Annotated in this window: 32 protein-coding genes, 4 tRNA genes and 1 pseudogene (1 of these 37 only partly in view); 10 read left to right on the forward strand and 27 right to left on the reverse strand. The window is 59.3% G+C overall.

Annotation, left to right across the window (positions count from 1 at the left end; translation table 11 throughout):
- The 3 genes from DU29_RS0124335 to DU29_RS0124345 all read left to right on the forward strand — a co-directional run.
- Positions 1 to 782, forward strand: partial view of a ParA family protein gene (locus DU29_RS0124335; RefSeq protein ID WP_050483169.1) — the 3' portion only. 253 nt of this gene lie to the left of the window's left edge; 782 of the gene's 1,035 nt are visible here — the last part of the coding sequence; its start codon lies off the left edge, out of view; its stop codon occupies positions 780 to 782.
- Positions 782 to 1,684: an SIR2 family protein gene (locus DU29_RS0124340; protein WP_028624058.1), complete on the forward strand. Its 903-nt coding sequence runs from the start codon at positions 782 to 784 to the stop codon at positions 1,682 to 1,684. Before DU29_RS0124335 ends, DU29_RS0124340 begins: the two co-directional genes overlap by 1 nt.
- 740 nt (positions 1,685 to 2,424) lie before the next feature.
- Positions 2,425 to 3,057, forward strand: a complete 633-nt coding sequence (locus DU29_RS0124345; protein ID WP_028624059.1) for a hypothetical protein — start codon at positions 2,425 to 2,427, stop codon at positions 3,055 to 3,057.
- A 148-nt stretch (positions 3,058 to 3,205) separates the two neighbouring features.
- Here the strand turns inward: DU29_RS0124345 and DU29_RS0124350 are convergent.
- Positions 3,206 to 3,282 (reverse strand) — tRNA-Val (locus DU29_RS0124350).
- Positions 3,283 to 3,465: 183 nt separating this feature from the next.
- Here DU29_RS0124350 and DU29_RS0124355 point away from each other — a divergent pair.
- Positions 3,466 to 4,749: an NAD(P)/FAD-dependent oxidoreductase gene (locus tag DU29_RS0124355; protein WP_028624060.1), complete on the forward strand. Its 1,284-nt coding sequence runs from the start codon at positions 3,466 to 3,468 to the stop codon at positions 4,747 to 4,749.
- Between the two features lie 209 nt (positions 4,750 to 4,958).
- Here the strand turns inward: DU29_RS0124355 and DU29_RS0124360 are convergent, their stop codons facing one another.
- The 5 genes from DU29_RS0124360 to DU29_RS0124380 form a co-directional block, all read right to left on the reverse strand.
- Positions 4,959 to 5,930, reverse strand: coding sequence for an XdhC family protein (locus tag DU29_RS0124360; protein ID WP_028624061.1), 972 nt, complete (start codon positions 5,928 to 5,930; stop codon positions 4,959 to 4,961).
- 1 nt (position 5,931) lies between these two features.
- Positions 5,932 to 7,167 (reverse strand): cytochrome c, encoded by a 1,236-nt coding sequence (locus tag DU29_RS0124365; protein ID WP_028624062.1) that lies wholly within the window; start codon positions 7,165 to 7,167, stop codon positions 5,932 to 5,934.
- Positions 7,168 to 7,169: 2 nt separating this feature from the next.
- Positions 7,170 to 7,709, reverse strand: coding sequence for a (2Fe-2S)-binding protein (locus DU29_RS0124370; RefSeq protein ID WP_028624063.1), 540 nt, complete (start codon positions 7,707 to 7,709; stop codon positions 7,170 to 7,172).
- On the reverse strand, positions 7,702 to 10,533 hold the full coding sequence (locus tag DU29_RS0124375; RefSeq protein ID WP_028624064.1) for a xanthine dehydrogenase family protein molybdopterin-binding subunit: 2,832 nt from the start codon (positions 10,531 to 10,533) through the stop codon (positions 7,702 to 7,704). The genes DU29_RS0124370 and DU29_RS0124375 overlap by 8 nt, the downstream gene beginning before the upstream one ends.
- 184 nt (positions 10,534 to 10,717) lie before the next feature.
- The gene (locus tag DU29_RS0124380) at positions 10,718 to 11,659 is read right to left on the reverse strand and encodes a LysR family transcriptional regulator (protein WP_028624065.1); all 942 of its coding nucleotides are present in this window, start codon (positions 11,657 to 11,659) and stop codon (positions 10,718 to 10,720) included.
- Positions 11,660 to 11,785: 126 nt separating this feature from the next.
- Between DU29_RS0124380 and DU29_RS0124385 the strand changes: the two genes are divergently transcribed.
- Genes DU29_RS0124385 through aldA form a run of 4 tightly spaced genes read left to right on the forward strand, consistent with a single transcriptional unit; the run spans position 11,786 to position 16,549 of the window.
- Positions 11,786 to 13,081, forward strand: coding sequence for an MFS transporter (locus DU29_RS0124385; RefSeq protein ID WP_028624066.1), 1,296 nt, complete (start codon positions 11,786 to 11,788; stop codon positions 13,079 to 13,081).
- Between the two features lie 17 nt (positions 13,082 to 13,098).
- Positions 13,099 to 14,283 (forward strand): L-rhamnonate dehydratase, encoded by a 1,185-nt coding sequence (gene rhmD / locus DU29_RS0124390; RefSeq protein ID WP_028624067.1) that lies wholly within the window; start codon positions 13,099 to 13,101, stop codon positions 14,281 to 14,283.
- 12 nt (positions 14,284 to 14,295) lie between these two features.
- Entirely contained in the window at positions 14,296 to 15,096 is an 801-nt protein-coding gene (locus DU29_RS0124395; RefSeq protein WP_028624068.1) for an aldolase/citrate lyase family protein, read from the forward strand.
- 19 nt (positions 15,097 to 15,115) lie between these two features.
- Entirely contained in the window at positions 15,116 to 16,549 is a 1,434-nt protein-coding gene (aldA, locus tag DU29_RS0124400; protein ID WP_028624069.1) for an aldehyde dehydrogenase, read from the forward strand.
- Positions 16,550 to 16,829: 280 nt separating this feature from the next.
- Here aldA and DU29_RS0124405 read toward each other — a convergent pair.
- From DU29_RS0124405 to leuC, 19 genes and pseudogenes are all read right to left on the reverse strand, one after another.
- A tRNA-Asp gene (locus DU29_RS0124405) sits at positions 16,830 to 16,906 on the reverse strand.
- Between the two features lie 103 nt (positions 16,907 to 17,009).
- Positions 17,010 to 17,086, reverse strand: a tRNA-Asp gene (locus DU29_RS0124410).
- A gap of 54 nt (positions 17,087 to 17,140) precedes the next feature.
- Positions 17,141 to 17,216 (reverse strand) — tRNA-Val (locus tag DU29_RS0124415).
- Between the two features lie 227 nt (positions 17,217 to 17,443).
- Entirely contained in the window at positions 17,444 to 18,220 is a 777-nt protein-coding gene (locus DU29_RS0124420; RefSeq protein ID WP_028624070.1) for an SDR family oxidoreductase, read from the reverse strand.
- Entirely contained in the window at positions 18,217 to 19,428 is a 1,212-nt protein-coding gene (locus DU29_RS0124425; RefSeq protein ID WP_028624071.1) for an O-succinylhomoserine sulfhydrylase, read from the reverse strand. The genes DU29_RS0124420 and DU29_RS0124425 overlap by 4 nt, the downstream gene beginning before the upstream one ends.
- 73 nt (positions 19,429 to 19,501) lie before the next feature.
- On the reverse strand, positions 19,502 to 21,007 hold the full coding sequence (purF, locus tag DU29_RS0124430) for an amidophosphoribosyltransferase (protein ID WP_028624072.1): 1,506 nt from the start codon (positions 21,005 to 21,007) through the stop codon (positions 19,502 to 19,504).
- Between the two features lie 41 nt (positions 21,008 to 21,048).
- Positions 21,049 to 21,609 carry a CvpA family protein gene (locus tag DU29_RS0124435; RefSeq protein ID WP_028624073.1) on the reverse strand — a complete coding sequence of 187 codons (561 nt, stop codon included), beginning with the start codon at positions 21,607 to 21,609 and terminating at the stop codon, positions 21,049 to 21,051.
- A gap of 112 nt (positions 21,610 to 21,721) precedes the next feature.
- On the reverse strand, positions 21,722 to 22,405 hold the full coding sequence (locus DU29_RS0124440) for an SPOR domain-containing protein (protein ID WP_028624074.1): 684 nt from the start codon (positions 22,403 to 22,405) through the stop codon (positions 21,722 to 21,724).
- A complete protein-coding gene (folC, locus tag DU29_RS0124445; RefSeq protein ID WP_028624075.1) occupies positions 22,389 to 23,696 on the reverse strand; it encodes a bifunctional tetrahydrofolate synthase/dihydrofolate synthase in 1,308 nt (435 codons plus the stop codon). The genes DU29_RS0124440 and folC overlap by 17 nt, the downstream gene beginning before the upstream one ends.
- Positions 23,693 to 24,613, reverse strand: a complete 921-nt coding sequence (accD, locus tag DU29_RS0124450; protein WP_028624076.1) for an acetyl-CoA carboxylase, carboxyltransferase subunit beta — start codon at positions 24,611 to 24,613, stop codon at positions 23,693 to 23,695. The genes folC and accD overlap by 4 nt, the downstream gene beginning before the upstream one ends.
- 182 nt (positions 24,614 to 24,795) lie before the next feature.
- Positions 24,796 to 25,416, reverse strand: coding sequence for a phosphoribosylanthranilate isomerase (locus DU29_RS0124455; protein WP_028624077.1), 621 nt, complete (start codon positions 25,414 to 25,416; stop codon positions 24,796 to 24,798).
- A gap of 63 nt (positions 25,417 to 25,479) precedes the next feature.
- Positions 25,480 to 26,304, reverse strand: a complete 825-nt coding sequence (truA, locus tag DU29_RS0124460) for a tRNA pseudouridine(38-40) synthase TruA (RefSeq protein ID WP_028624078.1) — start codon at positions 26,302 to 26,304, stop codon at positions 25,480 to 25,482.
- A 160-nt stretch (positions 26,305 to 26,464) separates the two neighbouring features.
- Positions 26,465 to 29,116, reverse strand: coding sequence for a FimV/HubP family polar landmark protein (locus DU29_RS0124465; RefSeq protein WP_028624079.1), 2,652 nt, complete (start codon positions 29,114 to 29,116; stop codon positions 26,465 to 26,467).
- A 207-nt stretch (positions 29,117 to 29,323) separates the two neighbouring features.
- A complete protein-coding gene (locus DU29_RS0124470; protein ID WP_028624080.1) occupies positions 29,324 to 30,334 on the reverse strand; it encodes an aspartate-semialdehyde dehydrogenase in 1,011 nt (336 codons plus the stop codon).
- A 454-nt stretch (positions 30,335 to 30,788) separates the two neighbouring features.
- A complete protein-coding gene (gene asd / locus DU29_RS0124475) occupies positions 30,789 to 31,901 on the reverse strand; it encodes an aspartate-semialdehyde dehydrogenase (RefSeq protein WP_028624081.1) in 1,113 nt (370 codons plus the stop codon).
- A gap of 68 nt (positions 31,902 to 31,969) precedes the next feature.
- Positions 31,970 to 33,052, reverse strand: a complete 1,083-nt coding sequence (leuB, locus tag DU29_RS0124480) for a 3-isopropylmalate dehydrogenase (protein WP_028624082.1) — start codon at positions 33,050 to 33,052, stop codon at positions 31,970 to 31,972.
- Positions 33,053 to 33,136: 84 nt separating this feature from the next.
- Positions 33,137 to 33,898: pseudogene (locus DU29_RS01000000130370) on the reverse strand (class I SAM-dependent methyltransferase); the annotation flags it as partial.
- A gap of 133 nt (positions 33,899 to 34,031) precedes the next feature.
- The gene (gene leuD / locus DU29_RS0124490) at positions 34,032 to 34,676 is read right to left on the reverse strand and encodes a 3-isopropylmalate dehydratase small subunit (RefSeq protein WP_028624083.1); all 645 of its coding nucleotides are present in this window, start codon (positions 34,674 to 34,676) and stop codon (positions 34,032 to 34,034) included.
- Between the two features lie 10 nt (positions 34,677 to 34,686).
- A complete protein-coding gene (gene leuC, locus DU29_RS0124495; protein ID WP_028624084.1) occupies positions 34,687 to 36,105 on the reverse strand; it encodes a 3-isopropylmalate dehydratase large subunit in 1,419 nt (472 codons plus the stop codon).
- Between the two features lie 149 nt (positions 36,106 to 36,254).
- Here leuC and DU29_RS0124500 point away from each other — a divergent pair, with 149 nt between their 5' ends.
- The gene (locus DU29_RS0124500) at positions 36,255 to 37,145 is read left to right on the forward strand and encodes a LysR family transcriptional regulator (RefSeq protein ID WP_028624085.1); all 891 of its coding nucleotides are present in this window, start codon (positions 36,255 to 36,257) and stop codon (positions 37,143 to 37,145) included.
- A gap of 69 nt (positions 37,146 to 37,214) precedes the next feature.
- Entirely contained in the window at positions 37,215 to 40,493 is a 3,279-nt protein-coding gene (locus DU29_RS0124505; RefSeq protein ID WP_028624086.1) for a sensor domain-containing protein, read from the forward strand.
- 236 nt (positions 40,494 to 40,729) lie between these two features.
- Here the strand turns inward: DU29_RS0124505 and DU29_RS0124510 are convergent, their stop codons facing one another.
- On the reverse strand, positions 40,730 to 41,176 hold the full coding sequence (locus DU29_RS0124510; protein WP_028624087.1) for an Hsp20 family protein: 447 nt from the start codon (positions 41,174 to 41,176) through the stop codon (positions 40,730 to 40,732).
- 117 nt (positions 41,177 to 41,293) lie between these two features.
- Complete coding sequence (locus DU29_RS0124515; RefSeq protein WP_028624088.1) at positions 41,294 to 42,253, reverse strand: tRNA dihydrouridine synthase; 960 nt, start codon at positions 42,251 to 42,253, stop codon at positions 41,294 to 41,296.
- Between the last annotated feature and the right edge of the window lie 160 nt (positions 42,254 to 42,413).

Raw genomic sequence — 42,413 nt, forward strand, 5'->3', positions numbered from 1 at the left:
ATCCGCTATCGACAGGTAAGGGCTATAAAACAACGCTACCAATTAAAACTATCGACGAATTTGGTTTCGACGTAATAATTGGAGATCCACGCCTGGCACTAAAAGAGGACCTTCTTGCTCAAGACTGGCGTGATGCGAAAGCAGGTGGTATCAGGGGGCTTCGTACAACTCTAGTATTTCACAACTTGATTGAGCAAGCTCAATCTTATGACTATATTTTCTTCGATATGGGCCCATCATTAGGAGCAATCAATAGAGCAATTCTATTAGCCGTGGATTTCTTCCTGGTACCTATGTCAATTGATATTTTCTCGAGCTGGGCTTTAAAGAATATTGGAGAAGCCGTAAAAGTATGGGAAAAAGACCTAACATTTGGCATGAAGAACTCTGAGGACCCAAATGAAGTTCCGGATATTGAGCGTAAGCGCCTTCTGTTTTTAGGTTATGTTACCCAGCAGCATAAAGAGCGCCGCGAAAAAGCGGGCAGTACGAGGATTGTCGAAGCTTACGATCAAATAAGTAAAAAGCTGCCTGGCGTAGTATCACAACACTTAAGTTATTTTTATCCTACATCGCTACAGACACATTTAGGAGAAATCAAACATCTCGCTAGCCTCGCTCCAAAATCACAAACCCTGCATCAACCAATGATCAACGTCAAAGCGAAAGGTAGTTATACAGTCACAAGAAAACAAGCGAGAGACATCTATACAGCACTTGCGCTACGTTTTATGGAAAATATGGACATACTGATCAAAGAGGCCGCAAAGGAGAAGAGGTAATGGCCCTATTTAACCCCGACCTGGTAAACGACTTAGCTCAAAAAAAGGCCGCTATATTTGTGGGCGCTGGCGTAAGTGCGGGAGTCGTTACGAACGGTGGAACCAGAATAAAAGTCTGGAGTAAGTTCCTTCTTGACGCAGCAAACAAGCTAACTGACAAAAAAATCAAAACACATGCCGTGAAGCTAATCAATCAAAAAGACTATCTGATGGCTTGTGAAATGATCAGTAGAGGGGTCGGAGTAGATGAATGGAAGAAATTATTATTGGCTGAATACGATCAAATTGGATCTCCGACAGACCTTCAAAAAACAATAATGGAACTAAAACAACGTCTGGTTCTTACGACAAACTTTGACCGGTATCTTGAAGCAGCATGGTTAGCTACCAATCCTGAAGCAACACACCATCACAGGGTCGTCAAGGAAATCGATGATGACTCATTTCAAGCATTTCGAGACGCGCAGGACTATTTATTTAAAATTCATGGCTCGATCGATGATATAGATACAATAATTTTCACAAAAAAAGACTACTCAGAAAAAGCATATGGCAACTGGGCATACTCTAAATTTATAGAAACAATATTGCTAACGCACACTGTACTTTTTGTCGGTTTCTCACTAGCCGATCCTGCAATAGCTCAAATTATCGAAAACTACGCACACAACATTCCTAGCGCCAGACCACATTACATCTTCCTCTCTGGCAAACCATCCGAAAAGTATATTGAAATCAATAAAGACCTGCGAAAGATTTTCATCATGCCCTACAGCGACAAAAATAATCATGCAGAATTGACTCAGAAATTTCAGAGCCTGTTAGCAGAGGTCAACATTAGACGAAGAGAATTGAGTATTAAAGCAATCAAAAATTTAACTCCCGACGAAAACGTCGCGTAACGTATTTGGTGGGAATTTTTAGAGACCAGCCACATTGAAAATTTACTTTCCTCTTCGCCCCCCTTAGTAGTAAGTCAACTCTTAATGTGGACGAATACGTGACAAAGCTGCGGCGGATGTTTAGCCTCAAACCAAGGTTCGATTAAAACGTCATACTAGAAGCGCCTTAGGGCATGATGACAGTAGCGACAATTATTCATATTAGCTCGCCTTACCATTAGCAGGCTAAAACCGAAAACTTAAATCCATAGAATGGTCTTTCTTCTAGGCTTTTAGCATCCCATTTTCGACAAGCGCAATCTACGGCTTATGACTGGAATGCCCCCCACACGTGCAGGCGCCCTCTCTGCCTCACACTCCAACACGCCTCGACAAATTTCAGCCATAACCCGCCGCAATCGTTCCTATTCTAAATACTGCACCGCTCACTCATTTGATCTGGCCCTCCACACGCAAGTCACCCCAGCTTGGTTTATAAGTCTGTCGAACGGTTGGCCTCGCGACGTAGTCCTTAGCAGAGCTTGTAAAGGCAGCACTTGAGCGGTTCTTCACAAGAGGAAACGACTGCACACTCATGATCAAATTACCTTCCAATGCACACACCAACCTCTGTATGCACGCGATAAACCGCGACCCACATGGGCTTCAAGATTTATGTGCTTTAGGTGCGACCGGGAGTTTAGTTTCTGGTCGAATGAGTCTGCTAACATCCGCAAAGTCGGGTGGATACAGGTGAGAAAATGCAGGCAGACAACGTGAAATCGATCTCAAAATTGAAGACCCCCAGAAAGATTCTTGGGTGGCTGCTCGCGACAATTGCAGCAGTACCCATAACAAAGTGGGTTGAATCTCAACTGAGCTTGTCGTTTTTTAGCCCCGTAATCTCAGGGCTTTGGGATTTTCTAATAGATATCCTCGGCTGGCTAGCCCAGCCGGTTACCGTGCCGCTCTGGACACTCTTAGCAGTGTCCACGATTGCATTGCTCACGACAGGAGGCTTCATCTGGGCAGTAGTCGATGCGAATAATCAGCTTGATGCTGCTGATGCAGAAATAGATGCTACCAATGGGAAAATTGGTGAATTGATGAATCCACCAAAGCCCGGTCTAACGGATAACGCTCATGACGTGGTGATGTGCGTTGCAGGACTCACTATCCGCAATATGAACGCCTTTCCTATTGTGTTAACTGATCGCTTAGGTCTTGATCGCCTACAGGTAGCGACCGCACTGGATGAGCTTGAGTATCAAGCCCTAATCGAACATAACGGCACCGTAGAACTCACCCGACAAGGTCGCGTGTATGTGCAACTTCCTAAGAGCCTCAAACGCAGCCAAGCTTTAGGCAAACAATTAAATCACCGCGACATTTAACCACAAGCAAGAACGTCGATTTCGCGTTCACATTGCCCAATGTGAACGAACCCTATATTTTGTGAATGTTCTGCTTGAATTTAAGGCAACAAAAAAGGCCCACCTTTCGGTGAGCCTTTCTAGACCGCCCAGCAGAGCGGATTTTGTTTGGTAGGCGCGATTGGACTCGAACCAACGACCCCCACCATGTCAAGGTGGTGCTCTAACCAACTGAGCTACGTGCCTGCTGTGAGGCGGCATTCTACGGAATTCCGAAGGGGTGTCAACACCTTTTTTTGAGCTAACCCTATGAATATGCAAAATATTTAATTTCGCCGTTGCGACGAAGATTTTCCGCCAGCTGGCGGTCGATTTTTAACTCGGGTAGGATCGACGCACTCGTAAAATATATTAAACAGAGGCTGCCGGATGGCGAACGTTTCCTACCCAGAGTCCTATTACGCGGCCTCGGCCAATGCGGTGCCGCCGCGCCCGGCGTTGCACAGCGACATCGAGACGGATGTGTGCGTGATTGGCGCCGGTTACACAGGGCTGTCTTCTGCCCTGTTTCTGCTGGAAAACGGTTTCAAGGTGACCGTGCTGGAAGCCGCGAAAGTGGGCTTCGGGGCTTCGGGCCGCAACGGCGGTCAGATCGTTAACAGTTACAGCCGCGACATCGATGTCATTGAGCGCACGGTCGGCCCCCGGCAGGCTCAACTGCTGGGCGAGATGGCGTTCGAGGGCGGCCGCATCATTCGCGAGCGCGTCGCCAAATATAATATCCAGTGCGACCTGAAAGACGGCGGCGTGTTTGCTGCGATCACTGCCAGGCAGATGGGCCATCTCGAATCCCAGAAGCGTTTGTGGGAACGCTTCGGTCATACGCAGCTGGAGCTGATGGATCAACAGCGCGTCCGTGAAGTGGTGAGCTGCGATCATTACGTGGGCGGCCTGCTCGACATGAGTGGCGGTCACATCCACCCGTTGAACCTGGCACTGGGCGAAGCGGCTGCCGTGGAGTCGCTGGGTGGCACTATTTATGAGCAGTCACCGGCGGTGCGTATCGAGCGCGGCGCGAACCCGGTGGTGCATACACCGCAGGGTAAGGTCAGGGCCAAGTTCATCATCGTTGCCGGCAACGCCTACCTTGGCAATCTGGTGCCGGAACTGGCCGCGAAGTCGATGCCTTGCGGCACTCAGGTGATTACCACCGAGCCGCTGGGCGATGCTTTGGCAAAGAGTCTGTTGCCGCAGGATTACTGCGTTGAAGACTGCAACTACCTGCTCGACTATTACCGTCTGACGGGTGACAAACGCCTGGTTTTCGGCGGCGGCGTCGTTTACGGCGCGCGGGATCCGGCGAACATCGAAGCGATCATCCGGCCGAAAATGCTCAAGGCGTTCCCGCAGCTTAAAGACGTGAAGATTGATTACGCCTGGACCGGCAATTTCCTGCTGACGCTGTCGCGTCTTCCGCAGGTCGGACGGTTGGGGGACAATATTTATTATTCTCAAGGCTGCAGCGGTCACGGCGTGACGTATACGCACCTGGCCGGCAAAGTGCTGGCGGAAGCGTTGCGTGGGCAGGCTGAGCGATTTGATGCGTTTGCTGACCTGCCTCATTACCCGTTTCCAGGCGGGCAGATGTTGCGCACACCCTTTGCGGCGCTGGGCGCCTGGTATTACGGGTTGCGGGACAGGCTGGGGTTTTGAGGGCTGGATAAGGAAAGGGCCGCTTGATGCGGCCCTATTTTATGGCATACGGGGAGCTCGATGTGGGAGCAAAGCTTGCTTGCGAAGGCGGTGTGTCAATCCACCACACTGCTGAATGACATAACGCTTTCGCGGGCAAGCCACGCTCCCACAGGGTCCGTGTCTATCCCTGGATCCGTGCGTGGCTACTAAGAGATCGCTGCAAGGCGTTAGAGTCGATCCCGGGAGATACCGCTGCGGATCCTGAGGATATCGGCCAGCACCGCCAGCGCGATTTCCGCCGGGGTTTTACTGCCCAGGTTGAGCCCGATCGGCGCGTGAATCCGCGCCAGCTGCGCCTCGTCCAAACCGCCAATCCGCCGCAATCGCTCGAAGCGTTTCTGTGAGGTCTGCATTGAGCCCATCACGCCGATGTAAAACGCATCAGTGCGCACCGCCTCCATCATCGCCAGATCATCAATACGAGGATCATGGGTTAGCGCCACCACCGCCGTATCACTGTGACAGCCGCCGTCGGCGATGAACACCGAAGGCAACTGCCGACGAATCTCGACATTTTCCAGCACCACGCCATCAAGCACTTCGTCACGCGGATCACACAGAATCACCTCGAAACCCAAGCCGACCGCAAATTCCGCACACGCCTGAGCGACGCTGGAATACCCGGCCAGCAGCAGCCGTTGCGCAGCGCCAATGCGCACCCGAACCCGATCAATCTCACGCTCGATACGCGCACCCTGCTCGCGATCCGTGAACAGGCTGCGCGCACCGTTGGCCAGATCAATCTCGCGGATCAATCGACGTTGACCGAGCAACGCCGACTCCAGCTCGCGCAAGTGCGCCTGCACATCGCAGTCAGCTTCCAGTTTCTCCACCAGCACATCGAGTACGCCGCCGCAGGGCAGCGTCACGCGTGAGCGCGAGTCATCGCCTTCGCCATATCGAACGACGCTGATCGCCTCGGTAAACGCCCCCTCAGCGACACGCTCGAGGAAATCCTCCTCAACGCAACCGCCGGACAACGAGCCGATCCATTGCCCTTCAGTGTTCACTGCCAGCAATGAGCCCGGCGCACGCGGCGCCGAGCCATAGGTGGCGAGCACTGTGCACAGCCAGATGCGCTGACCGGCCGTAGACCATTGCAGCGCCCGGCGTATCACTTGCAGGTCGAGATGCTGCATGTCAGTGCGCCTTGTGCTCGGCGGGCGGTGCGTCCGCTTGCAGCTTCTGCACGTCACTGACCGCAAGTTCAGCCGATTGCCCGCCCCAACCCTGACGCAGGTAATTCAACAGATCAGTCAGTTGCTCGTCACTCAGCTTGTCGGCAAACCCCGGCATCGGCTGCATGCGTTCGAACCCGACAAATTGCTGCTCGCCGATCCCGTCCTCAATCACCCTCAGCAAATTACGCGGGTCTTCCAGGCGCAACGTGGTATTGCCGCGCATCGCCACAGCGATGTGCGGCTTGCCCTCGCCTTCTGGAGCGTGGCAACCGGCGCAGACGTTCAGGTAATCCTGACGGCCACGTTTGGCGCTGGCAGCCAATTGATCCAGTGGCACGTCGGCGACAAGTTTGGCGGCCGGCGGTTGATCGCCAAGGAGGAACGTCGCCATCGCCGCAAGATCCGGATCGCTGAGGCGCTGGGTGCTGTTGTGGAACACCGGGAACATCTCGTTGAACATCGTCCCCTGCGCGCTCATGCCGTGCTTGAGGAACGAACTCAGGTCCTGATGATTCCAGCCGCGGGCCGCCAGATCATCGGCGAGCAAACTCGGTGCCAGATAACCATTGAGCACACCGCCCGTCATGCGTTTGTCCAGTTGCATGGCACCCGGCAAGCCACGTGGCGTGTGGCATTCGCCGCAGTGGCCGAGCACATCAACCATGTACTGACCGCGCTTGAACGCTTCACTTTTACCCTCGGTGGGCGCCAGCTTCATGTCCTTGCCGTAGAGCATGTTCCAGCCGGTCAGGCCGAGCCGCACGTTGAACGGGAAACTCAGGCTGGTCACCGGCGCCGGACGCTCGATCGGCTCGTACGTTCTCAGGTACGCGTGAATCGCATCTGAATCCGCCCGAGGCATCAGGTGATACGAGGTGTAAGGCATCGCCGGATACAGGTTCGCGCCATCACGACGTTTGCCTTTGGTGAGTGCGGCGAAGAACTCCTCATCGCTGTAAAGGCCGATGCCGTGCTTCTTGCTCGGGGTGATGTTGGTGCCGTAGATCGTGCCGAACGGCGAAATGATCGGCAGACCGCCCGCGTACGGCGCGCCGCCCGGTGCCGTGTGGCAGGCCACGCAATCGGCAGCGCGCGCGAGGTATTCGCCACGCGCAACCTGATCCTCTGCTTGCGCCATCAACGCCGGCGCAGCCAGACCGACCGCCAACGCCAGGCGGGAAAGTAAATGCTTCATGCTTAACCCTCCTTGACCAGGCCGAGATCAGTCAGCACGTTGCGCGTGGCGCTGTAGTAGCGGACGTAGCCGGTACAGCGGCAGATATGGTGACCGAGGCTGTCTTCAATGACTTTTTCCAGCTGGCTTTTAACGATCGGCTGACGCTGCAGCTTCTCCACCAACACCGTGGCGGCATTCACGAAACCGGGCGCGCAGTAGCTGCACTGAAACGCGAATTCATCGACGAAACGCTGCTGGATCGGGTTCAGTCCGGTGACCTGACCTTGCTCATCGCGAGTCGCGTGTCCTTCGATGGTGCGCACTTTCTTGCCCTCGAAGTAATGCGCACCGGTGATGCAGGTGCGCACTTCTTCGCTGGTGCCGTCCGGGTTGTCGACGATTACCACGCAGGCGTGGCAGATGCCCTGACCACAGCCGAGACGCGAGCCGGTGAGGTTTTTGTACTCGTGCAAATAGTCGATCATCGGCAGGTCATCAGGGATGTCCACCGGGCCGACGGATTGACCGTTAAGGGTCAGTTGAAGCGGACGGTTAGCCATTGAGGGCCTCCTTGATGCGGGCAGAAGTGAGAGGCAGGTCGCGAACACGTTTACCGATGGCGTGCGCCACGGCGTTGCCGATCGCGCCGACCACCGGGATCATCACCACTTCGGCAATGCCTTTGGACGGGTCGCTCGGCGACAGCGGCGGCAGGATTTCCGCGGTCTGTTTCCACACCGCAACGTGCCGCGCCATCGGCAAGCGATAGCGGTTGAAGTTCCAGTCACCCTCCCCCGGCCCGCCCTCGTAAAGCGGCATGTCTTCCATCAGCGCGTGGCCGATGCCCATGGCGATGCCGCCTTCGAGTTGACCCCTGACCAACTCTTCAACCAGCACCCGCCCGCACTCGACCCACGAGTGATGGTTGAGCACCTCGACTTCGGCTGAACCCTTGTTCACTTTCACTTCCACCAGCGTCGCGACCGGGCTGTAATAAGTCACGGCCGCGTTGTTCAGCTGGGTGTCCGGGTAATGCGTGTTCTGACGGTCGAGCAGATGGAAACCGGCGCTGTTCATCTGCGCTTTTTTCACACTCGGCGCGCCGTCGCCGTACTTGACCGCCAGGCCATCGAGCGGCAAACGTTCGCGCACGCCATCGATGCTGAACTCGGACTCGGCCCAGCTCCAGCGGTTGAAACCATGCACGGTCGCGCCAGTCACCAGGCCTTTTTCGTGGGCATGTTTGGCCAGTTCTGCAAATGTCAGCGGCTGCATGCCGTTGGCGGTGAGTTTGCCGTCGACCCAATGCGCGTCTTCGCGGCGAACCACATAAGGGTTGGCCTGGCCGCCATAGGGCCCCTGGCCCCAGATCTGCAACGCCGCCGGCCACAGGCCGTGGTTGAACAGCACGCGGGCCGCTTCACGGGTGGCGTGACTGAAGTAGTAGGCAGAGTTGGTCGCGGACGACGCCGAAGCAATCTTGCCGACCCAGCGCGGATTGCGCAGCCAGTTGTCCTGCTCGGCCTGGCTCATGGTGTACGGGTTGCCGCCGGTGATGATCTGCAACTCGTGCCATTCAGTCTCGCCGGTCTTCACCTCGTGCGCCGGGTTACCGAGGAAGTCGGCGACGACCAGTGCTTGCGAGGTGGACATGCCGGTGCCGATTTCAATGCCGATATGGCGCAAGTGGATGCGCCCTTCAGCGTTGAATTCGACGCTGGCCATCGGCGCTTCGGAACCGGTGCCGAAGTCTTTCTGACAGATCGCAAAACCCACGCCGTACCAGTTGTCCGGGTCTTTGGCCTCGCGCTGCTTTTTGATCGCAGCGCGGTTTTTCCAGACTTCGTGAACAGCGGCCTTGTCGAGAATTTCATGCAGACGCAAGGCACCGGCCGGTATTGCACCCTGGGTGTTTTTCATGCCCGAGCGCAGAGCGTTTTTCCGGCGCAGGTCAATCGCGTCGACACCGAGACGATCGGCAATTTCGTCAACCATCATTTCTGTCGACGCCATGCTTTGCAGGGTGCCGTAGCCGCGCATCGATCCGGCTTCAACAGCGCGGGAATGATAGGCAGTGACCTGCAAGTCGTTCTGCGGCATGTAGTAAATCGACTGCGCTGCGGTTGCGCCAACCGCCGCCACCGATGGGCTGTAGTTGATGCGTCCGCCACCGTCGACACTCATCTCGGCGCGGAAAATCTTGAAGCTGTGATCGGTCTTGTCGACCGCCAGTTGATAGCGAATGTCGAACGGGTGACGCTTGATGCCGCTCTGGAATTGCTCGTAGCGATCGTTGGCCAGTCGCACCGGCACACCGGCGCCGTACAACGCGGCAAGCGCGGCGTAGTAGACGAAAATATTGTGGTCCTTGGAGCCGTAGCCGACCGTATATCCCGGGTGCAAATTGAGGTTGGCCAGACCGAAACGCGACGGCGCGATCATCTTCGCCGTGTCGGTGGCGGTTTCCAGCGGACACTGGGTGGCGACCACGAAATGCAGGGTTTTCGTGGCCGGGTCGTACCAGCCGTTGCCGTTGTCCGGCTCCAGCGCGGCGGGTTCGATCGACGGCGTTTTGTAGCGCTCGTCGAACACCAGCCAGTTGTCCGGCGGCGTCTCGATTTGCTGCTTCATCCGATCGGCATAGAACAGCCCGCGCTCGGTCAGGTTGCCGTGCAGGTTCGGCTGGGAATCCCACACCGGTCGGCGGTTGCGCAGCATCGGAAAGAGGATCGAGTCCTTGAGGCTGGCGAATTCATCTTCGTCCGCCGAAGTCGCCCCGCCGACGCGCACGTAGCGGAAACTGCCGTAGGGATCGCCTTCGTAGAAAGGCACCTGCGCACCGTAGCGGATGGCTTTGTCATTGAATTTGAGTTTGGCCTTGGCCTGACGGAAGCGTTCGAAATCGTTCCAGATCAGGATCGCCACCGGATGACCGATGAACATCGGCACCTTGCCTTCCGGCAGCAGCGGATCTGGCGCGTGCTCCTCCGGGAAAACGATGCCGTCTTTGTCCAGGTCGGCGGCGGTGACGATGCGGTCCGGCTGCAAGTCGGCGCCGAGCCACGTCAAGTCGTAGCCCGCGTAGATGCGATCAGCCTTGGTGATTTTCAGCAGCATGGCGTGACCCTGCTGCTGCGGCCAGCCAGGCATGTCCTTGGCGCGGATGTCGCGGGCAAACACTTTGCTGCCGCAAACTTTCGACAAGGCATCGTTACGTGCGCGCGCCTTGCCGTTGTTGCCGAGCCACTGCTCGGACGGCACCGTCACGCTGTTTTCCATCAAGGCCGCCAGCGCCTGACTGCTGAGCGGCGTGAGCGTCACACTCACGCCGGCTACCAGCCCGCCCTGAAGGAACGAGCGCCGGGATATATCACGGTTGGACATGGATCATCCTCTGGGCGGTTATGGATCCGCCCTTGTGTTTGTATTCTGGGAATCTCGAGTCGTGCAGAAGCCCTTTTTGACGAAGCAAAGGGCTGATTTGACAGTGCAAAGCTGACCGAAAGGTTAACTTTATAGATTTATATGAAATTAGAAAACAACTGGTTACATATATCTGACCGATGAATCAGAAAATTGCAGCTTTGCGGCGCAGTAAATCGATGAACAAACCCAGTTCGCGACTGATGTGTTCGCCTTTGCGCAAGAGCAAACCGAATGGCGCCAATTGCACGTCCAGCTCTACCGGTAACGCGACGACCAAACCCATTTTCAGGTAGTCGCGCAGCGCGGTTTCAGAGAGCACCATGATCGCGTCGGTCAGTTGAATCAGTTGCTGCATCGAATAGACAGAGCTGCATTCGATGATGTCGGCCGGCGTCGGCAAGGCCTGGCGTTGCAAGGCCTGATCCAGGCCAATTCGCGCCGGACTGGTTTCCGGTTGCAGAATCCATGGCCAGCCGCTGACCAGTTCCGCGAGGTCGAGTTTTTTGCGCTTCACCAGTGGATGACCGGCGTGCACCACCACCAACAGCCGCTCGTTGCCCAACTGCTCGAACTGGTAGTGCTCACTGTCGGTGGCGGCATTGCGCCGTGCGATGGCAAGGTCGATACGGCCCTGTTCCAGCAGCTGGATCACCTGGTCGCTGGTGTCCCCCATGATCCGAATGCGCAGTTGCGGATTAAGCGATTTGATCTCGGCAATCGAGTCCATGACCAGGTCGGGCGCAGCGCCCATGATGGTGCCGATCGACAGATAACCGTAGCCACCCTGCTGCCGCGCGATCAGGTCTTCAGCACAACGGTCGAGGCCACTGATGGCCGACTCGGCAAAACGAATCAGCTCACTGCCCAACGCCGTCGGGCGCATCCCGCGAGGCAGACGTTCGAAAAGATCGCAACCGAACATGTCTTCGATTTCATGCAGCATGCGCGTTGCCGCCGGTTGCGACATGTTCAGGCTTTGCGAGGCGCGGTGCAGGTTTTGACTGGTACTAAGCGCGACGAGCATGTGCAGATGCTTGTAGCGCAGGCGATTGAGCAAGCTGCGGGAAATGGCTGGAGTGGTCATGGCGAGCTCTTTTTCATCGATACCGTGAAGGTATCAGTTGTTAGCTAGATTCGATTTGTAACGCATCGATTCACCGCCGTACAGTCTTCCCCATAAGAACAAATGCCCTCCCAAAGGAAAACTGCGATGAAGACTCTACCCGCGCCTCTGCTCGCCAAAATTTCCTGGCGGCTCCTGCCCTTCCTGCTGTTGATGTACATCATGGCCTTTCTCGACCGCGCCAACGTCGGGTTCGCCAAGCAAGCCTTTCAAGCCGACACCGGGATCAGCGACGCCGCTTTCGCCTTTGGCGCCGGGGTGTTCTTCGTCGGCTACGCGTTGCTCGAAGTGCCGAGCAACCTGATCCTGCACCGCGTCGGCGCCCGTTTGTGGATGTGCCGCATCATGGTCACCTGGGGCCTGGTCTCTGCAGCCATGGTCTTCGCCCACAACGAAACCACCTTCTACCTGCTGCGTTTTTTGCTGGGTGTGGCCGAAGCCGGATTCTTCCCCGGCGTGATCCTCTACCTCACCTACTGGTTTCCCAACGCCGTGCGCGGCAAGGCCATGGGGTTCTTCTACTTCGGCGCGCCGCTGGCATTCATCTTCGGCAGCCCGCTGTCCGGCCTGCTCCTGGAAATGGATGGCTTCGCCGGTTTCCACGGCTGGCAGTGGCTGTTTGCAGTCGAAGGTTTGATGGCCACTGCGGTGGGCATCTGGGCTTATTGGTACCTGGACAATCGCCCATCGGATGCCAAATGGCTGACCGCCGAAGAGCGCGTGCAGATCCAGACGCTGCTCGATCAGGAAGACAGCCATAAACAGAACCACGGCCGCAGTTTGCTCAACGTGCTGTGCCAACCGTCAGTGCTCTATTTGTGCCTGATCTATCTGCTGATCCAGGCCAGTGTGTACGGCGTGGTTTTCTACCTGCCGACTCAGGTCGGCGGCTTGCTCGGCACCAAAGTCGGGTTGATGGTTGGCCTGGTCACGGCCATTCCATGGATCTGCGCAATCGTCGCCGCTTACTTCATCCCGGCGTACAGCGACCGCACCGGCGAACGCCGCCGCACCGCCTGCCTGACCTTGCTGATGTCGGCCGCCGGTATCGCCTGCTCGGTGACCTTCAGCAGTCCGTTCCTCGGCATCATCGCCCTGTGCTTCGCTGCCTCCGGTTTCATCGCCGTGCAACCGGTGTTCTGGACGTTCCCGTCCAGTTACCTCGCGGGCAGCGCCGCCGCAGCCGGCATCGCCCTGATCAACTCGTTCGGCGCCCTCGGCGGGTTCATCGCCCCCGTGCTGAAGAACTGGGCTGAAGGCGCCTTCCAATCCCCGGCCGCCGGTCTCTATGTGCTGGCGTCCACCACTGTCATGGCCGCGTTGCTGGTCCTGGGTGTTCGCGCCCCCGGGCAAAAAGCTTCGAGCAAACCGGCCACCGTTTAAACCTGAGGAGTCACACCATGGGCATTCCAACCATCAAACATGTGCGTGCGTTCACCCTGCGTGGTGGCGGCGCGGATTATCACGATCAGGCGGACGGCCACTGGATCGACGATCACATCGCTACGCCAATGAGCAAATACCCCGAGTACCGGCAGAGCCGCCGCACCTTCGGCATCAACGTGCTCGGTACGTTGGTGGTCGAGATCGAAGCCAGCGATGGCACGGTCGGTTTTGCCGTGACCACCGGCGGCGAACCGGCGGCTTACATCGTCGAGAAGCACCTGGCGCGTTTTCTGGAAGGCGCACGAGTTACCGACATCGAAAAGATCTGGGACCAGATGTACCAGTCGACCCTGTATTACGGGCGCAAGGGCATCGTCATCAACACCATCTCCGGGGTCGATCTGGCGCTGTGGGACCTGCTCGGCAAGATCCGCCAAGAGCCCGTGCATCAGTTGCTCGGCGGAGCGGTGCGCGATGAATTGCAGTTCTACGCCACCGGTGCCCGCCCGGACCTGGCACAGAAAATGGGCTTCATCGGCGGCAAGATGCCGTTGCACCATGGCCCGGCCGAAGGCGAAGAAGGCCTGCGCAAGAACCTCGAAGAACTGGCGACCATGCGCGAACGCGTCGGCCCGGACTTCTGGCTGATGCTCGATTGCTGGATGAGCCTGGACCTCAACTACGCGACCAGACTGGCGGTCGGCGCCCATGAATACGGTTTGAAGTGGATCGAGGAAGCGCTGGCGCCTGACGATTACTGGGGTTACGCGGCGCTGCGCAACAACGTGCCAAAAGGCATGCTGGTGACCACCGGCGAACACGAAGCGACCCGCTGGGGTTTCCGCATGCTGCTGGAAATGGGTTGCTGCGACATCATTCAGCCTGACGTCGGCTGGTGTGGCGGGATCACCGAACTGGTGAAGATTTCCGCCCTCGCCGACGCACACAACGCGCTGGTCATTCCCCATGGTTCTTCGGTGTACAGCTATCACTTTGTCGCGACGCGGCATAACAGCCCGTTCGCCGAGTTTTTGATGATGGCGCCGAAGGCTGACGAAGTGGTGCCGATGTTCCACCCGCAGTTACTCGGCGAGCCGGTGCCGGTCAACGGTCGCATGCGCCTGTCGGCCCTCGACCAGCCGGGCTTCGGCGTAACGCTCAACCCGGAATGCCAACTGCATCGGCCGTATAACCGCTGATAAGGAACCCTCATGAACATGCCCCACAACGCATTCAAAGCGGCGCTGACCAACAGCGCCACGCAGTTCGGCATCTGGGCCGGTTTCGCCACCGGCTACGCCGCCGAAATTGTCGCCACGACCGGTTACGACTGGATGCTGATCGACGGTGAGCATGCGCCGAATACAGTACCGGGCGTGCTCGCACAGTTGCAGGCCGTGGCGCCCTATGCCACGGCGCCGGTGGTGCGCGCTGTGAACGGCGACGCCAACCTGATCAAGCAACTGCTGGATATCGGTGCGCAGACATTGATGATTCCGATGGTCGAAACCGCCGAGCAAGCCGCCGCACTGGTCCGCGCCATGCGCTATCCGCCGCACGGCATTCGCGGCGTCGGCGGCGGCTTGACCCGCGCTACACGGTGGGATGGCGTGCCCGATTACCTGAGCACCGCGCATGACCAGTTGTGCCTGATCGTGCAGGTGGAATCGCGCACCGGCGTGGAAAACGTCGAAGCCATCGCCGCCGTTGAAGGGGTAGACGCCGTGTTTATCGGCCCGGCGGATTTATCCATCGGCCTCGGCCACGCCGGCAACCCCGGTCACCCGGAAGTTCAGGAACGCATTCAACACGCGGTGCAGGCCACCCTCGCGGCTGGCAAGGCTTGCGGGATTCTGGCGCCGAATGAAGAAGACGCGCGCCGCTATCAGAGTTGGGGTTGCCAGTTCATCGCGGTGGCCATCGACATCAGCCTGCTGCGTCAGAGCGCCACGGCCACCCTCGCCCGCTATCGCACGCCGGACCACGCCCAGGCACCGTCCCGTACCTATTGATCTGTTCAGGAGTCGCCACATGTCATCCGTGCCTGTTTACCAGAATTTCATCAATGGCCAGTTCGTCGCCAGCGCCGCACATCTTGAGGTGATCAACCCGGCCACCGGCGCAGTGCTGTCGAAAGTCCCGGCGTCTAACGCTGAAGACGTTGACCGCGCCCTCGCCGCCGCGCGCGCTGCGCAAAAAAACTGGTCGCGCAAACCGGCTATCGAACGTGCCGGGCACTTGCGCCGCATCGCCGCCAAGCTACGGGAAAACGTCGGCCATCTGGCGCGCACCATCACCCTGGAACAGGGAAAGATCAGCGCGCTGGCGGAAGTCGAAGTCAATTTCACGGCTGATTATCTCGACTACATGGCGGAGTGGGCGCGGCGCATCGAGGGCGAGATCATCACCAGCGATCGCCAGAACGAAAACATCTTTCTGTTCCGCAAACCACTCGGCGTCGTCGCCGGGATTCTTCCGTGGAATTTTCCGTTCTTCCTCATCGCGCGCAAGATGGCTCCGGCGTTGCTGACCGGCAACACCATCGTGATCAAACCCAGCGAAGAAACACCGAACAATTGTTTCGAGTTCGCCCGCCTGGTCGCCGAAACCGATCTGCCGCCCGGCGTGTTCAATGTGGTGTGCGGCGATGGTCGAGTCGGCGCAGCGTTGAGTGCGCATAAAGGCGTCGACATGATCAGCTTCACCGGTAGCGTCGATACCGGCTCTCGAATCATGGCCGCTGCCGCGCCGAACATCACCAAGCTCAACCTCGAATTGGGCGGCAAGGCGCCGGCGATTGTGCTGGCGGATGCCGACCTCGAGCTGGCGGTGAAAGCCATTCGCGATTCGCGGATCATCAACAGCGGCCAGGTGTGCAATTGCGCGGAGCGTGTGTACGTCGAACGCAAGGTGGCTGATCAGTTCATCGAGCGCATTGCCGCGGCAATGAGCGCCACCCGCTACGGCGATCCGATTGCGCAGGCGGATGTCGAAATGGGCCCGCTGATCAACCGCCAAGCCCTGGACAGCGTCGACCGCAAGGTGCGCACCGCGTTAAGCCAAGGCGCGAGTCTGATCAGCGGCGGGCAGATTGCCGATCTACCGAACGGCTTTCATTTTCAACCCACCGTGCTGGCGGGTTGCAGTGCCGGGATGGAGATTATGCGCGAGGAAATTTTCGGCCCGGTGTTGCCGATCCAGATCGTTGACGATCTCAATGAGGCCATCGCCATGGCCAACGATTGCGACTATGGCCTGACGTCGTCGATCTACACCCGCAACCTCAGCAAAACCATGCAGGCGATGCGCGAGCTGGATTTTGGCGAGACTTACGTCAACCGGGAAAACTTCGAAGCGATGCAGGGCTTCCATGCCGGCGTGCGCAAATCCGGGATCGGCGGCGCGGATGGCAAGCATGGACTGTATGAGTACACGCATACCCATGCGGTTTATCTGCAGGGTTGAGCCAGAGGCGGTGCGCTGATGAAACCATCGGATTTGTAGACTTTGATGGCCACATCGCCAGCAGGCTGGCTCCCACAGGTTTTGTGATCGACAGAGATCCTGTGGGAACTTTATGCAGGGATTGGCTGGAAAGCGCGCTGGGTAAATAGACAAACACGAAAGCCAAATTTCAGACACAAAAAACCCCGGTCTTTCGACCAGGGTCTTTGCTATCGAATCGAAGATAACCAGAGGTTGTTCTTCGTAGCTTAAAGGCGTTCAGTGGGCCTTGAAGCAGATATGGCGCAGCGGACGGGACTCGAACCCGCGACCCCCGGCGTGACAGGCCGGTATTCTAACCGACTGAACTACCGCTGCGTATCGCTTTGGACTTTCGTCCAAGTAACTCGTCTGATTAAAAGCTCAGGGATTTTCATCTCAGGCTTTTAATCTCGAATCAGAAAATCTGACTCGGAAAATATGGCGCAGCGGACGGGACTCGAACCCGCGACCCCCGGCGTGACAGGCCGGTATTCTAACCGACTGAACTACCGCTGCGCGTCGGTGGAGGCTTTTCAGCTTCCCTCTTGCTTGCGCAAGAGTCTCAAAAAATGGTGGGTGATGACGGGATCGAACCGCCGACATTCTGCTTGTAAGGCAGACGCTCTCCCAGCTGAGCTAATCACCCTTTGCTTCTCTGAGGCCGCGAAATTTACGCACCTACCGAAGCTAAGTCAATAGCAGGATTGAAGTTTTTCTGAAAAAGACAAAACGGTGTCAATCCTCGTGGAGGTTGCTGCCGTAAGACTGCCTTCGCGAGCAAGCCCGCCCCCACATTTGAAATGCATTCCCTTGTGGGAGCAGGCTTGCTCGCGAAGGCGGCAGTTCATTCAACATCAATGTTAGAGGCGCGAATCACTCGCTGTAAATCATCTTCTTGGTCATGCCGCCATCCACCACGAATTCCTGCCCCGTGACGAAACCCGCATTCTTCGACAGCAGCCAGGCGACCATCGCCGCGACGTCCTCGACCGTCCCTACCCTGCCCGCCGGATGTTGCGCATGGTCGGCATCGCTCAACGGCTCGGCACGCCGTGCAGAAGGATCACGCGCATCGATCCACCCCGGGCTGACGGCATTGACACGAATCTCCGGACCGAGACTGATGGCCAGCGCATGGGTCAGGGCCAGCAGACCGCCCTTGCTCGCCGCATAGGCCTCGCTGTCGGGCTCCGACTGCCCGGCGCGGGTCGATGCCAGGTTAACGATGGCGCCGCTGTGCGCGCGCAGATACGGCGCACAGTGCTTGGCCAACAGCATCGGCCCGCCGAGGTTTACCGCCAGCACCCGGTTCCAGTACGACAGATCAAGACTTTCCAGCGTGATGTTGTGCGGATCGGCCACCGCCGCGTTGCACACCAGCGCATCCAGCCGTCCGAACTGACCCAGCACTTCGGCAACGCCCAACGCAACCTGACCTTCGTTCGACACGTCCATGGCGATGAACCAGGCATTGTCACCCAGCACCTTCGCCACTTTCGAACCGCGCTCTCGGTCGAGATCGGTCAGCACCACCTGCCAGCCCTCGCTGATCAACCAGGCTGCGATACCCAGACCAATCCCGCGCGCTGCCCCGGTGACCAGCGCAACGCGGCCGTGGGTGCCCGTCGTCGGCGTCGACAACTCGATCACAAGGCCGCCAACCCGCGCGCCAGATCGGCTTGCAGGTCTGCCACGTCTTCCAGACCGACCGCAACGCGGATCAGGCTGTCACGAATGCCCGCCGCTTCGCGCTCTTGCGGAGCGAGACGACCATGGGAAGTGGTGCTCGGGTGGGTGATGGTGGTCTTGCTGTCACCCAGGTTGGCAGTAATCGAAATCAGACGGGTCGCATCGATGAAGCGCCAGGCGCCCTCTTTGCCGCCCTTGACTTCAAAACTCACGACCGCGCCGAAGCCCTTCTGCTGACGTTGAGCCAGCTCGTGCTGCGGATGGCTTTTGAGGCCGGCGTAATGGACTTTTTCAATGCCGTCCTGTTGCTCCAGCCACTCGGCCAGTTGCTGTGCGTTGGCGCAATGCGCCTTCATGCGCAGGCTCAGGGTTTCGAGGCCCTTGAGGAAAATCCAGGCGTTGAACGGGCTCAAGGTTGGCCCCGCAGTACGCAGGAAACCAACCACTTCTTTCATCTGCTCGCTGCGACCGGCCACTACACCGCCCATGCAACGGCCTTGACCGTCGATGAACTTGGTCGCCGAATGCACGACGATGTCCGCGCCCATCTTCAGCGGTTGCTGCAGTGCAGGCGTGCAGAAGCAGTTGTCGACCACCAGCATCGCGCCTTTGGCGTGGGTGATTTTCGCCAGTTCGGCAATGTCCACGAGTTCCGCCAGAGGATTGGACGGCGACTCGACAAACAACAATTTGGTGTTGGCCTTGATCGCCGCGTCCCAACCGGACAAGTCAGCCAGAGGCACGTAATCGACTTCGATGCCGAAGCGCTTGAAGTACTTTTCGAACAGACTGATGGTCGAGCCGAATACGCTGCGCGACACCAGCACATGATCACCCGCGCTGCACAGGCTCATGACCACGGCCATGATCGCCGCCATGCCGGTCGCGGTGGCGACAGCTTGCTCGGCACTTTCCAGCGCGGCAATGCGCTCTTCGAACGCGCGGACGGTCGGGTTGGTGTATCGCGAGTAAACATTGCCCGGCACCTCGCCGGCAAAGCGCGCGGCCGCATCGGCAGCGGTACGGAATACGTAGCTGGAGGTGAAGAACATCGGATCACCGTGTTCGCCTTCCGGCGTGCGGTGTTGACCGGCGCGTACGGCCAGGGTATCGAACGCTACGCCTTCGAGGTCGCTGTCCAGCCGACCGGCATCCCAATCCTGACTCATGCTGTCACTCCTTTCCCTATTCCCGTCAATTAAAAGCCAGATACAAAACCGGCCCCTCAGGGCCGGTAGTTACTCAGTTGTTATACAGATCAATGATCGCGCTGACTGCCTGCGTCTTGACCTTGGAGGCATCGTTGCGGGCCTGCTCGATCTTGTTCAGGTAAGCCTCGTCGACGTCGCCGGTGACGTACTGGCCGTCGAACACCGCGCAATCGAACTTGTCGATCTTGATCTTGCCGCCACCGACCGCCTCGATCAAGTCAGGCAGGTCCTGATAGATGAGCCAGTCGGCGCCGATCAGGTCAGCGACGTTCTGCGTAGAACGGTTGTGCGCGATCAATTCGTGCGCGCTCGGCATGTCGATGCCGTACACGTTGGGATAGCGAACGGCTGGCGCTGCGGAGCAGAAGTAGACGTTCTTGGCACCAGCTTCGCGGGCCATCTGGATGATTTGCTTGCAGGTGGTACCGCGAACGATCGAGTCGTCCACCAGCATCACGTTCTTGCCGCGGAACTCCAGCTCGATGGCGTTGAGTTTCTGCCGAACGGATTTTTTCCGTGCCGCCTGGCCCGGCATGATGAAGGTACGGCCGATGTAGCGGTTCTTGACGAAGCCTTCGCGGAACTTCACACCCAAATGATTCGCCAGCTCCAGGGCCGCGGTGCGGCTGGTGTCCGGGATCGGGATGACCACGTCGATGTCGTGGTCCGGACGCTCGCGCAGAATCTTCTCGGCGAGTTTCTCACCCATGCGCAGACGTGCCTTGTACACCGATACGCCGTCGATGATCGAGTCCGGACGCGCCAGGTAGACGTGTTCGAAAATGCACGGGGTCAAGGATGGGTTGTTGGCACACTGACGGGTGTGCAGCTTGCCGTCTTCAGTGATGTAGACCGCTTCGCCCGGCGCCAGATCGCGGATCAGCGTGAAGCCGAGTACATCCAGGGACACGCTTTCGGAGGCGATCATGTACTCGACGCCCTCGTCGGTATGACGCTGACCGAAGACGATCGGACGAATACCGTGCGGATCGCGGAAACCGACGATGCCGTAACCGGTGATCATTGCTACAACGGCGTAACCACCGACGCAGCGGTTGTGCACGTCAGTCACGGCGGCGAAGACGTCTTCTTCAGTCGGCTGCAACTTGCCACGCTGGGCCAGTTCGTGCGCAAACACGTTCAGCAGGACTTCCGAATCGGAGTTGGTGTTGACGTGGCGCAGGTCAGATTCGTAAATCTCCTTGGCCAGCTGTTCAACGTTGGTCAGGTTACCGTTGTGCGCCAGGGTGATGCCGTAAGGCGAGTTGACGTAAAACGGTTGAGCTTCGGCCGAGGTCGAGCTGCCCGCGGTCGGGTAACGCACATGGCCAATGCCCATGTGGCCGACCAGGCGCTGCATGTGACGCTGATGAAACACGTCACGCACCAGACCATTGTCCTTGCGCAGGAATAACCGGCCGTCATGGCTGGTCACGATACCGGCAGCGTCCTGGCCGCGGTGCTGGAGGACGGTTAGCGCGTCATACAGCGCCTGATTGACGTTCGACTTACCGACGATACCGACGATGCCACACATGCGACGCAACCCCTACTTTATGGATCTGAACTGAACAGCACTCACTGAGGCGTTTTCGCCGTCGGCAAGAGCTGTTCCTTGAACGGAATATCAGCGGGTACGCTGATACCGCTGGCAAGCCACTGACTGCTCCACCCAAGGATCAGGTTTTTGGACCAGTCTGCGACCAATAGAAATTTTGGCACGAGCTGTGACTGCTGCCACCACTCATCCTGCTGTACCGGGCCCAGGCTCAACAGCCCGACCGCCACGACCACCAGCAACACGCCACGCGCGGCACCGAAAGCCATGCCGAGGAATCGATCGGTCCCGGACAGCCCGGTGACACGTACCAACTCGCCGATAAGATAATTGATCATTGCGCCAACGATCAGCGTGGCGACAAACATGATTGCGCAACCCGCGATCACGCGCGCTGAAGGTGTCTCGATATAGCCAGCGAGGTGCTCGGACAATGCACCACCGAACATCCAGGCGACGACTCCTGCAATGATCCAGGTCACCAGCGATAACGCTTCTTTGACGAAGCCGCGGCTCAGACTGATCAATGCGGAGATGGCGATGATTGCAACGATCGCCCAGTCAACCCAGGTAAATGGCACGGTGCAGCCTACAGACAGATAAGGCGGCGCATTTTAGCAGAGCCGGTGCTGATCGGTAAGCTGCGATTAGCAGTGCATTTCAAATGGGCGCGATAGTTCAAATCTTGTCTGATCAGCCGCGCTCGGGCTGGAAGCGTACGACAAACCCCTTGAGGTTTTGCTGACGGTTGAGCAGATCACGCAGGCGATCGGCTTCGGCGCGCTCGATCAGCGGCCCGACAAACACCCGATTCTTGCCGTCGGCCGTGCGGATGTAGGCGTTATAGCCTTGGCTTCGCAGGGTTTTCTGCAAGTTTTCCGCGCTGGCACGGTTCGCCAGGCTTGCCAATTGCACCGACCAACTGACCGACAGGCCATTGGCATCGACCCGGCTTTGCGTGGTGTCAGGTTTTCCCGGTGCCGCAGTGATGGGCTGGCTTGGCGCGGTGGTGGGTTTGTTGACCGGCGGCACAGCGGCGGGCGCAGGAGGCGGCGTCACCGGTTTGGCAACCGGTGCAGGCGCCACGGGAACTGCAGGCGCAGCCGGTGCGATAGGCATCGTAGGCTCTTCCTGCTGGGCGATTTCATCATCGCTCGGCACCGGTTCCTGAGGCAGGGCTTGCGGCTCAGGCACCACCACCGGCTCGACCTCCACTTGCGGCACAACAGCCGCCTGCGGAGCAGCCGGGGCTTCAACCGTTACCTGACGCTGTTCATCCTGACGAGAGAACAGCATCGGCAGGAAAATCACCGCCAGCGCCACCAGAACCAGAGCGCCAACCATGCGTTGCTTGTATGCCTTATCCAGCAATGCCATTTGCCGCTTCCTCCGTGGAGCGCCGGGCCAGCCATTCAAGGGCCTCGGCGACACAATAAAATGATCCGAACAACAGAATCTCATCGTCGCTCGTCGCTTGCGCGCACTGCCCTTCCAAAGCGGCGGTGACGCTGTCATACGACGCTACCGAAGCACCAAGGTTCTGCAACGCCGCGTACAAATCGGCGACCGGCCGTGTCCGCGCAGAATCCAGCGGCGCCACGGCCCAGTGCTGGACACTACCACTCAGTTCACCGACAACGCCATCCAGGTCTTTGTCCGCGAGCAAGCCAAACACGGCCAGACGCTTGCCGGCCGGCGGTCGACTTGCCAACCGGCGCGCCAGATATTCGGCCGCATGCGGGTTGTGCCCTACGTCCAGCAACAGGTTCAGACGCTTGCCCTGCCATTCGAACTGGCGGCGATCGAGTCGCCCGACCACTCGCGTGGCTTTCAGCGCCTGAATGATCTGCTCACCCAGCCAAGGCAACCCGAGCAGCAAATACGCCTGCAATGCCAGAGCGGCGTTCTCCATAGGCAGATCGAGCAGCGGCAGGTCACGCAGCTCGACAGCTTGACCTTGCGCATCGAGACCGCGCCATTGCCAATTGTGCTCGATCACGCCCAGGTCGAAATCGCGCCCACGCAGGAAAAACGGGCAAGCCAGCTCGCGGGCTTTATCCAGCAGGGGTTGCGGAGGATTCAGATCGCCGCACAGCGCAGGCGCGCCGCGGCGGAAGATGCCGGCCTTTTCGTAGGCCACCGATTCACGGGTGTTGCCCAGGTAATCGGCATGATCGACGCCGATACTGGTGACCAGTGCGATGTCCGCGTCTACCACGTTAACCGTGTCCAGGCGTCCGCCCAGGCCGACTTCCAGCACCACAGCGTCCAGCGCAGACTGTTGAAACAGCCAGAACGCTGCCAGGGTCCCCATCTCGAAATAGGTCAGGGACGTGTCGCCACGCCCCGCTTCCACGGCGGCAAAGGCTGCGCACAGTTCGGCGTCAGTCGCTTCGACACCATTGACCTGCACCCGCTCGTTGTAACGCAGCAGGTGCGGAGAATTGTAGACACCGACTTTCAGGCCCTGCGCCCGCAGCAATGACGCCACGAATGCACAGGTAGAACCCTTGCCGTTGGTGCCGGTGACCGTGATCACCCGAGGCGCCGGCTTGCCCAGCCGCATACGGGACGCTACCTGTTGCGAGCGCTCAAGGCCCATGTCGATGGCCGAAGGGTGCAACTGCTCAAGGTAGGCGAGCCACTCGCCAAGGGTACGTTCGGTCATAGGCCGGCTGGCACCGGCGGTACCACGATTGGCTCGACTGGGGCGGCGACAAACTTGGGCGTAGGCTGGCCGGTCAGTTGCGCCAGCAGGTTGCCGAGACGCGGACGCAGCTCCTGGCGGTGAATGATCATGTCGATCGCGCCATGCTCCAGCAGGAATTCGCTACGCTGAAAACCTTCCGGCAGTTTTTCGCGAACGGTTTGCTCGATCACGCGCGGACCGGCAAAGCCGATGAGGGCTTTCGGCTCGCCGACGATTACGTCACCGAGCATCGCCAGACTGGCAGAAACACCGCCATAGACCGGATCGGTCAGCACCGAGATGAACGGAATGCCTTCTTCACGCAGACGCGCCAGTACCGCGGAGGTCTTGGCCATTTGCATCAGGGAGATCAGGGCTTCCTGCATCCGCGCACCACCGGAAGCGGCAAAGCAGATCATCGGGCATTTGTTTTCCAGCGCGTAGTTGGCAGCGCGAACAAAACGCTCACCGACGATCGCCCCCATCGAACCGCCCATGAAGGAGAACTCGAACGCCGACACCACTACCGGCATGCCTAGCAAGGTGCCGCTCATGGAAATCAACGCGTCTTTTTCGCCAGTCTGCTTTTGCGCAGCAGTCAGGCGATCCTTGTACTTCTTGCCGTCGCGGAATTTCAGACGGTCAACCGGCTCCAGGTCCGCACCCAGCTCGTTGCGACCTTCAGCGTCGAGAAAAATGTCGATGCGGGCGCGGGCGCCGATGCGCATGTGATGGTTGCACTTGGGGCAGACATCCAGGGTCTTTTCCAACTCTGGACGGTACAGCACCGCTTCGCAAGACGGGCATTTATGCCACAGACCTTCAGGCACCGAGCTCTTCTTGACCTCGGAACGCATGATCGAAGGGATCAGTTTGTCTACTAACCAGTTGCTCATGCTTTCTTTCTCCAGTACCGGCGGCTCGAACGCTCTGGTTCGCAGCCCCGCGTATGCCCTTGAGCTAAATTCATGTGTGTGGCGATGATTGCGGGATGCCGGATCAGCTGAAACGTGACCTGCGCACACCCCAAAAACCCTCAGCCATGCCTGTGGACGGCGGCAGTGTGCCAGCCGTCACATCAAGTAACGCGTACTGCCTTGATGAATGCCTTGATCCTGGCGTGATCCTTTATGCCCTTGCTCGCCTCGACCCCACCGCTGACGTCCACCGCGTAAGGCCGAACCCGGGCAATCGCATCAGCGACGTTATCCGGTGTCAGGCCACCCGCGAGGATGATCGGCTTGCTCAAGCCTTGCGGTATCAGCGACCAGTCGAACGCTTCACCGGTTCCGCCCGGCACGCCTTCAACGTAGGCGTCCAGCAAGATACCGCTGGCACTCGGAAAAGCGTCACAGGCGGCGGCAATGTCGTCGCCCGCCTTGACCCGCAACGCCTTGATGTACGGACGATGCCAGCCTTCGCATGCGTCAGCGGTTTCGTCGCCATGGAACTGCAACAGGTCCAGCGGCACGGCATCGAGGATTTCTCCCAGTTCGCAGCGGCTGGCGTCGACGAACAGGCCCACGGTGGTCACGAACGGCGGCAGCGCTTTGATGATCGAGCGCGCTTGCTGGAACGTCACCGCTCGCGGGCTCTTGGCGTAGAACACAAAACCGATGGCATCGGCCCCGGCCTCGACCGCCGCCAACGCATCTTCTATGCGAGTGATCCCGCAAATCTTGCTGCGAACGGCTGACATGTCGATAAAACCTCAGGCCAAATCAGTGAAAGTCCCGGATGGTAACAAATGCGTTCAAGGGCGTCAGCCGCCAAGTTCGGCGAAACCGGTCAGGAAGTGTGGGCCGATGTAACGCTCGGGCAATTCGAACTCGTCGCGGTACTCGACCTGCACCAGATACAGGCCAAAAGGATGGGCCGTTACGCCGCCGGAACGGCGAATGCGACTCTCCAGCACCTCCTTCATCCACTCCACCGGCCGCTCGCCGGTGCCAATCGTCATTAATACTCCGGCGATGTTGCGCACCATGTGATGCAGGAAAGCGCTGGCGCGGATGTCGAGAACGATCATCTTGCCGTGACGCGTCACGCGCAGGTGATGCAGCTCCTTGATGGGCGATTTGGCCTGGCACTGACCGGCGCGAAACGCGCTGAAGTCATGCGTGCCGACCAGGTACTGAGCGGCTTCGGCCATGCGCTCGACGTCGAGCGGACGGTGGTTCCAGGTGATTTCCTGGTTCAGGTGCGCCGGGCGGATCTGGTCGTTGTAGATGACGTAGCGGTAGCGACGGGCGATTGCCTTGAAGCGCGCGTGGAAATGCGCCGGCATGACCTTCGCCCAAGTCACGCTGACATCGTGGGGCAAATTGATGTTGGCGCCCATGACCCAGGCTTTCATCGACCGCTCGACCGGGGTGTCGAAATGCACAACCTGCCCGCAGGCATGCACGCCAGCGTCCGTGCGCCCGGCGCAAAGTAGCGAGACCGGTGAATCAGCCACCTTGGACAACGCATTCTCCAGGGTTTCCTGCACGGTGAGCACACCGGACGCCTGACGTTGCCAGCCGCGGTAGCGTGAGCCTTTGTATTCAACGCCCAACGCGATCCGGAATAAGCCCTCGGGCGCCATTTCGGCGGCCGGATTATCTATGTTTGCCAAGGGGTGACAGCCTGCTGATGGTCGCAAAGGCGGGCATTATAAGGCCGCCTCACAGGGATGCCAGTGCATCAACGCACAAACAAAAACGGCAGCCCCGAGGGGCTGCCGTTTGATTATTGCCTGTCGCTGATCACACCAGGCGCGAGAGCATCTCCTCGGCTTCACCTTTCTGACCGGCATCACCCTCGGTAACTACTTCGTTGAGGATGTCGCGGGCACCATCGGCGTCCCCCATGTCGATGTAGGCTTGAGCCAGATCGAGCTTGGTCGCCACCTCGTCAGTGCCCGAGAGGAAATCGAATTCCGGCTCGTCAGCAGCGGAGGCCATCGCGTCTTCTTCGGTGAATGTCGGCTCCGCCATGCTCTGCGACAGACGATCAAGTTCGGCATTAACGTCGTTCAGCTCGGCTGCAAACGCATCCGGCGTATCCATTTCATCGGCCAGCGACAGGTCGAAATCAGCCGGCAGCTCCAGATCATCCAGCGCCGGCTCAGCTTTCACGTCCGCGACTGGCAGATCCTTGGGCTCATCATCCAGGCTCAGCAGAAAATCGTCTTCGGCCAACGTTGCCGGCGAAGGATCATTACCGAGGTCCATGTCCAGATCGAAGTCCGACAGGTCGTCGAGATTTTCTTTGGGCTCAGTCTGCTCTTGCAGCACCGAGGCGAAGCTCAGGTCGTCATCCAGCGGGAATTCGTCGAGTTCTGCTGCAGGCTCTGGCGTTGGTTCCGGCTCTGGCGTTACCACCGCAGGCGAGGCAGTTTCCAGATCATCCAGACTCAGGTCGAACGCGCTGTCTAAGTCATCCTCTGCCGCTGTCGGCGCGGGCTCCTGCGGCTCGTCCAGCAGCAGATCCTTGACGTATTGCGCGTCCAGCTCAGCAGCCATAGCCGCCGCCGCGATACCACCGGCGGCGACAACAGCCATGGCCGGGAAGCGACTTTTCAGCTCTTCGACGCGGGCGAAGTTTTCGCCGTTGGCGACAAGTTGACGCTCTTGACCCACGAACGCATCGCGATCGCCCTGTTGACCGTAGACTTCCATCAGTTTCAAGCGCAGGTCACTGCGCTGAGGCTCTTCCTTGATGCCATCTTCGAGCAAAGCAGCGGCCTGATTCAGGCGGCCGGCAGCGATATGCGACTCGGCCTTGGTCAGAACGTCGGCATCAGGGTCGCCGGATGGGGCGACCAATGGCGCGGCGATCGGCTGTGTGACGATGACCGGGGCAATTACGGGCGCTGGCGTCGGCACTGGTGCAGGGGTTGGTGCGGTTGCAAGCTTCACGCTGGGTGGCGGAACCTCGAGACCTTCGAAGCTGCTTTCCGGCAGATCGTGTTCGGCCGAGAATTCCTGTTCTTCGGACAATGCGCGGGCCATGCGCGTGTGTTTCTCGGCTTCCTGCTGAGCTTTGCGACGACGCGCCAGCAACAGCAGCAGGAGCAGCAGCACCACGGCACCGCCACCGACCAGGCCGAGGAGCACCGGATTGGTCAGCAGGTCATTGAATTTCTGATCGTCCGAGGACGCCGGAGCCGGCTCGACGGGCGTCTCAACAGGCGCCGGGACAGCCTCGGGAGTCGCCGCATCAGGCGTTGGCGTAACCGGCACGGCGTCTGTCGGAACCGTCGCAGGGTTGGGCGCCAATTCAGCCGAAATCACTGGCGCGGTTTCAACAGCACCTGAGGCGTCCGGGGTGCCAGCAGACGCGGCAGCACCGGCGGCGCCTCCAGCCTGCAACTTGGCCAGTTGATTATTTTTCAGTTCGATCAGGCGTTGCAGCTTGTCCAGTTGACTTTGCAGATCGGTCATGCGGCTTTTCAGCTCGGCATTGTCACGCCGGGCGGTGTCGAGGCTTTCCTGCGTCACCGCCAGCTTGTTGTTCAACGCTTTGGCGTCGCCGCCCGCACCTGCGGCGCCGGCCTTGGCCGTCTCAGCAGAAACCAGGCTCAGTTTGTCTTGAGCAGGTTGCGTTGGAGTGCCGTCGTTGCGTGCACGGTTGGTGGCATCGAGTTGCTGCTGGCCAGCACCGGTCTTCGGTACATAACGACGACCCTGACGCCACGCGGTGTTTTGCGCGGCCACTTCAGCAACAGCAGCCGGTTGCGCGAGGCTGGTGCTTTGGGTCTGATCCGGCAGGCGCAGCACCTGACCGGTTTTCAGCAGGTTGATGTTGCCGTTGATAAATGCGTCAGGATTGAGCGCCTGGATCGCCAGCATCGTCTGCTGGATCGAACCGCCATTGCGCGCCTTCGCGGCAATTTCCCATAGGGTATCGCGCGGCGTGGTGGTGTATTCGGTGGTCTTGGTTGCACCGGTGACCGGCGCAGTGGCGGTTTGCGAAGGCGCCGGTTGCGCAGCCGCGTCGGCGGTTTGTGGCGAGAATTTGGACGGATCAAGCAGCACGCTGTAATCGCGCAGCAAGCGGCCGTTGGGCCACGTCACCTGAACCAGAAATTTGAACATCGGCTCGGACAGCGGCTTGCTGGACGTAACGCGCAGAATGCTTTTGCCACCGCGGTTGAGCACCGGGGTGAAGCTCAGGTCGTTGAGGAACGCCTGACGATCGACCCCTGCCCTGACGAAATCTTCGGGATACGCCAGGCTCGGCACCACTTCGGCAGCGGTGAGATCCTTGACGTCGAGCAATTCGATTTCTGCGTCCAGCGGCTGGTTCACCGACGACTTCAGGGTCAGTTCCCCGAGGCCGAGGGCATGCGCCATACCGGAGGACAGCGCCGAGGCGGCCGCTATTGCTAACACCAGTTTGCGAACTTGAACCATAGCCTCATCCTTTGTTTGAACATTCCTCGGCCAGCGAGAAGGTGTTGATTAGTCGCTGCCGTAAGGCATTGCGCGCGGCGGCGAAGAGTCGTCGCGCGCGATCGTTTCATTCGTGCCCCGGAAAGTCCCGCAGGGTGACTCGCCAGATACATCTGGCCAAGCATAGCGCCCGGCCGGATTCATTCTGCAAATTGTTTCCAGTATCTTTTACAGCAGGTCTTTTATCAACAATTCAGCCACCTGCACAGCATTCAGCGCCGCGCCTTTGCGCACGTTATCTGACGTCAGCCAGACATTAAGTTCCGACGGGTCGTCGATTCCCGCGCGAACCCGACCAACGTAGACCACGTCCTGCCCGACCGCGTCACCCACTGCTGTCGGGTAATCGCCGGCCTCTACAAGCTCTAGACCGGGGGCCGCTTCCAGTGCTGCGTTGACTTTGGCCAAGTCGATCGCGCTTGCTGACTGCAAGGTCACGCTATAGCTATCGCCAAAAAACACCGGGGCTTGAATGCAAGTCACGGAAATCTTCAACGAAGGCAGGGCCATGACCTGACGCAGCTCACGCACCAGGCGTTTTTCCAGCAGCGTATGGCCCTGCTCGTCCGGCTTGCCGACTTGGGCCAGAAGGTTGAACGCCATTTGCCGATCAAAAAAAGTCGGCTCTAGCGGACGCACGTTGAGCAACTCGGCGGTTTGCCGAGCCAGTTCGGTCACCGCTTCGCGGCCCTGGGCCGAGACAGCCAGGGCCGCCGTCAGGTTGATGCGTTGCAGATCGAGCAAACCGAGTAACGGTGCCAGCACCACCGCCAGCGAAGTGGCCGCCGGGCTTGGGCTGCTGACCTGAAACGGATGCTTCAGACCGGCAAGTATTGCTGAGTTGGCCTCCGGCACCACTTGCGGCGCCTGGTCGGCTGGTAAGGCGCCGGACAGGTCGATGACCGAGCAACCGGCAGCCGTGGCACGCGGGGCGAAACTGAGGGTAACTGCCGGGCCTGCCGCAAAAAACACCAGCTGCACTTTGCTGAAATCGAACGCGTCGACCTCGCGCACTCGCACGTTCTTGCCGCGAAACGGTACGGAGTGCCCGGCCGATTCGCTGCTGGCCAACAGGTGCAGATCGCCCACCGGGAAGTCGCGCTCCTCGAGGATCTGCACAAGCGTTTCGCCGACAGTTCCGGTGGCGCCGATCACGGCAATATCAAAGGACTGGCTCATGGTTCTACCTCAGGCGAAACGGGGGGAGCGGCACTTTACCGGGTGGGTGGCGTGCAGGCAATTCGGTGGGATTGTCGGTGCATGTTCCGGCCCCATCGCTGGCAAGCCAGCTCCTACAGAATCTGGGGTTGTCTGCAGGAGGTTGGTTACATGCTCCGGCCCCATCGCTGGCAAGCCAGCTCCTACAGAATCTGGGGTTGTCTGCAGGAGGTTGGTTACATGCTCCGGCCCCATCGCTGGCAAGCCAGCTCCTACAGAGTCTGGGGTTGTCTGCAGGAGGTTGGTTACATGTTCCGGCCCCATCGCTGGCAAGCCAGCTCCTACAGAATTTTTGGGTGTTGCGGATAATTTGTAGGAGCTGGCTTGCCAGCGATGGCGGTCGGAAAGGCGCCCCAAATATAAAAAAAAGCCCGCGCTTATTGCGAAGCGCGGGCTTTGTTATTGCTTCAATCAATCAACGCTCAAGCAGAATCCGCAGCATGCGACGCAGCGGTTCGGCCGCGCCCCACAGCAGTTGGTCGCCGACGGTAAAAGCACCGAGGTACTGCGTACCCATGTTCAGCTTGCGCAGACGACCCACCGGTACATTCAGGGTGCCGGTGACCTTGGTCGGGCTCAGCTCCTGCATGCTGATGTCGCGGTTGTTAGGCACCAGTTTGACCCAAGGGTTGTGCTGGCTGATCAGCCCTTCGATATCGGCGATCGGCACGTCTTTGTTCAGCTTGATGGTCAGCGCCTGGCTGTGGCAGCGCATGGCACCGATGCGCACGCAGATGCCGTCGACCGGAATCGGGCTCTTGAAGCGACCCAGAATCTTGTTGGTCTCGGCCTGCGCCTTCCACTCTTCGCGGCTTTGACCGTTCGGCAGCTCCTTGTCGATCCACGGGATCAGGCTACCGGCCAACGGCACACCGAAGTTTTCGGTCGGGTAGGCCTCACTGCGCATGGCCTCGGCAACACGGCGATCGATGTCGAGGATCGCGCTGGCCGGATCAGCCAGTTGCTCGGCGACGGCGGCGTGGGTGGCGCCCATCTGCTTGATCAGCTCACGCATGTTCTGCGCGCCGGCGCCGGAAGCCGCCTGATAAGTCATGGCGCTCATCCATTCGACCAGACCGGCTTCGAACAGCCCGCCCAGGCCCATCAGCATCAGACTGACGGTGCAGTTGCCACCGATGTAGTTCTTGGTGCCGGCGTCGAGCTGCTGGTCGATGACCTTGCGGTTCACCGGGTCCAGCACGATGACGGCATCATCCTGCATGCGCAGGCTGGAGGCAGCGTCAATCCAGTAACCCTGCCAGCCGGCTTCGCGTAACTTCGGGAACACTTCGCTGGTGTAGTCGCCGCCCTGGCAGGTCAGGATCACATCGAGGGTTTTCAGCTCTTCAATGCTGTAAGCGTCCTTGAGCGGAGCAATGTCCTTGCCCACGGACGGGCCTTGGCCACCGACATTGGAAGTGGTGAAAAACACCGGCTCGATAAGATCGAAATCCTGCTCCTCCAGCATCCGCTGCATGAGCACGGAACCGACCATACCGCGCCAACCGATCAGACCTACACGTTTCATCGCAACTACACCTTCTTGAAAAGTGGGCCGCTGCTTTCGAAGTTGAAAGTGGCAGCGGGCCCGAGAGATTACAGATTCCGCAGCGCGGCGACTACTGCGTCGCCCATTTCCTGCGTACCGACTTTGGTGCAACCGGCTGACCAGATATCACCGGTGCGCAGCCCCTGGTCCAGCACCAGGCTCACTGCTTTCTCGATGGCATCCGCCGCATCCTGCTGGTTGAAGCTGTAACGCAGCATCATCGACACCGACAAAATGGTCGCCAGCGGGTTGGCAATGCCCTGACCCGCGATGTCCGGCGCGGAACCGTGGCACGGCTCGTACATGCCTTTGTTGTTGGCATCCAGCGAGGCCGACGGCAGCATGCCGATGGAACCGGTGAGCATCGATGCCTGGTCGGACAGGATGTCGCCGAACAGGTTGTCGGTGACGATCACATCGAACTGCTTCGGCGCACGCACCAGTTGCATGGCGGCGTTGTCGACGTACATGTGGCTCAGTTCGACGTCCGGGTAATCCTTGGCCACTTGCTCGACGATTTCGCGCCACAGTTGGCTGGACGCCAGCACGTTGGCCTTGTCCACCGAGCAGACTTTCTTGCCACGCACGCGGGCCATGTCGAAGCCGACACGGGCGATGCGACGGATTTCGCTTTCGCTGTACGGCAGCGTGTCGTAAGCCTGACGCTCGCCGTTTTCCAGGGTGCGGGTGCCGCGTGGCGCGCCGAAATAGATGCCGCCGGTCAGCTCACGGACGATCAGAATATCCAGGCCGGCAACGATTTCCGGTTTCAGGCTCGACGCTTCGGCCAGTTGCGGATAGAGGATGGCCGGACGCAGGTTGCCGAACAGGCCCAGTTGCGCACGGATCTTCAGCAGACCACGCTCCGGGCGGATGTCGCGCTCGATGGTGTCCCATTTCGGACCGCCCACCGCGCCCAACAGCACGGCGTCAGCGGCGCGGGCGCGGTCGAGGGTTTCGTCAGCCAGCGGTACGCCGTGTTTGTCGATGGCGGCGCCGCCGATCACGTCGTGGCTCAGCTCGAAATCCAGGCTGTACTTGTCGTTCGCCAGTTCCAGCACCTTGACCGCTTCGGCCATGATTTCCGGGCCAATACCGTCGCCTGGGAGAATCAGAATCTGCTTGCTCATGCTTTCCTCATGTCATCAGTGGGTGCGCCCATGGGCGCGCCCGGGAAATTCAAATGTCGCGGCACTTGTTTTCAAGCGCTTATTTTCAGCCCATAACACCAGCACATCGGTACTGAACGAGCCATCGGCCTCGATCTCGAAATAGTCGCGCACTTCGTTGCCCATTGATTGCTGCAACTCGCGGATCGCTGCGCGCATCACCTGCGGCGTGCGCATGCGTTCCACCCAGGAGCTGTACTCCAGACGCAGACGTTGACGCGTTGTGCTGCGGGTATGCAACCCTGCCTCGCTGACCTGACGCAACCACTCGCCGGCGGAATAATCGCGCACATGGCTGGTGTCGCGCAGTACCTCGACGCTCTGCAAGTACGTGTCGAACAATGGACTGCCCGGTGACAAAATGTCGATGAATGCCGCCACGCCGCCGGGTTTCAGTACCCGGCGAACTTCGCGCAGGGCCAGACCGAGGTCGCTCCAATGGTGCGCCGAATAGCGGCTGAAGACGAAATCGAATTCGCCCTCGGCGAACGGCAGACGCTCGGCGGCGCCGTGGACGGTGCTGATGTTAGCCAGATCACGATCGACTGCGGCCGCCGCGACTACATCAAGCATTTGTTGCGACAAATCGTAGGCGACCACTTCCTTGACCAGCGCGGCGACGTGAAAACTCACGTGGCCGGCGCCGCAACCCAGGTCCAGCACGCGTGCATTGCCCTGCCCGGCCAGTTCGGCCTGTAGCAGTGCGAACTCGGCGCCCTGAGCGTGGACAGCGCTGCTCAGGTAGGCGGCGGCCTGTTCACCGAATTGCTTCTGGACGACCTGGGTGTGCTGGGCGGTGTGGGGCATAGTCACATCCTTACATTTGTGTTGTTTTGGCTGCCGTCTTCGCGAGCAGGCTCGCTCCCACAGGTTTTGTGAACGCTGCAAATCAATGTGGGAGCGAGCCTGCTCGCGAAGGGCCCCGCGCTGACTACATCAATCACGCATCACGAAACAACCAAGGCTGGCTCGCCCGATGCTTGCCTTCAAAGGTCGCAATCGCTTCGTGGTCCTGCAAGGTCAGGCCGATATCGTCCAGACCGTTGAGCAGGCAATGCTTGCGGAACGCATCAATCTCGAAGCTCAAAACCTTGCCATCCGGGCGGGTGACAGTCTGGGCTTGCAAATCCACCTGCAGCTGATAACCCGGATTTGCCTCGACCTGCTGAAACAACTCATCCACTTCTGCGTCGCCAAGGATGATCGGCAACAAACCGTTCTTGAAGCTGTTGTTGAAGAAAATGTCGGCGTAGCTCGGCGCGATGATGCTGCGGAAACCGTATTCTTCCAAGGCCCACGGCGCGTGCTCGCGGCTGGAGCCGCAGCCGAAGTTTTCCCGCGCCAGCAACACGCTGGCGCCTTGATAACGCTCGGCGTTGAGCACGAAATCCTTGTTCAACGGGCGCTTGGAGTTGTCCTGATACGGCTGCCCGACATCCAGATAACGCCACTCATCGAACAGGTTCGGACCAAAACCGGTGCGCTTGATCGATTTCAGAAACTGCTTCGGGATGATCTGGTCGGTGTCGACGTTGGCACGATCCAGCGGCGCGACAAGTCCAGTGTGCTGGGTAAAAGCTTTCATGCTGCGCTCCTCAGATCAATTCACGAACGTCGACAAAACGACCATTCACTGCAGCGGCTGCGGCCATGGCCGGGCTCACCAGGTGGGTACGACCACCAGCGCCCTGCCGCCCTTCGAAGTTGCGGTTGGAGGTCGATGCGCAATGCTCGCCCGACTCCAAACGGTCCGGGTTCATCGCCAGGCACATCGAGCAACCCGGCTCGCGCCATTCAAAACCGGCCTCGAGGAAAATCTTGTCGAGACCTTCCGCTTCCGCCTGCGCTTTCACCAGACCTGAACCCGGCACCACGATGGCCTGCTTGATGGTCGAAGCCACTTTGCGGCCCTTGGCGATCACGGCCGCTGCGCGCAAATCTTCGATCCGCGAGTTGGTGCAGGAACCGATGAAAACCCGGTCCAGCTGGATGTCGGTGATCGCCTGGTTGGCGGTCAGGCCCATGTATTTCAACGCCCGCTCAATCGAGCCACGCTTGACCAGGTCGGCTTCCTGCGCCGGATCCGGCACGTTTTGATCAACGGCCAGGACCATTTCCGGCGAAGTGCCCCAACTGACTTGCGGTTTGATCTGGGTCGCGTCGAGTTCGACCACGGTGTCGAACACCGCATCGGTGTCAGACACCAGGTCTTTCCAGGCTTCGACCGCCAGGTCCCATTCCGCGCCTTTCGGGGCGAAGGGGCGACCCTTGACGTAGGCCACGGTTTTTTCATCCGCCGCCACCAGGCCTACGCGAGCGCCGGCCTCGATGGACATGTTGCAGATGGTCATGCGCCCTTCGACGGAAAGATCGCGAATAGCGCTGCCAGCGAATTCGATCGCGTGGCCATTACCGCCGGCCGTGCCGATCTTGCCGATCACCGCGAGGACGATGTCCTTGGCGGTCACGCCGAACGGCAACTGACCTTCGACCGAGACCAGCATGTTCTTCATTTTCTTGGCGACCAGGCATTGCGTGGCAAGCACATGCTCGACCTCGGAGGTGCCAATCCCGTGAGCCAGCGCGCCAAATGCGCCGTGGGTCGAGGTATGGGAGTCGCCGCAGACCACGGTCATGCCCGGCAAGGTCGCGCCCTGCTCCGGGCCGATGACGTGGACGATGCCTTGGCGGATGTCATTCATTTTGAATTCGACAATGCCGTATTCATCGCAGTTGTCGTCAAGGGTCTGAACCTGCAAACGCGAGACCTGATCGGCAATGGCCTCGATGCCGCCCTTGCGCTCCGGCGTCGTCGGTACGTTGTGGTCCGGGGTCGCGATGTTGGCATCGATGCGCCACGGCTTGCGCCCGGCAATGCGCAGGCCTTCGAAGGCCTGCGGCGACGTCACTTCATGAATGATGTGACGATCGATGTAGATCAGCGCAGAGCCATCGTCGCGCTGCTTGACCAAATGCGAATCCCAGAGCTTGTCGTAGAGCGTTTTGCCGGCCATCAGACGTTTTCCTCATCAGCGTATTTCTATGCCCCGGGCTTCGAGAAACTCAATAACCCTTTGGCTTGTGAGGTCGATCCTAGGGGGTTACATTAAATAACTCAAATTCATATTTTTTATGCTTTGGATAACCAACTGGAATACTGCAAATGGACCTCGCCAACCTTAATGCCTTTATTGCCATCGCCGAGACCGGCAGCTTCTCCGGCGCGGGCGAACGGCTGCACCTGACGCAGCCGGCCATCAGCAAGCGCATCGCCGGGCTGGAACAGCAACTGAAAGTACGCCTGTTTGATCGATTGGGCCGCGAAGTCGGCCTCACCGAGGCCGGACGTGCCTTGCTGCCGCGGGCTTACCAGATACTGAACGTGCTGGACGACACGAGGCGCGCGCTGACCAATCTGACCGGCGAAGTGACCGGCCGCCTGACGCTGGCCACCAGTCACCACATCGGACTGCACCGTTTGCCGCCGTTGTTACGCGCCTTCACTCGCCAATACCCACAGGTCGCGCTGGATATTCAGTTCCTTGATTCGGAAGTGGCCTACGAGGAAATCCTCCACGGCCGTGCCGAACTGGCGGTGATCACCCTGGCGCCCGAGCCGCACAATCTGGTCAAGGCCACGCCGGTGTGGGACGACCCGCTGGATTTTGTGGTTGCCCCAGAACATTCGTTGATCAGCAACGGTGCGGTCAACCTGGCCGACATCGCACGGCATCCGGCCGTGTTTCCAGGCGGCAACACCTTTACTCACCATATCGTCCAGCGCCTGTTCGAAGCACAAGGGCTGACGCCGAACATCGCCATGAGCACCAACTATCTGGAAACCATAAAGATGATGGTCTCCATCGGCCTCGCCTGGAGCGTGCTGCCGCGCACGATGCTCGATGATCAGGTCGCAAGCATTCCATTGCCGGGCATACAGCTCACTCGCCAGCTAGGCTATATCGTGCACACCGAACGGACGCTGTCGAACGCGGCGAAAGCCTTTATGGCTTTGCTGGATGCGCAAATCGATCTGCCAGGGACTCACGGCTGAGTTGTGCTACTCCTATAGAGCCAGGATTTCCGGTCACTAACGCCCCAACCAGTTCAAGGCTTGTTGCCAATGCCGAAATCGTTTGACCGTATGCCGCCGATGCCCCGCATCCAGGCCATCGACCCGCGACATTCCGAACAAAGCTGGGAAAGTGCCCCGCAATTGCTGGCCGCGCTTAATGGCGCGCGTCTCGGTGCCTGGTATTGGGACATCGAGCGCGGGCAGATCAGTTGGTCGCGGGGAACGCAGGCTCTATTCGGCTTCGATCCGCGACAACCGTTGCCCAAGGACCTGGAATACCTCGACCTGCTGCCGCCCGAAGACCGCGCGAAAACCGTTCGCGCCTTCCACGCAGTGATTGCCGGCGCGCCACTGGAACAGGCAATGCATCACCGCATTCGCTGGCCCGACGGCAGTCTGCACTGGCTGGAGGTCAGCGGCAGCCTGCTGCCCGACAAACACGGGCGTCCGCGCATGATCGGGGTGATCCGCGAAATCACCCTTCAGCGCCAGCGCGAACAGGCGCTGAGCAGCTCGGAAAAACGTTTCGCGACGCTGTTTCACCTGTGCCCGAACATGGTCTTGCTGACCCGTCAGGAAGACGGCCTGATCACCGAAGCGAATCAGTATTTCGAAAGCCTGTTCGGCTGGCCGGTGCAGGATGCAATTGGTCGCACCACGCTGGAACTGGGTCTTTGGGTGCACCCGGAGCAACGGGAGGCGCTGGTCATCGCCACCAAAGCCAAGGGTGAGTTGACCAGCATGGAAGTGCAGTTCCGTGCCAGCAACGGGCAGATCCACGACGGCATTCTCAGCGCGCAGAAAGTCGAACTTGAAGGCCAGCCATATCTGCTCAGCACGTTCCTCGACACCACTGAACGCAAGGTCGCCGAACATGCACTCAAGGACAGCCAGGAGCGGCTCGACCTGGCGCTGAATTCGGCGCAGCTCGGCACCTGGGACTGGCACATTCCCAGCGGCATGCTGTACGGCTCGGCGCGCGCCGCACAACTGCACGGCCTTGACGCCAAGCCTTTTCATGAATCGTTCGAGGCGTTTTTCGAGGGTGTCCCCGGTGAGGAACGCGATAGCATGCGCGACGCCTATCGCAGCTTGCGCGAGGGTCCGGCCGGCAATTACCAACTGACTTACCGCGTGCAGCTGCCCGATGGCAGTTCGCGCTATCTCGAGAGCCGCGCCCGCCTCTATCGCGACGACGACGGCGTGCCATTGCGCATGGCCGGCACATTGCTGGACATCACCGATCAAGTGGAGCGCGAGCAGAAACTGGTCGCCTCCGAAGAAAAATTCGCCACGCTGTTCCAGGTCAGCCCGGACCCGATCTGCGTGACGCAACAGGACACCGGCCAATTCATCGAGATCAATTCCAGTTTTTCCCAGACTTTCGGCTGGAGCACCGCCGAGGTGATCGGTCGCAGCGCCGACGAAATCGGCCTGTGGGACGCGTCGGCGAGAAGCCTGAAGCGGATCGAACAGGTCATCCGCGAACAGGGCTTGAACAATGTTGCGATCCACGTGCAGCACAAGGACGGCCAGGTGTTGACCTGCGTGATTTCCAGCCGGCAAATCAGCGTCGGCGACCAGCCTTGCATCGTCACGACCCTGCGCGACATCACCCAGCAGCAGCGCTCGGAGGCAGCGCTGAAGGCCAGCGAAGAAAAATTCGCCAAAGCTTTCCACTCAAGTCCCGACGCCATCACCATCACCGAACGCGACACCGGCCGCTATCTGGAGGTCAACGACGGCTTCTGCCGTCTGACGGGCTACCGCGCGGATGAGGTGCTGGGGCGCACAGTGCATCAGGTCGGCGTCTGGGCCGACGAAAAACAGCGTGTGGCGCTGCTGGCCGAGCTGCAACTCAAAGGCCGCGTGCACCATCAGGAAATGCTCGCGCACAACAAGCGTGGCGACCTGTTGACCGTGGAAGTGTCGGTAGAACCGATCACGCTCAATGAAACCGCCTGCCTGTTATTGACCGCGCGGGACGTCAGCCTGTTGAAAAATGCCGAGGCGCAGATTCGGCATCTGGCTTATCACGATCCGCTGACCAACCTGCCCAATCGCGCGCTGCTGATGGATCGGCTGAGCCAGCAGATTGCGCTGCTGAAACGGCACAATCTGCGCGGCGCACTGATGTTCCTCGATCTCGACCACTTCAAGCACATCAATGACTCACTGGGACACCCGGTGGGCGATACGGTGTTGAAGATCATCACCGCTCGCCTCGAGGCCAGCGTGCGCATGGAAGACACCGTGGCGCGACTTGGCGGCGATGAATTTGTGGTGCTGCTCAGTGGCCTGGAAGGTTCGCGCGACGAAGTCAGTGATCAGGTGCTGGAACTGGCGGATACCCTGCGCGAGCTGCTCTCGGCACCGATGTTTCTCGACGGCCAGCGTTTGCAAGTCACGCCGAGTATCGGCATCGCCCTGATTCCCGATCACGGCTCGACCCCGATCGATTTGCTCAAGCGCGCGGACATTGCGCTGTATCGCGCCAAGGACTCGGGTCGCAATACCGCGCAGATGTATCACAACTCCATGCAGAAGGCCGCGAGCGAACGCCTGCGCATGGAAACGGACTTGCGTTTGGCCATTTCCCGCGGTGAATTCCGCGTGCATTACCAGCCCCAGGTGGATGCGCGTGACGGACGCATTGTCGGCGCCGAAGCGCTGGTGCGCTGGAATCACCCGGAGCTCGGCGCGCAATCGCCCCACGAATTCATCAAGGTACTTGAAGACAGTGGGCTGATTCTGGAGGTCGGCACCTGGATCGTCGATGAAGCCTGCAACGCCTTCAAATACTTGATCGAGCAAGACCTGATCGATCCACTGGATTTCAGCCTGTGCGTGAACATCAGCCCGCGGCAGTTTCGTCAGAACGATTTCGTCGAACGCATCGAACACAGCCTCAGCAGCCACGGCCTGCCCTATTCGTTACTGAAACTGGAGATCACCGAAGGCATCGTCATTCAGAATCTGGACGACACCATCGGCAAAATGCGTCGTCTGAAAAAGCTCGGCGTCAGCTTCGCCATGGATGATTTCGGCACCGGATATTCCTCGCTGACCTACCTCAAGCGCCTGCCAGTGGACACCTTGAAAATCGATCAGTCGTTCATCCGCGACGCCACCACCGACCCCAACGATGCCGAGATCATCCGCGCCATCGTCGCCATGGCCCGCAGCCTGGGCTTGAAAATAATCGCCGAGGGCGTGGAAACGGCAGAGCAACTAGAGTTTCTGCAGAGGCTGGGGTGTCATTACTATCAAGGCTATCTGCACAGCGCGCCGGTGCCGGTGGACGGGTTGCAGAAGCTGCTCCGATAACCTGCCAAAAATCGTCATCATCCCCACGCCCACCCGTAGCAGCTGTCGAGCCTGCGAGGCTGCGTCCGGCTGCGAAGCAGTCGTCGTTCGGATACCGGGGTTTCCAGCCCCTCCGAGGCTGACGGGTTACGGCGGCTTCGCCGCCGGACGCAGCCTCGCAGGCTCGGCAGCTGCTACAGAGCGCGATTTCAGCCCATAAAAAGGGCGCCAATGGCGCCCTTCTTTCTCGCTCACGCTTAGTGTTGCAGCGCGGGCTTTTCGGTCCCGTTGATCGGGATACGTTTGGCTTTCGCCTCTTCCGGGATCACCCGCAGCAGATCAATGCTCAGCAAGCCGTTGCGCAGGTCGGCGGTCTTGATTTCAATATGGTCCGCCAGACGGAACGACAGCTTGAAAGCACGTTGCGCGATGCCTTGATGCAGGAAGGTCACACCTTCAGTGGTATCGCGTTTGCCACCGCTGATGGTCAGCACACCTTTTTCCACTTGCAACTCCAGGTCTTCTTCCTGGAAGCCCGCGGCGGCTACGACAATGCGGTACTGATCGTCGCCGTGTTTTTCAACGTTGTAAGGCGGGTAAGTGCTGCCTGGCTCATTGCGCAGGGCGGTTTCGAACAGGTCGTTAAAACGGTCGAAACCTACCGAGGAACGGAACAGCGGGGCCATGGAAAATGCAGTAGTCATGATTCAAATCTCCTGAAAACAATCAGCAAGTTTTTTTCTCCGCGACCCGAATTCGGCATCGCGTAATCCCTAAATAGGGACCGCTGTTTTGATTTCAAGAGATCATTTGAAGATTTTTCAGGCCGCTTCGGCCACTGGCAAACCCAGCAAACGCGAGACCTGATCCAGCTCGGTTTCGCGTCGCAGAACGGTGAAGAGCTCTACAGCTTCGGGGTAATTGCGCGTCAACATGGCCAGCCATTGCTTCAAACGACCGGGCGATTGGCGCGCGGTCATCTGGTCCTTGGCCTGCAGCCAGAAGTCCTGAAGCAGTGGCAACAATTCGGCCCAGGTCATCTCGACCACTTCTTCACCGGCCCTTGCGGCGGCGATCTGTCGAGCCAGGTCCGGACGCGACACCAGTCCGCGACCGAGCATGATGTCTTCCACACCGCTGATCTCGCGGCAGCGGCGCCAGTCTTCGACGCTCCAGATGTCGCCGTTGGCAAACACCGGCACCTTGACCACTTCCTGCACCCGGGGAATCCATTCCCAATGCGCCGGCGGTTTGTAGCCGTCCATTTTGGTCCGCGCGTGCACCACAATGTGCGCCGCGCCCCCTTCGGCCAGCGCTGTGGCGCACACCAAGGCACCGTCGGGGCTGTCGAAGCCCAGGCGCATTTTGGCAGTGACAGGGATGTGCGCGGGAACGGCGCGGCGCACATGCTCGACAATCTGGTTGAGCAGCTCGGGCTCCTTGAGCAACACCGCCCCGCCGCGAGATTTGTTGACCGTTTTCGCCGGGCAACCGAAGTTCAGGTCGATGACTTCAGAACCCAGCTCGCAAGCCAGGGCTGCGTTTTCCGCGAGGCACACGGGATCGGAACCGAGCAATTGTACGCGCAACGGCACACCCGACGCGGTGCGGGCACCGGTCAGCAATTCAGGGCCAAACTTGTGGAAGTAGGCCGGCGTGAGCAACTGGTCGTTGATACGGATGAACTCGGTCACGCACCAATCGATGCCACCGACGCGAGTCAGCACGTCGCGCAGGATGTTGTCGACCAACCCCTCCATCGGCGCCAAAGCAATTTGCATGAAAAACACACTCGACGAAAAACGTGCGGCAGTTTATAGGATTATCGCTCGGAAGACTTGAGTCTGCCTCTGTGGCGAGGGAGCTTGCTCCCGTTGAAGTGCGCAACAGTTTCCATTGTCGGGGACCGCTCGCGGTCCAGCGGGAGCAAGCTCCCTCGCC

Source organism: Pseudomonas sp. Ant30-3, assembly GCF_000690905.1.
In the GTDB taxonomy this organism is placed as follows: Bacteria; Pseudomonadota; Gammaproteobacteria; order Pseudomonadales; family Pseudomonadaceae; genus Aquipseudomonas.

Coding starts and splice junctions, on each gene's coding strand:
- DU29_RS0124340 (WP_028624058.1), top strand. CDS start 782: ATGGCCCTATTTAACCCCGACCTGGTAAACGACTTAGCTCAAAAAAAG.
- DU29_RS0124345 (WP_028624059.1), top strand. CDS start 2,425: ATGCAGGCAGACAACGTGAAATCGATCTCAAAATTGAAGACCCCCAGA.
- DU29_RS0124355 (WP_028624060.1), top strand. CDS start 3,466: ATGGCGAACGTTTCCTACCCAGAGTCCTATTACGCGGCCTCGGCCAAT.
- DU29_RS0124360 (WP_028624061.1), bottom strand. CDS start 5,930: ATGCAGCATCTCGACCTGCAAGTGATACGCCGGGCGCTGCAATGGTCT.
- DU29_RS0124365 (WP_028624062.1), bottom strand. CDS start 7,167: ATGAAGCATTTACTTTCCCGCCTGGCGTTGGCGGTCGGTCTGGCTGCG.
- DU29_RS0124370 (WP_028624063.1), bottom strand. CDS start 7,709: ATGGCTAACCGTCCGCTTCAACTGACCCTTAACGGTCAATCCGTCGGC.
- DU29_RS0124375 (WP_028624064.1), bottom strand. CDS start 10,533: ATGTCCAACCGTGATATATCCCGGCGCTCGTTCCTTCAGGGCGGGCTG.
- DU29_RS0124380 (WP_028624065.1), bottom strand. CDS start 11,659: ATGACCACTCCAGCCATTTCCCGCAGCTTGCTCAATCGCCTGCGCTAC.
- DU29_RS0124385 (WP_028624066.1), top strand. CDS start 11,786: ATGAAGACTCTACCCGCGCCTCTGCTCGCCAAAATTTCCTGGCGGCTC.
- rhmD (WP_028624067.1), top strand. CDS start 13,099: ATGGGCATTCCAACCATCAAACATGTGCGTGCGTTCACCCTGCGTGGT.
- DU29_RS0124395 (WP_028624068.1), top strand. CDS start 14,296: ATGAACATGCCCCACAACGCATTCAAAGCGGCGCTGACCAACAGCGCC.
- aldA (WP_028624069.1), top strand. CDS start 15,116: ATGTCATCCGTGCCTGTTTACCAGAATTTCATCAATGGCCAGTTCGTC.
- DU29_RS0124425 (WP_028624071.1), bottom strand. CDS start 19,428: ATGAGTCAGGATTGGGATGCCGGTCGGCTGGACAGCGACCTCGAAGGC.
- purF (WP_028624072.1), bottom strand. CDS start 21,007: ATGTGTGGCATCGTCGGTATCGTCGGTAAGTCGAACGTCAATCAGGCG.
- DU29_RS0124440 (WP_028624074.1), bottom strand. CDS start 22,405: ATGGCATTGCTGGATAAGGCATACAAGCAACGCATGGTTGGCGCTCTG.
- folC (WP_028624075.1), bottom strand. CDS start 23,696: ATGACCGAACGTACCCTTGGCGAGTGGCTCGCCTACCTTGAGCAGTTG.
- accD (WP_028624076.1), bottom strand. CDS start 24,613: ATGAGCAACTGGTTAGTAGACAAACTGATCCCTTCGATCATGCGTTCC.
- DU29_RS0124455 (WP_028624077.1), bottom strand. CDS start 25,416: ATGTCAGCCGTTCGCAGCAAGATTTGCGGGATCACTCGCATAGAAGAT.
- truA (WP_028624078.1), bottom strand. CDS start 26,304: ATGGCGCCCGAGGGCTTATTCCGGATCGCGTTGGGCGTTGAATACAAA.
- DU29_RS0124465 (WP_028624079.1), bottom strand. CDS start 29,116: ATGGTTCAAGTTCGCAAACTGGTGTTAGCAATAGCGGCCGCCTCGGCG.
- DU29_RS0124470 (WP_028624080.1), bottom strand. CDS start 30,334: ATGAGCCAGTCCTTTGATATTGCCGTGATCGGCGCCACCGGAACTGTC.
- asd (WP_028624081.1), bottom strand. CDS start 31,901: ATGAAACGTGTAGGTCTGATCGGTTGGCGCGGTATGGTCGGTTCCGTG.
- leuB (WP_028624082.1), bottom strand. CDS start 33,052: ATGAGCAAGCAGATTCTGATTCTCCCAGGCGACGGTATTGGCCCGGAA.
- leuD (WP_028624083.1), bottom strand. CDS start 34,676: ATGAAAGCTTTTACCCAGCACACTGGACTTGTCGCGCCGCTGGATCGT.
- leuC (WP_028624084.1), bottom strand. CDS start 36,105: ATGGCCGGCAAAACGCTCTACGACAAGCTCTGGGATTCGCATTTGGTC.
- DU29_RS0124500 (WP_028624085.1), top strand. CDS start 36,255: ATGGACCTCGCCAACCTTAATGCCTTTATTGCCATCGCCGAGACCGGC.
- DU29_RS0124505 (WP_028624086.1), top strand. CDS start 37,215: ATGCCGAAATCGTTTGACCGTATGCCGCCGATGCCCCGCATCCAGGCC.
- DU29_RS0124510 (WP_028624087.1), bottom strand. CDS start 41,176: ATGACTACTGCATTTTCCATGGCCCCGCTGTTCCGTTCCTCGGTAGGT.
- DU29_RS0124515 (WP_028624088.1), bottom strand. CDS start 42,253: ATGCAAATTGCTTTGGCGCCGATGGAGGGGTTGGTCGACAACATCCTG.